At 47.9% G+C, this 56145-nt stretch carries 63 protein-coding genes (1 of these 63 only partly in view); 19 read left to right on the top strand and 44 right to left on the bottom strand.

The genetic code is table 11. The features are described from left to right. Nucleotides 1-288 precede the first annotated feature (288 nt). Both CLV25_RS15955 and CLV25_RS16110 read right to left on the bottom strand, forming a co-directional pair. Nucleotides 289-459, bottom strand: a complete 171-nt coding sequence (locus CLV25_RS15955) for a hypothetical protein (protein ID WP_165877083.1) — start codon at nucleotides 457-459, stop codon at nucleotides 289-291. A gap of 199 nt (nucleotides 460-658) precedes the next feature. After that, the gene (locus CLV25_RS16110) at nucleotides 659-787 is read right to left on the bottom strand and encodes a hypothetical protein (protein ID WP_262709477.1); all 129 of its coding nucleotides are present in this window, start codon (nucleotides 785-787) and stop codon (nucleotides 659-661) included. 271 nt (nucleotides 788-1058) lie between these two features. Between CLV25_RS16110 and CLV25_RS12975 the strand changes: the two genes are divergently transcribed. Together CLV25_RS12975 and CLV25_RS12980 are read left to right on the top strand one after the other, a co-directional pair. Then, the gene (locus tag CLV25_RS12975) at nucleotides 1059-1592 is read left to right on the top strand and encodes a hypothetical protein (protein WP_131840090.1); all 534 of its coding nucleotides are present in this window, start codon (nucleotides 1059-1061) and stop codon (nucleotides 1590-1592) included. Nucleotides 1593-2257: 665 nt separating this feature from the next. Then, on the top strand, nucleotides 2258-2944 hold the full coding sequence (locus tag CLV25_RS12980) for a hypothetical protein (RefSeq protein ID WP_131840091.1): 687 nt from the start codon (nucleotides 2258-2260) through the stop codon (nucleotides 2942-2944). Between the two features lie 1559 nt (nucleotides 2945-4503). On the opposite strand, the gene CLV25_RS12990 is transcribed toward CLV25_RS12980, so the two are convergent. Beyond that, nucleotides 4504-4983: a hypothetical protein gene (locus CLV25_RS12990; RefSeq protein ID WP_131840093.1), complete on the bottom strand. Its 480-nt coding sequence runs from the start codon at nucleotides 4981-4983 to the stop codon at nucleotides 4504-4506. A 1146-nt stretch (nucleotides 4984-6129) separates the two neighbouring features. Here CLV25_RS12990 and CLV25_RS12995 point away from each other — a divergent pair. Together CLV25_RS12995 and CLV25_RS13000 are read left to right on the top strand one after the other, a co-directional pair. After that, nucleotides 6130-6933 (top strand): Cof-type HAD-IIB family hydrolase, encoded by an 804-nt coding sequence (locus CLV25_RS12995; RefSeq protein WP_131840094.1) that lies wholly within the window; start codon nucleotides 6130-6132, stop codon nucleotides 6931-6933. Between the two features lie 333 nt (nucleotides 6934-7266). Next, the gene (locus tag CLV25_RS13000; protein WP_131840095.1) at nucleotides 7267-9732 is read left to right on the top strand and encodes an outer membrane beta-barrel protein; all 2466 of its coding nucleotides are present in this window, start codon (nucleotides 7267-7269) and stop codon (nucleotides 9730-9732) included. A 180-nt stretch (nucleotides 9733-9912) separates the two neighbouring features. Here CLV25_RS13000 and CLV25_RS13005 read toward each other — a convergent pair whose 3' ends face one another. Beyond that, the gene (locus tag CLV25_RS13005; protein ID WP_131840096.1) at nucleotides 9913-11043 is read right to left on the bottom strand and encodes a hypothetical protein; all 1131 of its coding nucleotides are present in this window, start codon (nucleotides 11041-11043) and stop codon (nucleotides 9913-9915) included. 184 nt (nucleotides 11044-11227) lie between these two features. On the opposite strand from CLV25_RS13005, the gene CLV25_RS13015 reads away from it, so the two are divergent. Continuing rightward, complete coding sequence (locus CLV25_RS13015) at nucleotides 11228-12550, top strand: DUF389 domain-containing protein (protein WP_131840097.1); 1323 nt, start codon at nucleotides 11228-11230, stop codon at nucleotides 12548-12550. Nucleotides 12551-12786: 236 nt separating this feature from the next. After that, nucleotides 12787-13395: a YhcH/YjgK/YiaL family protein gene (locus tag CLV25_RS13020; protein WP_131840098.1), complete on the top strand. Its 609-nt coding sequence runs from the start codon at nucleotides 12787-12789 to the stop codon at nucleotides 13393-13395. Nucleotides 13396-13511: 116 nt separating this feature from the next. Here the strand turns inward: CLV25_RS13020 and CLV25_RS13025 are convergent, their stop codons facing one another. Together CLV25_RS13025 and CLV25_RS13030 are read right to left on the bottom strand one after the other, a co-directional pair. Then, a complete protein-coding gene (locus CLV25_RS13025; protein WP_131840099.1) occupies nucleotides 13512-14993 on the bottom strand; it encodes an acetyl-CoA hydrolase/transferase family protein in 1482 nt (493 codons plus the stop codon). A 758-nt stretch (nucleotides 14994-15751) separates the two neighbouring features. Next, the gene (locus CLV25_RS13030) at nucleotides 15752-18106 is read right to left on the bottom strand and encodes a penicillin-binding protein 1A (RefSeq protein ID WP_131840100.1); all 2355 of its coding nucleotides are present in this window, start codon (nucleotides 18104-18106) and stop codon (nucleotides 15752-15754) included. 124 nt (nucleotides 18107-18230) lie between these two features. Between CLV25_RS13030 and topA the strand changes: the two genes are divergently transcribed. The 4 genes from topA to CLV25_RS13050 all read left to right on the top strand — a co-directional run bounded on the left by topA (nucleotide 18231) and on the right by CLV25_RS13050 (nucleotide 23507). Then, entirely contained in the window at nucleotides 18231-20645 is a 2415-nt protein-coding gene (gene topA / locus CLV25_RS13035) for a type I DNA topoisomerase (RefSeq protein ID WP_131840101.1), read from the top strand. Beyond that, entirely contained in the window at nucleotides 20642-21763 is a 1122-nt protein-coding gene (locus CLV25_RS13040) for an arginase family protein (protein ID WP_131840102.1), read from the top strand. Before topA ends, CLV25_RS13040 begins: the two co-directional genes overlap by 4 nt. Before the next feature lie 111 nt (nucleotides 21764-21874). After that, entirely contained in the window at nucleotides 21875-22819 is a 945-nt protein-coding gene (locus CLV25_RS13045; RefSeq protein WP_131840103.1) for a PorP/SprF family type IX secretion system membrane protein, read from the top strand. Between the two features lie 46 nt (nucleotides 22820-22865). After that, a complete protein-coding gene (locus CLV25_RS13050) occupies nucleotides 22866-23507 on the top strand; it encodes a formylglycine-generating enzyme family protein (protein WP_131840104.1) in 642 nt (213 codons plus the stop codon). Nucleotides 23508-23617: 110 nt separating this feature from the next. Here CLV25_RS13050 and CLV25_RS13055 read toward each other — a convergent pair whose 3' ends face one another. From CLV25_RS13055 to CLV25_RS13155, 21 genes are all read right to left on the bottom strand, one after another. Beyond that, the gene (locus CLV25_RS13055; protein WP_131840105.1) at nucleotides 23618-24430 is read right to left on the bottom strand and encodes a DNA adenine methylase; all 813 of its coding nucleotides are present in this window, start codon (nucleotides 24428-24430) and stop codon (nucleotides 23618-23620) included. A 179-nt stretch (nucleotides 24431-24609) separates the two neighbouring features. Beyond that, on the bottom strand, nucleotides 24610-24789 hold the full coding sequence (locus CLV25_RS13060) for a hypothetical protein (protein WP_131840106.1): 180 nt from the start codon (nucleotides 24787-24789) through the stop codon (nucleotides 24610-24612). A 3-nt stretch (nucleotides 24790-24792) separates the two neighbouring features. Next, the gene (locus CLV25_RS13065) at nucleotides 24793-26610 is read right to left on the bottom strand and encodes a hypothetical protein (protein ID WP_131840107.1); all 1818 of its coding nucleotides are present in this window, start codon (nucleotides 26608-26610) and stop codon (nucleotides 24793-24795) included. Between the two features lie 20 nt (nucleotides 26611-26630). Then, nucleotides 26631-28415: a hypothetical protein gene (locus CLV25_RS13070; protein WP_131840108.1), complete on the bottom strand. Its 1785-nt coding sequence runs from the start codon at nucleotides 28413-28415 to the stop codon at nucleotides 26631-26633. 16 nt (nucleotides 28416-28431) lie between these two features. After that, the gene (locus CLV25_RS13075) at nucleotides 28432-29379 is read right to left on the bottom strand and encodes a tail fiber protein (RefSeq protein ID WP_131840109.1); all 948 of its coding nucleotides are present in this window, start codon (nucleotides 29377-29379) and stop codon (nucleotides 28432-28434) included. A gap of 1 nt (nucleotide 29380) precedes the next feature. Further along, a complete protein-coding gene (locus CLV25_RS13080) occupies nucleotides 29381-29872 on the bottom strand; it encodes a hypothetical protein (protein WP_131840110.1) in 492 nt (163 codons plus the stop codon). After that, nucleotides 29862-30704 (bottom strand): hypothetical protein, encoded by an 843-nt coding sequence (locus tag CLV25_RS13085; protein ID WP_131840111.1) that lies wholly within the window; start codon nucleotides 30702-30704, stop codon nucleotides 29862-29864. Before CLV25_RS13085 ends, CLV25_RS13080 begins: the two co-directional genes overlap by 11 nt. A gap of 1 nt (nucleotide 30705) precedes the next feature. Next, entirely contained in the window at nucleotides 30706-30999 is a 294-nt protein-coding gene (locus tag CLV25_RS13090) for a hypothetical protein (RefSeq protein ID WP_131840112.1), read from the bottom strand. Further along, a complete protein-coding gene (locus CLV25_RS13095) occupies nucleotides 30992-31285 on the bottom strand; it encodes a hypothetical protein (protein WP_131840113.1) in 294 nt (97 codons plus the stop codon). The genes CLV25_RS13090 and CLV25_RS13095 overlap by 8 nt, the downstream gene beginning before the upstream one ends. Beyond that, nucleotides 31285-31776 carry a hypothetical protein gene (locus tag CLV25_RS13100; RefSeq protein WP_131840114.1) on the bottom strand — a complete coding sequence of 164 codons (492 nt, stop codon included), beginning with the start codon at nucleotides 31774-31776 and terminating at the stop codon, nucleotides 31285-31287. The genes CLV25_RS13095 and CLV25_RS13100 overlap by 1 nt, the downstream gene beginning before the upstream one ends. 2 nt (nucleotides 31777-31778) lie before the next feature. Then, nucleotides 31779-32282: a glycoside hydrolase family 108 protein gene (locus CLV25_RS13105; RefSeq protein WP_131840115.1), complete on the bottom strand. Its 504-nt coding sequence runs from the start codon at nucleotides 32280-32282 to the stop codon at nucleotides 31779-31781. A 3-nt stretch (nucleotides 32283-32285) separates the two neighbouring features. Then, nucleotides 32286-32834 (bottom strand): hypothetical protein, encoded by a 549-nt coding sequence (locus CLV25_RS13110; protein ID WP_131840116.1) that lies wholly within the window; start codon nucleotides 32832-32834, stop codon nucleotides 32286-32288. After that, the gene (locus CLV25_RS13115) at nucleotides 32834-33787 is read right to left on the bottom strand and encodes a hypothetical protein (protein ID WP_131840117.1); all 954 of its coding nucleotides are present in this window, start codon (nucleotides 33785-33787) and stop codon (nucleotides 32834-32836) included. The genes CLV25_RS13110 and CLV25_RS13115 overlap by 1 nt, the downstream gene beginning before the upstream one ends. 21 nt (nucleotides 33788-33808) lie before the next feature. Beyond that, the gene (locus tag CLV25_RS13120) at nucleotides 33809-34456 is read right to left on the bottom strand and encodes a DUF6046 domain-containing protein (protein WP_131840118.1); all 648 of its coding nucleotides are present in this window, start codon (nucleotides 34454-34456) and stop codon (nucleotides 33809-33811) included. 207 nt (nucleotides 34457-34663) lie between these two features. Further along, nucleotides 34664-35020: a hypothetical protein gene (locus CLV25_RS13125; RefSeq protein ID WP_131840119.1), complete on the bottom strand. Its 357-nt coding sequence runs from the start codon at nucleotides 35018-35020 to the stop codon at nucleotides 34664-34666. 14 nt (nucleotides 35021-35034) lie between these two features. Next, the gene (locus CLV25_RS13130) at nucleotides 35035-35451 is read right to left on the bottom strand and encodes a hypothetical protein (protein ID WP_131840120.1); all 417 of its coding nucleotides are present in this window, start codon (nucleotides 35449-35451) and stop codon (nucleotides 35035-35037) included. Between the two features lie 2 nt (nucleotides 35452-35453). Then, entirely contained in the window at nucleotides 35454-36719 is a 1266-nt protein-coding gene (locus CLV25_RS13135) for a DUF2586 family protein (protein ID WP_131840121.1), read from the bottom strand. Next, complete coding sequence (locus CLV25_RS13140) at nucleotides 36719-37267, bottom strand: hypothetical protein (protein ID WP_131840122.1); 549 nt, start codon at nucleotides 37265-37267, stop codon at nucleotides 36719-36721. The genes CLV25_RS13135 and CLV25_RS13140 overlap by 1 nt, the downstream gene beginning before the upstream one ends. After that, nucleotides 37264-37494 (bottom strand): hypothetical protein, encoded by a 231-nt coding sequence (locus tag CLV25_RS13145; RefSeq protein ID WP_131840123.1) that lies wholly within the window; start codon nucleotides 37492-37494, stop codon nucleotides 37264-37266. The genes CLV25_RS13140 and CLV25_RS13145 overlap by 4 nt, the downstream gene beginning before the upstream one ends. 39 nt (nucleotides 37495-37533) lie before the next feature. Next, entirely contained in the window at nucleotides 37534-38598 is a 1065-nt protein-coding gene (locus CLV25_RS13150) for a hypothetical protein (RefSeq protein WP_131840124.1), read from the bottom strand. 23 nt (nucleotides 38599-38621) lie between these two features. Continuing rightward, nucleotides 38622-39719 (bottom strand): head maturation protease, ClpP-related, encoded by a 1098-nt coding sequence (locus CLV25_RS13155; protein ID WP_131840125.1) that lies wholly within the window; start codon nucleotides 39717-39719, stop codon nucleotides 38622-38624. A gap of 154 nt (nucleotides 39720-39873) precedes the next feature. On the opposite strand from CLV25_RS13155, the gene CLV25_RS13160 reads away from it, so the two are divergent. From CLV25_RS13160 to CLV25_RS13200, 9 genes are all read left to right on the top strand, one after another. Beyond that, nucleotides 39874-40371 carry a DUF1804 family protein gene (locus CLV25_RS13160; protein ID WP_131840126.1) on the top strand — a complete coding sequence of 166 codons (498 nt, stop codon included), beginning with the start codon at nucleotides 39874-39876 and terminating at the stop codon, nucleotides 40369-40371. 7 nt (nucleotides 40372-40378) lie between these two features. Continuing rightward, nucleotides 40379-41911, top strand: coding sequence for a hypothetical protein (locus CLV25_RS13165; RefSeq protein WP_131840127.1), 1533 nt, complete (start codon nucleotides 40379-40381; stop codon nucleotides 41909-41911). Nucleotides 41912-41922: 11 nt separating this feature from the next. Then, nucleotides 41923-42357, top strand: a complete 435-nt coding sequence (locus CLV25_RS13170; RefSeq protein WP_131840128.1) for a phage protein Gp36 family protein — start codon at nucleotides 41923-41925, stop codon at nucleotides 42355-42357. Nucleotides 42358-42365: 8 nt separating this feature from the next. Then, complete coding sequence (locus tag CLV25_RS13175; RefSeq protein WP_131840129.1) at nucleotides 42366-43631, top strand: phage portal protein family protein; 1266 nt, start codon at nucleotides 42366-42368, stop codon at nucleotides 43629-43631. 212 nt (nucleotides 43632-43843) lie between these two features. After that, nucleotides 43844-45025: a phage head morphogenesis protein gene (locus CLV25_RS13180; protein WP_131840130.1), complete on the top strand. Its 1182-nt coding sequence runs from the start codon at nucleotides 43844-43846 to the stop codon at nucleotides 45023-45025. 95 nt (nucleotides 45026-45120) lie between these two features. After that, a complete protein-coding gene (locus tag CLV25_RS13185; protein ID WP_131840131.1) occupies nucleotides 45121-46941 on the top strand; it encodes a phage tail tape measure protein in 1821 nt (606 codons plus the stop codon). Between the two features lie 185 nt (nucleotides 46942-47126). Further along, entirely contained in the window at nucleotides 47127-47390 is a 264-nt protein-coding gene (locus CLV25_RS13190; RefSeq protein WP_131840132.1) for a hypothetical protein, read from the top strand. 139 nt (nucleotides 47391-47529) lie between these two features. Then, a complete protein-coding gene (locus CLV25_RS13195) occupies nucleotides 47530-48105 on the top strand; it encodes a phage virion morphogenesis protein (protein WP_131840133.1) in 576 nt (191 codons plus the stop codon). A 157-nt stretch (nucleotides 48106-48262) separates the two neighbouring features. Continuing rightward, nucleotides 48263-48886 carry a hypothetical protein gene (locus CLV25_RS13200; RefSeq protein WP_131840134.1) on the top strand — a complete coding sequence of 208 codons (624 nt, stop codon included), beginning with the start codon at nucleotides 48263-48265 and terminating at the stop codon, nucleotides 48884-48886. Nucleotides 48887-49041: 155 nt separating this feature from the next. Here CLV25_RS13200 and CLV25_RS13205 read toward each other — a convergent pair whose 3' ends face one another. The 17 genes from CLV25_RS13205 to CLV25_RS13285 form a co-directional block, all read right to left on the bottom strand. Beyond that, nucleotides 49042-49737: a hypothetical protein gene (locus CLV25_RS13205; RefSeq protein WP_131840135.1), complete on the bottom strand. Its 696-nt coding sequence runs from the start codon at nucleotides 49735-49737 to the stop codon at nucleotides 49042-49044. Between the two features lie 110 nt (nucleotides 49738-49847). Next, nucleotides 49848-50048 (bottom strand): hypothetical protein, encoded by a 201-nt coding sequence (locus CLV25_RS13210; RefSeq protein ID WP_131840136.1) that lies wholly within the window; start codon nucleotides 50046-50048, stop codon nucleotides 49848-49850. 23 nt (nucleotides 50049-50071) lie between these two features. Further along, nucleotides 50072-50341, bottom strand: coding sequence for a hypothetical protein (locus CLV25_RS13215; RefSeq protein WP_131840137.1), 270 nt, complete (start codon nucleotides 50339-50341; stop codon nucleotides 50072-50074). 23 nt (nucleotides 50342-50364) lie between these two features. After that, on the bottom strand, nucleotides 50365-51042 hold the full coding sequence (locus tag CLV25_RS13220) for a class I SAM-dependent methyltransferase (RefSeq protein ID WP_131840138.1): 678 nt from the start codon (nucleotides 51040-51042) through the stop codon (nucleotides 50365-50367). A 33-nt stretch (nucleotides 51043-51075) separates the two neighbouring features. Further along, nucleotides 51076-51273, bottom strand: coding sequence for a hypothetical protein (locus CLV25_RS13225; RefSeq protein ID WP_207895675.1), 198 nt, complete (start codon nucleotides 51271-51273; stop codon nucleotides 51076-51078). Between the two features lie 199 nt (nucleotides 51274-51472). After that, the gene (locus tag CLV25_RS13230; protein WP_131840140.1) at nucleotides 51473-51856 is read right to left on the bottom strand and encodes a hypothetical protein; all 384 of its coding nucleotides are present in this window, start codon (nucleotides 51854-51856) and stop codon (nucleotides 51473-51475) included. Nucleotides 51857-51971: 115 nt separating this feature from the next. Beyond that, complete coding sequence (locus CLV25_RS13235; RefSeq protein WP_131840141.1) at nucleotides 51972-52394, bottom strand: hypothetical protein; 423 nt, start codon at nucleotides 52392-52394, stop codon at nucleotides 51972-51974. 176 nt (nucleotides 52395-52570) lie between these two features. Then, on the bottom strand, nucleotides 52571-52768 hold the full coding sequence (locus CLV25_RS13240) for a hypothetical protein (protein WP_131840142.1): 198 nt from the start codon (nucleotides 52766-52768) through the stop codon (nucleotides 52571-52573). Next, complete coding sequence (locus CLV25_RS13245) at nucleotides 52752-52961, bottom strand: hypothetical protein (RefSeq protein WP_131840143.1); 210 nt, start codon at nucleotides 52959-52961, stop codon at nucleotides 52752-52754. The genes CLV25_RS13240 and CLV25_RS13245 overlap by 17 nt, the downstream gene beginning before the upstream one ends. Beyond that, nucleotides 52954-53217: a hypothetical protein gene (locus CLV25_RS13250; protein WP_131840144.1), complete on the bottom strand. Its 264-nt coding sequence runs from the start codon at nucleotides 53215-53217 to the stop codon at nucleotides 52954-52956. Before CLV25_RS13250 ends, CLV25_RS13245 begins: the two co-directional genes overlap by 8 nt. Then, nucleotides 53214-53489, bottom strand: a complete 276-nt coding sequence (locus CLV25_RS13255; RefSeq protein WP_131840145.1) for a hypothetical protein — start codon at nucleotides 53487-53489, stop codon at nucleotides 53214-53216. Before CLV25_RS13255 ends, CLV25_RS13250 begins: the two co-directional genes overlap by 4 nt. Nucleotides 53490-53664: 175 nt before the next feature. Beyond that, nucleotides 53665-53943, bottom strand: a complete 279-nt coding sequence (locus CLV25_RS13260) for a hypothetical protein (protein ID WP_131840146.1) — start codon at nucleotides 53941-53943, stop codon at nucleotides 53665-53667. Continuing rightward, nucleotides 53913-54575: a DUF3164 family protein gene (locus CLV25_RS13265; RefSeq protein ID WP_131840147.1), complete on the bottom strand. Its 663-nt coding sequence runs from the start codon at nucleotides 54573-54575 to the stop codon at nucleotides 53913-53915. Before CLV25_RS13265 ends, CLV25_RS13260 begins: the two co-directional genes overlap by 31 nt. Further along, on the bottom strand, nucleotides 54526-54810 hold the full coding sequence (locus CLV25_RS13270) for a hypothetical protein (RefSeq protein ID WP_131840148.1): 285 nt from the start codon (nucleotides 54808-54810) through the stop codon (nucleotides 54526-54528). The genes CLV25_RS13265 and CLV25_RS13270 overlap by 50 nt, the downstream gene beginning before the upstream one ends. Next, nucleotides 54800-55216, bottom strand: a complete 417-nt coding sequence (locus CLV25_RS13275; protein WP_131840149.1) for a hypothetical protein — start codon at nucleotides 55214-55216, stop codon at nucleotides 54800-54802. Before CLV25_RS13275 ends, CLV25_RS13270 begins: the two co-directional genes overlap by 11 nt. Nucleotides 55217-55227: 11 nt before the next feature. Then, a complete protein-coding gene (locus CLV25_RS13280) occupies nucleotides 55228-55854 on the bottom strand; it encodes an ATP-binding protein (RefSeq protein ID WP_131840150.1) in 627 nt (208 codons plus the stop codon). Continuing rightward, nucleotides 55847-56145, bottom strand: partial view of an AAA family ATPase gene (locus CLV25_RS13285; protein ID WP_131840151.1) — the 3' end only. 583 nt of this gene lie beyond the right edge of the window; 299 of the gene's 882 nt are visible here — the last part of the coding sequence; its start codon lies beyond the right edge, outside the window; it ends in the stop codon at nucleotides 55847-55849. Before CLV25_RS13285 ends, CLV25_RS13280 begins: the two co-directional genes overlap by 8 nt.

Raw genomic sequence — 56145 nt, forward strand, 5'->3', positions numbered from 1 at the left:
TTGCTATTCTCACGTCTTCTTTTCTGATTAATGGTCGCAAACTTACCGAATCATGGTAAATTTCACTGGCCATTCCTGTGCTGCAAACATACGAGGCTAACAGGATTAGCGTTTTTGGAGGCAGGCTGAAAGCCTAAAATATACCAGCCCAAGGCAACGCCTTGGGTAGTAATCGGACGAACGATCTGCGCCCTGAAAGGGCAATATACCAAACACCTTTATGAATAGTAGTGATTCTGGCAGGTCTGCATCCGTCAAATCCTACAATCGCAATAATCCGTGATTCGGCTATTGTGCCGTTGCCTCCTTCCCCTTGCCAAACCGCTCCTTGATGATCGCCTTCAGCTCCAGCTGCTCGTCGTAGCTCAGCTGCATCACCATATCGTCGATGTAGAGATCCTCCTTAATCCGCAGCTGCTGCAGCGGAATGTCCCTATCCGCATAATCCTCGCTTGGCACCCACCCTCGCTAGCCGTAGTCTAATTCAAACGCACAGGGCTCGGCGGAATTTGTAATGCCGTCGAACTTAAGTAGCGGTCTTAGACCGCCATTAAACGATAAACCAGCAAAAACCATACACCAGCGCAGCCACCACGGCTGCCCGGTTATCTGCTTACGGTCGTTCACCTGTTACCGCCAAGGTAAAGGCTTACCTTCGCTAGCCGTAGTCTAATTCAAACGCACGGGGCTCGGCGGCATTTGCAATGCCGTCGAACTTAAGTAGCGGTCTTACACCGCCATTAACCGCCAAACCAGCCAAACCATACACCAGCGCAGCCACCACCACGGCTGCGCTTTACTTTTTTACTACTGCTGGTTGCGGGTAGGTCGATACTCCTTGGAAAACTTACCAGTAATCGATACCTTCCGCCTGCTAATGCGGCCCGAGGCCGCGCTAAACCAAGCGTAGCGAGGACGCTACGCTTAGCTTGGGTCTTCGAGGGCGAGGTTATCCCCTGGTACGGTAAGTCAGGCGGTGGCACCCAGTGGTACTCGGAGATTGATTTTGAAAAATTGAAGATTGATAAAATAGTTAAGTACTCAAACGTAGAATAGAAATGGAATTAGTTAAAAAGATAACGAAGTGTTTTGTTGCTACGATCAATAGTAATATATATGATATGCAGTTTGGAGTGGAAACAGAACTAAAGGAGGAACGTTGGTCGTTTACATTTGATGATTTGGAACCTCTAATAAAATTTAATTGTTTAAGATGTGACACACAATTGCAAATTAATAGGTTTTCTCTATTTGAACCTGTTTTAGGGATAGATCCTTATGAGGATACTCCTGAAAAATTTGTTGAGTTTATAAAGTTTATTGCAAAAAAGTTAGAATTAAAACTAACGACAAACGGAGAAGATATATGCTATGCAGAAGCTTCACGATTAGATGCTCAGTATGGTTCCAAAACCTACATTCCCAACATCTACTACACCAAATGCCCCCACTGCGGGAGCCAGTACTTGATGTTCTATAAATTTTATGGAGGCGGTCAGGATAGGTGCCCGGTAACCCTTACTATCGATAGCATTTGGCAGGTGCGGCTCGATGAAGATTTTGCCCAAAAGTACCTTACCGTAGAGCGGTAGGCGTTGTTGGTAGGGTTTACGCTTACAGTCTATAGCATATAAATATAAAAGCGCAGCCACCACCACGGCTGCGCTTTGTTTTTTGTAACAAGCATATATGCAGCATAGGTTGTTCGGCTGCATCTGAGAGGCGGATAGATGCATTTATAGGTTGTTCAGATACATCTGAGAGTTGAATCCTGCAAGGAATTGTTACTTCTGTTAATAATATTCGTTTCCGGGGCTCGGCGGCATTTGCAATGCCGTCGAACTTAAGTAGCGGTCTTACACCGCCATTAACCGCCAAACCAGCCAAACCATACACCAGCGCAGCCACCACCACGGCTGCGCTTTACTTTTTTACTACTGCTGGTTGCGGGTAGGTCGATACTCCTTGGAAAACTTACCAGTAATCGATACCTTCCGCCTGCTAATGCGGCCCGAGGCCGCGCCAAACCAAGCGTAGCGAGGACGCTACGCTTAGCGGAGGAGTACGGGCATGCTAGGCATGATGACTATACAGATGCAATTGATGAGAAAATAAGAGGTATTATTAGTAAAAATAAGGGTAAGCCAGATCTTGCTTTAAAAGAGATAGATTCATTTGTAAGAAAAGTGAAGTTGCAACTTAAAGAAGAAGTTATTCTGGGGACTAAAAATGTGAATGATGTTTTAGATTTTTAATTATGAAGTTTTTAAAAGTAAAAATAAAACGAAGGTTTAATACACCTGAAGGTGTGATAGGCCATGCCAACGGGGAGTATGTGCCCGACGGTAAGCAGTACTTCGACCGCATGGGCAAGGGGGAGGTTGTTGTGGATGCGCCTGTATTCGACTACTTCCACCTGCAAAGCTTTGGCTCCCAAAAAAACTGGGAGTGGCGGCTGCAGGATGCGCATGATTTTATTGGGGTTGGAAGTATTATTACAGGTTGGTACATTTCCGACCGCTTTAAGCAGCTGCTGGAGCAGTTTAAAATTGGGAAGGGGTACCACTTCTACCCCACCAAGCTGCTCTTTAGGGGCGAGAAGCTGGACTACTGGATATTTCAGTACGCCATACACCCTATGCAGAATATTGATTTTGGGCGAAGCTTTTTTCATGTAGAGGGCGAAGAGCAATCCGGAGAAGGCATCACCACCTGGCAACAGTACGACGAGTTCGATATTCAGCTGTACAACCAATCCAAGCGTTCTCTCGTTTGGGACTATGCTACTCTAACCGATGACTACGACTTCCTCTACTACATAGTAGAGGGTGATATTCTTGTTTCGGAACGATTAAAGGATGCTATCGAGCAAGCTGGAATTGAAGGTCTCGAATTTAAGGAGATAAGCTACAAGCTAGTCAGTCCCTCACACGGCATAGAATAAGTTCATAAAATTTGGCTGTATAAGCTAAGCCACTAACATAGTTATCATATATACCAGCGCAGCCACACACGGCTGCGCTTTGCTTTTTGCTACTTTTGATGGCGGAAGGGTAGCCTTAATGGACACTCCTTGGAAAACTTCCTGGTAAGTGATACCTTCCGCCTGCTAATGTGGCCCGAGGCCGCGCCAAACCAAGCGTAGCGAGGACGCGACGCTTAGCGGAGGAATTATTCGTTTATACCAACATTTTCGCTTCATTTAGCGTCCTTAACCCACCCCTGCCTCCCGCTCGGGCGGGAGGATAAACTGCCTTGATTGTGCATTTGAGCGTTGTACAAACTGGCTTAGCTTGATGGCTAAGGGTTGTAACCTTAGCAGAACGGGGGTAGCCTTAATGGACACTCCTTGGAAAACTTACCAGTAAGTGATACCTTCCGCCTGCTAATGCGGCCCGAGGCCGCGCCAAACCAGGCGTAGCGAGGACGCGACGCTTAGCGGGGGAATTTTTGGAAAGATATATTCAAGAAATAAATGCATCAAGTAATTTTTCAGTTAAGCAGAGCCTACCCTCACCGCACGTTCACCAATCTGTCGCATAAAGGTGCAAGGATGATGGCTGTGGTTATTTAATTGCTACTTTTGGTCGCGAGCGGCAGGTTGCAACTTCACTTAGCCCTGATGCTGCCACGGTAGGCTAAGTATTGGTGGGTAAGATAGGCCTGAGCCTTTGCCAATGAAGTTTATGTTACAATTAGCCAATTCGTAATCTTATTAATAAATGACTTTGAATATTTTAGAAGAGGTTACCAAAACGAGCATAGAGCTTCTTTTAAAGGAACCCTTTTATGCTCATCTTTTTTCTACATTAAACAAGGAGGTTGTAACTAAACAGCATTCCGTTGCTACAATGGCTGTTGGATTAAGGCATAATTCTTTTGTGCTAATAATCAATGAACATTTTTGGTCTTCCGTTTTAACCAACCCAAAGCATCGCTACGGAGTGGTAAAGCACGAGGTGCTGCACCTAATTTTCAACCATTTACTAAGAAATGTAAAGGAAAATGGTAAGGATTCGCTTTTGTTGAACATTGCGATGGACCTAGTTGTAAATCAATACATATTATCGGATTATTTACCGGAGTATTCTATCTTTTTAGATACATTCCCCCCGTTGGCCGTAGTTTAAATTAAACGCACAGGGCTCGGCGGCATTTGTAATGCCGTCGAACTTAAGTAGCGGTCTTAGACCGCCATTAGACGCCAAACCTGCCAAACCATACATCAGCGCAGCCACCACCATGGCTGCGCTTTGTTTTTTGTAACAAGCCATTTTCGTCGGCATCCCCTAGCTGAGCGTAGCGTCCTCGCTACGCTCTTGCCACCAAGGCCTCCGGCCGGAATTGTCATAACTCCGATATCCGTAGCGGTCTTAGTCCGCAATAAAATCCAACATTCTCCTCGTAGAAACACCCCCACAAAAAATCCCCCCGCACCTTTCGGCCGAGGGGACTATCGTTTATGCGGGTTAAGTATTTGGTTAATTCTTTTGGTTGGTGTTGTTACTTTTTGGTGTCGTTGTTGTTCGACTTCTTGGCGCGGGGGAAGAACTCGCGGAGCGCGTTGTAGCTGGCCTCGGCACCCGGCACGTCGGAGCGGCGGAGGTAGTCGAGGTAGCGGTAGAGCACCAGCGCGTCGTTGTAGTTGTCGTAGTCGTGCATCATCTTGGCGCTCTCCAGGCGGCTGGTGATGTTGTTGATGATGGTGAGGATGCCCTCGTAGAAGGCGCGCGCCTTGTAGTCGCTCTCGAACTCTACCCAGTTAACCTCCGGCGGGATTTGCGCCGGGTTTACGGTGGTGATGTCGCGGGCCTTATTCACCAGCAGCTTGTTCTGCTCGTTGACCGAGCCGTACAGACGGCGCTTATCGGCTGGCAGGTCGGGCAGCTTGGTCTTAATGATGTTGAAGATTTCGTTGGCAGCGGCCGTAATCTTGGCCTGCTCGTCGGCGGTTAGGCTGAATGAAATAACATTTGAGTCCATAGCTGTTTTGATTTTTTACATAAACGATGGGTGATATTAACAATAATTCATCAATCAACAAAACAAATTTTCGATTTTTTTAAAAATCACCCTAAATCATACGGGCTTACAACACCTAATGCACAGTATAATGGCTGTGCAGCGCCAAGTCTAGCTGCAGGGATTGCCGATTTATGACCTTCTGTGAAATTTACAGCTGATTAGCTGCACGCCATCCTTCGGGGAGCGGTAGCCTTCGCTGGCGGTTCTCTCGCTTTGGGTGAACCATCGGCCTATCGAGGTTCCGTAACACCTGGCATAGGTTCCAAGGCATTCGGTTGGGATGCGGCAACGGTACGTTAGGGTTCGGAGGCGCGCTGGTGGGGTGCTTTGCCGCGGGAGATGGGTTCGCAGTCGCGCGCGACCTTAATTTTGACGAACCGTTGGGGTCTTTTATCGCGCCGTTTCGGTTCCGAGGCCCGAGGTTTCGGTTCCGAAATGGTAGGTTGGGGTTACCAAAAGGTTCGTCGGGGTTTGGAACCAAAAAGCATCGTCGATTAACCCTAAGTTTGGGGTCGAAAATACAACCGTCGGGCCTCCGAACCCAAAAACTTCGACGTTCGACCCTACAGCTTCGACGTTTGACCCCAACACATCGATGCTGAACCTATTCGCCGGTATTTTGGACCTATTCGATTAGATTCCGGACCTAATCGGAGGGCTGTACGGGGAGGCGGCGGGCCCAACGGGCGAGCAGCTGGGAACGAATCGCGGATTTATCTTCTTCGAAAACCCTCTCTTTTTGCTACTTTTGCCGCCGCGGCAGCGGTGCTGCCTGCTGGGACAGGAGGGTAGCCAACCGCCCTGGCCAAGCATAGGCAGTGCCTACGCTTTAGTAACAGCGGCCTCTGCCCGCAACGAATACGGCCAGAGACCGTGACAAACCAAGCGTAGCGAGGACGCAACGCTTAGCAGAGGAGTGAAAATGCTGATTTTAACGAGCAAGCCCACCCCCTGCCCTCCCGCTTAGGCGGGAGGATAACCTGCCACGATTCCGCATTGAGGCTTAAAAAAAAGGCTTAATACGACAGCGATGGGCTGGTGCCAGAGCCGTGCAAGGCACCATGCGCCTAATGATTTAAAATTGTAAAGAGAGCAACATCAGCTATGGAGTACAAAATGCTCGTCCTCGACCTGGACGATACGCTGCTTACCGACGATCATCGTATCTCGGATAGGAACAGGGAGATGCTTATACAGGCGCAGGAGCGCGGGGTTAAGGTCGTTCTGGCATCGGGCCGCCCTACGCCGGCAATGATCCCCTTTGCCGACGAGCTGGAGCTAGAGCGCTTCGGATCGTACATCATCTCGTTCAACGGGGCGGTAATCACCGACATGTCGTCCCGCCAGCCCATCTTCGAGCGATCGCTCACCAAGGAGGAAATACACAGCCTTCACGACTTCAGCCTAAAGCACCGCGTGCACATCATCACCTACTCCAAGAAGGGGATCGTCACCGAGAGCCAGTCGGAGTACATCGATGTGGAGAAGAACCTTACGGGGCTACCGCTACACCAGGTGCCCTCGTTTAAGGACGAGGTGCAGTCGGCTGCCGTAAAGTGCATCCTGCTCGACGATCCTGATCGGTTGAAGAGGATCGAACAGATTCTTAAGCAGGAGCGCCAAGACCTAAGCGTGGCTACCTCGAAGCCCTTCTTCTTGGAGGTGATGCCGCAGGGCATCGACAAGGCGGCCAGCATCGACGTGCTAGCCCAAAGGCTGGGCATCAACCAGCACCAGATTATTGCCGTGGGCAACGCTGGCAACGACCTTAGCATGATAGAGTATGCCGGGCTGGGCGTGTGGGTGGACAACGTGACCCCCGAGCTGCGCGACCGAGCCGACTACATCGTAGCCTCGAACATGGACGACGGCGTGGCCGAGGTGGTGGAACGGTTCCTGCTGAACTAGCCGGCTAAGCCCAGAGCCGCGGAGGCACACGGAGGTAATAAGTGAGTCGGGATCAAAGTAAACTTGTGATCAAGTGAAGAGGGAACCATGAGGTGAAATTTTTTTCATCTTTCATCCTTTCATCTTTTCATTTCCAAACACAGAGCCGCGGAGGGCACAGAGTATCACATAACAGGGGTAGAGCCGCAAATTTTTGCGGCTTTTTTGTTTTCCACATCGCTCGAATGGCTAACGTTAGAGCAGCTACGCATAACGCTTCATGATTATTTTCAAAAGACCACTGTTACAAATCGCGCATAAATGGAGTCTTAGTAGCAAACCAAAACCCAAATCATGAAGCCAAGCTGTTTTTCAAAATTTATTCTTCTTATCGCACTACTTACCGCTGCCACAAGCGCACTGGCCAACGCCAGCAAGGGTATCATCACCGGAAAGGTTGTTGACAAGCTAAGCAACCAACCGATCCCGTTTGTATCGGTAACGCTAGGCCTACTTCCCGATACCACCATCAAGAAATCGGTGCAAACCGACGACAAGGGGAACTACAAGTTCGATCATATACCCGACGGACGTTACGTAGTATCGGCGTACATGGTAGGATACAACAGGATGCACTCCAAGCCGCTGGTATGCAAGCAAAATTCGATAAAAGTGGAACCGCTTACCATGGAGAATACCGTTATTCAGGAGGTAACGGTTAACGGTAGACGTCCCGAGATTGAGCTTAAAGCCGACAGAACAGTGCTGAACGTGGAGAACAGCACCACGGCATCGGCAGACAATGCCTACGATGTGCTACGAAAAGCTCCTGGAATTAACATCGACAAGGACGACAATATATCCCTTAAAGGGAAAACGGGAATCATCGTAACCATTAACGACAAGCCCACCTACCTCTCGGGACAGGAGTTGGCCAGCTACCTTAAATCCCTTAACGGAGCAGAAATTGAAAAGGTAGAGCTCATAACCACACCTCCGGCACGCTACGAAGCTTCGGGCAACTCCGGTATCATCAACATAAAGCTGAAGCGAAATAGCGCCATCGGGGTAAACGGATCAGCTAACGTAGGAGCTGTTTATACCGGTAAGCTTTCGGAGTATGGCGGATTGTCGTTGAACATGCGCAAGGGTAGGCTGAATACCTTCGGTTCGATTAATGGTAGAAACAGCTACTACAGAAACTCGTTAGACATAGAGCGACACCTAAAGGGTGACACCGCGCTAATTGTACAGAACTCCAAAACGCACGGAAGTTTCCTCAACTACGGCTACCGGCTTGGGGCCGACTACGAGCTAAATCGCCGCCACACCTTTGGGGTTTTGGTTCGCGGATCGGCCTACGAGTCCAGCTCCTCACTGAATGCCAACACCAACCTGTTGCTTAAAGAAGGATTGCTGGCGAAGTCGTTAAGAAGCACTACCGAAAGTAAAAGTAACAACCGTAACACCTCGCTCAACGCAAACTATAGAATGGCAATAGACACCAACGGACGAACCCTTAACGTAGATGTCGACTATGTAAGCTACTGCAAAGGTGGTACCGAGTATAACGACACCTACTACTTCGGCCCAACCGGTACATCTACTAGTGCTCCGTTATTGCTAAAAAATCACACCCCATCCGACATCACCATCAAATCGTTTAGGGCAGACTACGCGCACCCCTTCTCGAAGGAAACCATCCTTGAGGTCGGTATCAAGGGAAGCATGGTAAAGAGCGACAATAACCTTCAGTACCAACAATCGTTTGATGCAAAAAACACCTATACCGACGATCGCGAACGCTCCAACCACTTTAAGTTCGACGAGAACATCTCGGCAGCCTACACCTCCATTGCCTTCAGCTGCAATGGATGGAACATAAAAGGGGGGCTACGCGCCGAGCATACCTGGAACAAGGGTCATCAGGTTACCATCGACTCCACCAACAAGCGCAGCTACCTAGACCTTTTCCCAAGCCTATTCGTCCAGCGTAGCATTAACAAGAAAAACTCGCTTGGCATCAGCTACACCCGCCGCATCGATCGGCCCAGCTATAGCAAGCTCAACCCCTTTGTTTGGCGCATCGACGATTACAGCTACATGAGCGGAAATCCATTGCTAAGGCCACAGTACTCCGACAATATAGAAATAAACCACTCCTGGAATAGCCGCATATTCTCTAGCATCGGATACTCGCATACCAGCAACGTACAGACAAGAGTAGCCCAAGAGGTAGAAATTACAAAACCGGCAAACGGATCAAACCCATCTCAGGCAATTAAGGCCGTAAAGATGGCGGAGCAAAACCTCGAAGGACTCAGCAGCCTCACCCTTAACGTAAGCGCCAACTTCAGCCCAGTAAAGTGGCTCCGCACCAACAACAACATAACCGCCACCTACAACGAGTACAGCCGGACAAGCAACCAATCGGGAAACAGCAGCGTTATGTACCAATTTTACACGAGCAACAGCATCATTCTGCCTAAGCAGTGCATCTTCGAGGTGATGGGCTGGTACCGAAGCGCCACCGCTTACGGCATGATCGATATGGATGCGCAGTACACTGTTCACCTCGGCATCCAGAAGAAATTCCTAGGCGAACAGCTATCCCTAAGGGTTGGCTTCGACGATGTCTTCCACACCATCGACAACAAGTCGTGGGCTAGGTACGACAACATGAACATCTACTACCTCAACAAGTGGGACAGCCAAAAAGTAAACATCTCGCTCACCTACCGCTTCGGCAGCAAGGACGTGAAGCAGGCTCGCCAGCGCACCACCAGCCTAGAAGAGGAGCAAAAACGGACGGGGAACTAGCCTTGCTCATAAGCGAATAGGGCATCGAAATGGGATGCCCTATTCGCTTATGAGGGGAGTTTCTTTTTTAGAATCGATATTTATTAAATTTCTATTTAAATCCCGCGACAAGCGCGGAATGACAGCATTTAGTTAACCTTTCGTTTAAACTGATGCCATGAACGATTCTACGACATCAACCTAGTAGCTCGCTATTTCTTTTACCCACAACATCAGATCCAGCTCGCTCTTGGCCTCACCGGTATTGGGCGATCGCTCGGCCAAACGCTGAGCCTCTCCCCAAAGCCGTTCGGCCTTGGCGATATCCTTCTCCATCAGCAGGGCGTAGGCGTACAGCAGCCTCTTCTTCCCCAACTGGTAGCGCTCACACTTGCCAATGTACTTTTGCAGCTCCTTGGTGTAGAGCGCCTCTACCTCTTCGGAGCGTCGTGGCCCCATCAGCTCGCAGAAGAGCATCTCGCACTGCCACTCGAAGCGGTAGAGCGTTGCCAGGTTTGGAGCGAAAGGGCGGATCAGTTCGAGGCTCTCAGTAGCCTGCTCCAGCTCCTGCCTATCCATATGCCAGCCCGCGCGCAGCAGCGCGGCGTACATGTGCATGTAGCTCCCGTAGCGCGGCCGCTGGGGCAGAGAAAACCACGCCTCGGGCATGTCGCGCAGGCGCATACCGCGGCTCTGTAGCCCGTTAACCTGAAGCATCAGCCAAAATACATGGCGCGAGTACTCGTCCTTTTTCAGCACTAGGATATTCTTGCCGTCGTTGGGCACTCCGCCTATCTCCATCGGGATGCCATTCGTAAGTGCAATAAAGATACCCGATGCGGCCATCGTAGAAAGGACAACTACAGGTAAGAAGGAAGTAAATCCGCACACCAGCAGTAGCAATAGGCAGAGCATTGCCACTATAAAGTTCATAAGCACCCCGCCTAAGTTGTAAAGCACAAAAGGAACAGGCTTACCACCTTCGGGGGGCATCATCAGCGCCTGCCCTCCCGTACCAGGGATGTGGTAGCGTCTTACCCTCAACTTGCCGCTTTCGCGAACCAGCATCAGCCTAAATATCCGAAACGAAACAAAACGGTAGCCCGACAGTCCTCCGAACACCAAGTGCCCAGCCTCGTGGAGGATGATCTGCACAAAGAAGCTGGCAAAGAAGAAGAGCAGCCCTAGCAACGGATAGTAGACATCTTGGGGCGATCGCTCAAGAACCCGATCCAAAAGAAACATCAGCAGAAAACCAATGGTAGCGCCCAATATGGCGGATAAGATTGAGGTGAGCCCCGTTCTGAATTTTTTACGTTTACTATTATCCATAAGATTGTAGAGAATTAGGCTCCGAAGATAGCACTATTTCCCTCCGATGGGAAGTCCTCTAAGCACTAGGAGCAGCACACTGTTAGCTTCTCCCAAAATCTCGCTGGCAAAAAAGGTAGCGCAACCCGATAATTGCTAAATTAGCCCTTGGGCGATTTGCCCCCAGAACAAACCAAGCATTACCATGAAAGCTGCGCTAATCTTCCGGAAGGTAGTACACTACTTCAACCTCGAAGCCGAGCTCGACGACTACGAGCGGATTCATGAGAGCATCGTCAAGGATTCCATATTTAAGGGAACCAACCTATGGATTCTGGTCTTTGCCATTGTAGTGGCCTCGGTGGGCCTAAACATGAACTCTACGGCGGTAATCATTGGGGCCATGCTCATTTCACCGCTGATGGGTCCCATCAACGGCATGGGGTACAGCATAGCCACCTACAACTTTGCACTCTTCCAAAAAGCATTCAAGAACTTTTCGTTTGCGGTAGTAGCCAGCTTGCTGGCCTCCACCACCTACTTTGCACTAAGCCCTGTATCTACGGCGCACTCCGAGTTGCTGGCCCGAACAAGCCCCACCATATACGACGTACTGATTGCCCTCTTCGGAGGTTTAGCAGGTATTGTTGCCATTAGCAGCAGGCAAAAGGGCAACGTTATTCCAGGGGTAGCCATTGCTACAGCGCTGATGCCCCCCCTTTGTACCGCAGGGTACGGTTTGGCAACAGCGCAGCTCCACTTCTTTTTGGGAGCCATTTACCTGTTTACCATCAACACCGTTTTTATTGCCCTTGCATCCGTAGCCATTTCTCAGATACTGAAGTTCCCCATCAGCACCATTGTCGATACAGCCCAAAAAAGGAGGGTAAACCGATGGATCTCGGTGGTAATAGCCATCGTACTACTGCCCAGCATTTACTTCGGATACGGCTTGGTGCAGCAGGAGCGCTTTACCGAAAACGCCAACCGCTACATTGCCAATGTAAGCATGGTAGAGGGTAACTATCTCCTACGAAGCAGCATCGACGCCAGCCAACAAGCCATTAGGCTGGTGTACGGCGGGGTAAACCTAACCGATAAGCAAAAGGAGCAAATCATCCAAAAGGCCGACAACTTTGGGTTGAATAGTAGCAGCATTACCATAAAGCAGGGGCTGGTGCTAAACGGCAACAACGGCAACAACGCCGAGGCTTACGCGCTCCGCCAAGAGCTGGTAACGCTTAGCACTGCCCTCAAAAAGAAGCAGGAGCAAATCGACAGCCTTTCGAAAGTAGGATATCTTGGGAAAACGCTGCTCCGCGAGGTGGCTAGCCTATACCCCCAGATAACCGGTTGTGCGTATGCCGAAACCTTCCAGTTCCAGAAATCGGCAGCATCGCCTGGTAAAATACCGGTTGTAATCTTCACCGCAATCGGCAAGGGGCTATCTAATCCCGATAAGGGACGGATTGAGAGCTGGGTAAAAGCCCGACTAAACAACGATAGTGCTAAGGTGCTATTCGAATAGCGGATCTACAAACAGCCAAGAGCAGAAGGCAAGCATTTATTGGCTGCTTGCCCCTCTCTTTTTGATGCCGTTGGCATTTCTGCCAACCATGTTTATAAGCTTTCCATCGAATCAGCAGAAGGATGCCCATCAACTCTCGCCCCAACAGCTATTCGTCCCCCTTTTTTGGGAATTCAACCATCGCTAGAAGCCGCAAATTGCCCATATATTAGCCGCATCAAAACAAGTAACGAAGAATGTACCTAAAATGGATTCTGGCGCTTGCCGCCATGGCTGCAGCGACAGGCTATACAATGGGAAGGGCGAAAAAGATGGAGAATAAGCAAGAAACGGTCAACAAATGGTTTACGAGCCACTGCTACCTTAACGGGCTAGCTGCCTATCCGCACGACTCGGTGAATAGGGAGGCCTTCTACCAGCACTACCAGAAGCACCCCGAGCGCTGGGATGCCACCTTCAAGTTTCTACGAGAAACCAACCTCGACTCGCTACCTGTGGGCAAGTACAAGCTGCTAGAAGACGATGTGGTAGTTTCGGTAACCGAAGGAATAACCCGCCCAATGGGCAATACCCGCTGGGAGTTTCACAAAAGGTTCATTGACCTCCAGTACATATACAAGGGACGGGAGATGATGGGCGCAGCCCCTATCGGCTCGCTAACGCCAACCACCCCCTACGACGACACCAAGGATGTTGGATTTGGCGATGTTAACGGTGGCAGCTACTACGAGATGGATAGCCAAAGCTTCCAACTCTTCTTCCCTTCGGATGCCCACCGCCCCAACATTGCGGTAGCCGGCAACGACCACATCAAAAAGATTGTGGTAAAGATTAAGCTCGACTAGCCGGCACACCCCAACAAGCAATCACCACCCAATCTCTTTTATACTTAAGCAACGCAAAAGGGCAAGCACTAGTGCTTGCCCTTTCTATTTAAAAAGCCCTGCGGCCTACTTTACGACTACCACTTGGTGTTGCGCATATCTCCGGTGTTGGCAAACTCAACGTGCATGTTGAATGCCGAAGCCAACGAGTGTGGAGTGTGGGCAGCACCACCCTTCTTGATGTAATCCCATAGCAGCTGCTTGTACTCTGGGTGCACGCAGTTTTCGATGATGGCCTGTGCGCGCTCGCATGGCGACTTACCGCGTAGGTCGGCAACTCCTTGCTCGGTGATAAGCACCTTAACCGAGTGCTCGCTATGGTCGTGGTGGCTAACCAAAGGAACGATGGTCGAAATCTTACCACCCTTGGCAACCGATGGGCAGGTGTAGATGGAGAAGAAGGCGTTACGGGTAAAGTCGCCCGAACCTCCAATACCGTTCATCATCTTAGAGCCAAGCACGTGGGTGCTGTTGATGTTTCCGAAGATGTCGGCCTCTAGCGCTGTGTTGATGGTAATCAACCCTAGACGACGGGCAACCTCTGGATTGTTCGAGATCTCCTGAGGACGAAGAACAAGCTTATCCTTGAAGAACTCCATGTTGTTGTAGATATCGTCGAGAACCTCGGTGGTAACGGTTAGCGAGCAACCGCTAGCAAAGGTTACGTTTCCTTCCTTCATCAGACCGATAACGGCATCCTGAATAACCTCGGTGTACATGGTAAACGGAGGAATATCGGGGTTAGCACCTAGCGAAGCCAATACAGCGTTGGCAATGTTACCTACACCCGATTGGATTGGAAGAAACTCTCTTGGAATGGTTCCGTTCTTAATTTGAGAAGCAAGGAATTCAGCAACGTTTTCGCCAATCTTTGCAGTAGTTGGGTCAACTGGAGCAAAGCCACCAACTTGGTCTGGAGCGTTAGTCTCTACGATACCCACGATCTTGTTAGGGTCTACCTTCACGTAAGGCGATCCGGCGCGATCCTTAACGGTGAATACAGGGATTTCGCGACGGTAAGGTGGATCGAGCGGCTCGTAGATGTCGTGCAACCCCAAAAGGCTCTTTGGGTGACGGCTGTTGAGCTCGATGATGATCTTATCGGCCAAGTTGGCAATGGTTGGTGCAATACCAACGCCCGAGGTCAAAAGGATCTCTCCGTTGTCGGTAACGTCGGCAGCCTCGATAACGGCAATCTTAACCTTTCCGAGGAATCCGTAGCGGAGCTCCTGTGGAAGCTGAGAAAGGTGCATATCGAAGTACTTAGCGTCGCCCCTATTCAGCGATGCTCTAAGGTCGCCATTCGACTGGTAAGGGGTGCGGAAAAGGACAGCGTTAGCGCGGGCAAGTTCTCCGTCGAGCGAATCGCCGGTTGAAGCACCTGTTACAACGCCAATTTTAAATTCGCGACCATTAGCATGCTCTTCGCGAGCCTTTGCTGCAATAGCTCCTGGCACAACCTTAGGAGCACCTGCGGGGGTAAACCCGCTAAATCCTACAAGGTCGCCATTGCTAATAAACGATGCGGCCTCTTCTGCTGAAATCAACTTATAGCGCATATTATCTAAAAAATTTTGAGTACTCTGCTTATTTTGGCCTACGAAAGTAAGCTATTTTACATTTCGATGTACCGCATTTTTTGGGTTATAAAACATATCCAGCTATTTATAACATCTCATCCGGCAAGTATTGCGCAGAAAAGCAGCCCCACTTCGGGGATGGCCCACTCTGGCGTAGCGAACCGACCAAAATTTCGACCAGATCAGCGATTTGAGGGTTGAGGCTCCATATATCGTGCACCACGGCGCTTAAGGGGATACGCCTTTGCGCCCCACACCAACATCGTCAGCCGCTCGCTTACCTGCGGTTCGTGCGTATCGCCCCGAAGCCTCCCCTAAGGTTACCCCCCAACGATCGGATTTGGCTATGCCTCGGGCAGATTGATCGATCACCAAGTTCCCCAAAGGACCAGTCTTAGGGGTGATCCGTCGATGGACTAAGCCTGCGCCGAACCAGTCCTAGGGGTGGTCCGTCGATAGCCTAAGCCACCGCCGAACCAGTCCTAGGGGTGGTCCGTCGATAGCCTAAGCCACCGCCGAACCGGTCCTAGGGGTGGTCCGTCGATAGCCTAAGCCACCGCCGAACCGGTCTTAGGGGTGGTCCGTCGATGGCCTAAGCCTGCGCCGGATCGGTCTTAGGGGTGGTCGGAATCCTCCATCAGCGCTTACGGGGGGAACGATCTAAGCAGGCCTAAAAAGGGAAAGGTGCCCCCAGCCGCAGCTGTAGCACCTTTCCTTGTATGTCTTGCGGTTGATCGCTACTGAAAGAACTCATCATCCTTCGTGGGCTCCTCGGCCGGCTGGCTGGTGCAGTCGAAGGTAACATCGGGCATCACCGATGGCCGCTCGAAGGAGAGGTTCGGCTTCAGCGGTATGGTGGCATCGTTGTACACCTTGGTGATGAACTTGGCGAATACGGGCATGGCCACCGCAGCACCTTCGCCCCTATTTGTTAGGTGGATGGAGCGCTCTTCGCCGCCCACCCACGTTCCGGCCACCAGGCGTGGGGTGATGCCGATAAACCAGCCGTCGGAGTTGTTGTTGGTGGTACCCGTTTTCCCGGCAACATCGCCGGGCACCTTATACTGGTAGGTAAGCTTGGCAGCGGTACCGCCATGCACTACGCCCTTCAGCATTTCGATCATCACGTAGGCCGTTTGGTCGTTGATGGCCTCGTTCTTTTGCGGCGCAAAGCTGGCCAAGGTGTTGCCGTGCTTATCCTCGATGCGGAGCACGGTAATCGGCTCTACGTGTACGCCCTTGTTGACAAAGGTTCCGTAGGAGCTCACCATCTCGAGCAGGGTGATATCCGAAGGGCCAAGGCATATCGAAACCACCGGATCAAGCGGGCTATGGATGCCCATCTTGTGGGCCAGATCCACCACCGCCTGAGGCGAGTACTGCTTCATTAGGTAGGCCGATATGTTGTTGATGGAGTGCGCCAGACCAAACTTGAGCGTCACCATCTGCCCGTTATACTTTTCGAGATACTTGGTATATGCATTTTTGGGCGACCAAGGTTCCTGATCGGGGCCCATGTCAAAAGTAACAGGTACATTAGGCACCTGATCGCAGGGCTTCATCCCCTCCTGCATGGCAAGGGTGTAGAGGAACGGCTTAAAGGTTGATCCTACCTGACGCCTACCCTGATAAACCTGATCGTACTTAAAGTACTCGAAGCTAGGACCGCCAACCCAAGCCTTCACGTTACCCGTTTGGGGCTCGATGGCCACAAAGCTGGCGCGTAGGAATCGCTTGTAGTACTTAATGGAGTCCATCGGCGTCAAGGTCGTATCAACATCCCCCTTGTAGCTGAACACGGTCATATCCGTAGGGGTGTTAAAGCTACGGTCGATCTCCTCCTCCGAAGCGCCCGCGTTGCGCAGGTTGCGGTAGCGATCGGTTTGCTTTACCGCAATGGCCAAAAGCTCCTTGGCCTTGGCGTTATCGATATCGTTGGAGTAGATACGGTAGTTCGAGCGCTTCTGCTGGGCATCGAACTCCTTTTGCACCGTGTTGGCCATATGATCCTTGAGGGCCTCCTCGGCATACCTCTGTAGCTTGGAGTTTACGGTGGTATAGATCTTCAGACCATCCTTATATATATTGTACGGCGTACCATCGGGCTTCAGGTTCTTGTTGCACCAGCCATAGAGCGGATCGGTGTTCCAGCGCTCCAAATCGGCCTCGTACTGCGCCTGATCCCAGTAGTCGCTCGAGCTGGGCTTCTTAGCGGTAAGTACGATGCGGAGCATCTCGCGGAAGTAGGGCGCAATGCCGCCGGTGTTGTCCATCGGGCTAAACTTAAGCTTGATGGGCAGGGCCGAGAGCGAATCGAGCTGGTCGCTGGAGAGCAGATCGTTGCTGTACATCTTCTCTAGCACGAAGTTTCGCTTGGCCGTCGCTCGCTCCTCGTGCCTAACCGGGTTGTACCGCGAAGGGGCGTTGAGCATTCCCACCAGTAGGGCCGACTCCTCGGCGGTAAGGTCGGCGGGCGTCTTATCAAAGTAAATCTTGGCAGCGGTCTTTACCCCCCAGGCGTTATTTCCAAAGGGAACCATGTTGAGGTACATGGCCAAAATCTCCTCCTTGGTATAGTTGCGCTCCAGCTTTACGGCAACAATCCACTCCTTAAACTTGGTGACCACCAAGTTCATCTTGCGCACTAGCCCCGATCGGCTGGATGTGTCGCGAGGGAAAAGCTGCTTGGCCAGCTGCTGGCTGATGGTACTACCGCCCCCCTGGCTCTCGTTGCCCATTATGATGGTCTTTACGAAAACACGGGTCAGTCCCCTAAAGTCAATCCCCGAGTGGTTGTAGAACCGAACATCTTCGGTAGAAAGAAGAGCCCCCACAAGGTTGGGCGATATCTCGTCATAGTTCACAAACGAACGGTTCTGCACGTAGAAGGTCCCTAGCAGTTGTCCATCCTCCGAAATAATCTCGGTTGCGAGGTTGCTCGAAGGATTTTCGAGCTGCTCGAACGTTGGCAGCGGACCAAATACTCCAAGACCAATAAGGCTGAATACCAATAGGAGTAAGACAAACGGAGCCGAAACAACGCCCCAAAACCAAAGTAGAAACTTGTGCCTAAGCTCTTTATTATTGCTCATTTTCTCGATTTTGCGTGATGACAAAGGTATAAATCTATACAATTAATATAAAATTTTGTCTTGGCGTTTGAAATTCTTTATTTTGCACCCAATTATTCAATGGTATTCTGTACAAAAGTTGATTATGCAAGAAAACCTCGTTATTGTCGAGTCGCCTGCGAAGGCAAAGACGATAGAAAAATTTTTGGGAGAAAGCTTTCTAGTAAAGTCGAGCTATGGTCACATCCGAGACCTATCGAAGAAGAATTTAGGCATCGACATCGAGCACAACTTCTTGCCGGAATACATCATTTCCGACGATAAGATTAAGGTTGTACAGGAGCTTCGAAGCTTAGTAAAAAAGGCGAAGACCGTTTGGCTAGCATCCGATGAAGACCGCGAGGGAGAAGCCATTGCATGGCACCTTGCGGAAGTGCTGGAACTCGATCCTACGCAAACCAAGCGCATCGTTTTCCACGAAATCACCAAAGAAGCCATACAGAATGCCATAAAGACTCCACGTACCGTAGACCTTAACCTTGTGAACGCCCAACAGGCTCGCCGAATCCTCGACCGCCTAGTGGGCTTTGAACTTTCTCCCCTTTTATGGAAGAAGGTTAAGCCATCGCTCTCGGCAGGTCGTGTGCAATCGGTAGCCGTTAGGCTAATCGTCGAGCGAGAGCGCGAGATCATGGCCTTCACCCAAACCTCAAACTTTAGGGTTACCGGTCAGTTCGAGCCCAACAACAAGGAGTACACGCTAAAAGCCGAACTCGACCGCCGCTTCGAGGAGAAGGAGCAGGCCCACAAGTTCCTTGAGCGCTGTATAGGTGCCAGCTTCTCCATATCCAATGTCGACAAGAAGCCGGGCAAGCGCTCTCCAGCAGCCCCCTTCACCACATCGACCCTACAGCAGGAGGCTGGCCGTAAGCTTGGCTACTCGGTAAGCCAAACCATGACCATCGCCCAAAAGCTTTACGAGGCCGGTCTTATCACCTACATGCGTACCGACTCGGTTAACCTTTCGGATACTGCCATCTCAGCAGCTGAAAAGGCAATTAAATCGATGTATGGCGCAGAGTACCACAACCACCGCCAGTACCGCACAAAAGCCAAAGGGGCACAGGAGGCACACGAGGCCATCCGTCCTACCTACATGGAAAACGCCACCGTTGAAGGTACACCCCAAGAGAGAAGGCTCTACGAGCTCATATGGAAGCGCACCATAGCCTCCCAAATGAGCGACGCCCTAACTGAAAAGACCACCATTACCATCGGTGCTCCATCCATAGAGGAAAAATTTGTTGCTGCTGGAGAAATCGTAAAATTCGACGGCTTTCTGAAAGTTTACAAGGAATCGGCTGATGACGAAAGTAACGAAGACGAAGCAGAAGTACTTCTACCTCCTATAAAAGTTGGAGAACATCAAAATACCAAGGAAATCAATGCTGTTCAACGTTTTGCACAACGCCCTCCACGCTACGCAGAATCGAGCCTAGTAAAAAAGATGGAGGAGCTTGGCATAGGCCGCCCATCAACCTATGCGCCAACCATATCTACCATAATTAATCGTGGATATGTAATTAAAGAGGATAGAGCAGGTTTCGAGCGCAACATTGAAACACTCACCCTCAAAAAGGATAAGATAACCGAAAAAGTCGCCAAGGAAAACTACGGCGCCGAAAAGGCAAAGCTCTTCCCTAGCGACATCGGAATGCTAGTAACCGATTTCCTATCGGAGCACTTCAGCAACATCATGAACTACGACTTCACGGCGAAAGTGGAGAAGGATTTCGACATCATCGCCGAAGGTAAGATAAAGTGGGAGGAGATGATCCGCAAATTCTACTCGCCTTTCCATAAGGATGTAGAGCTTACCATGGAGACATCGACTCCAACTAAAGGAGAGAAGGTACTCGGCGTTGATCCGAAAACGGGTAAAACCGTATCCGTTCGTATCGGAAGGTTTGGTCCTATCGCCCAGCTAGGTTCATCGGAAGAGGAACCTGTATATGCAGGCCTACAGAAAGGGCAGCTCATTGAGACCATCACTCTAGAGGAGGCTTTGAAGTTATTTGAGTTCCCAAGAAATTTAGGAGAATACGAAGGGAAGGCGGTTCAGGTTGGCATCGGACGATTTGGACCTTATGTAAAGCACGCCAGCAAGTACGTATCTATTCCCAAAACCGATTCTCCAAGTGAAATCAACCTCGAAAGAGCCATTGAGCTTATTGAGGCTAAACGCAAGGCCGACAGCGAAAAGGTCATCAAAACCTTTAATGAAGAGCCTGAACTACAAGTGCTAAACGGTCGATTTGGACCATACATTGCCTTTAATGGGGCTAACTATAAAATACCAAAAACGACAGATCCAAAAGCACTAACACTTGAGGATTGTCGTACCATTGTCGAATCGCAAGCAACAACAGTCAAGGCAAAGCCAAGAGCCAAAGCAACAGGCTCAAAAGCAACAACGGCCAAGGCTAAGGCTTCAACAACAAAAAAGGCATCCTCAAAAACAGCGGCTCCTAAAAAGACAACCACGAAGAAAACCAAATGATAGTTGCCGACCACTTAATACCATTAGCAGATAGCCTACGAAGCCAATTCGAAAAAGGTTCTGTTGCCGATAAAGCATACTTCTGTAACGGGAATGAGCCAATAGAGAGCATTCCAGCAGGATCAATCACGCTAATTTTTGCCGATCAAGCTGCTAACAACAAGTATGCAAGCGAGGTCCTTGCTTCATTGGGACGAATGTTTCCATCGTGGGGTGAGCTTAAATTGGTCGTACTTGGCAGCCTTATCATATCCGACAACAGCTGCTATAACAACTCCTCGTTTGCCGAAGTTGTTGAAAAATTGCTCAAATCGGGACTATACCCCATAGTAATTTCTAGCGAGCAAGCCTATGCCAAGGTTCTATGCGAAGTTTACAGTAAAATATCGCCTTTACAGCTAAGCTTTATTTCACCAGCACTAAGCAATTGCCTACCCAACGGTCTCCCAAATATTATTGGAATAGCGAAGGACCTTCAGATGGGCAAAAGCAACAGCATAGCCACGATTGCAACACAAGCCTACTATACCAATAGCACCTGCGATACAAGCATAAAAGGGACGTACAACCAGTGTGTCCGGCTAGGCGCCCTTCGGGCCTCAATGCAGCTAGCAGAACCGCTGCTCCGCGATTCCAACCTTCTTTTTATTGACTTAAATGCAGTTCGCCATTCGGATTTTGCCTCGACAACATCCCCTACACCAAACGGCCTATATGCCGAGGAAATTTGTAGGTTAATGCGCTATGCCGGATACTCCGACAACCTAAAGTCGATGTTTATTTGCGGCTTCGATACAGCAATGCTAACCAAAAACGAGGTAGACATCACTCTTTTAGCGCAAATGCTATGGCATACCCTAGAAGGGCTATCCTCCCGAAAAAATGAACTTCCTGGCCTAACATCCTTTTCATCGAAAGAATTTTACATAGATATAGGAGAACAAGACCCGGTAACGCTCAACTTTTTGCAGAGTCAAAATACGGGTAGATGGTGGCTATACGTGCCCATGTCCAACGAGTCAGGGCGCTGGGTAGCCTGTGATGCTGAGGACTACGAACGCGCAAAGCACCATGAGTTGCCTTACCGCTGGATCAGCCTTTACAACCTTATAGGTTAACAACATAAAACAGGGACTCCCATTTCTTTACATAAAATAAGACTTTGGCTATCTGTTAATTTGTTTAAAACTTGCTTTTTTATTTATATTTACCATCTAACTAGAAATTTTATGAAGAGCGAGATTCGTAAGATAAGTCTTGTTATAACACTATCACTTAGCTGGATTGGGCTGTTTGCTCAACAGGATTCTCAGTACTCAGCGTATATGTTTACCCCATATACGCTGAATCCTGCAGCAGTAGGTAGCGATAACTTGGCTCACGTCTATGGCGGTGCTCGCCTGCATCAAGTGGGGCTTGATGCTGAAGGAAGAAGAACATCTGCAGGATTTATTTTTCCATTTAACATATCAAAATTAAAAAATGGGTTTGGAATATTAGTTTCAGATGATAAATTTGCGTACAGTAAGAATTTGACAATTCGAGGGAATTACGCCCTCCAGTTTAAGTTGGATGATAAGGGAGTTAATAATTTGGGAATTGGGTTTGGGTTTGGAGTGTTAAACGGAGTATTCGACAACTCGTTAGCGAAGAATTCTACAACGAGTTTACCTTGGATAAATCCTGGTAAATATACTTCAACCTCAATAGACTTAGGAGTCGGCGTTTTTTTTACAAGTTCACGCTTTTACTGCGGGATTTCTGCCAACCATCTGAACAGTCCAAAGATTCCGTTAGACAATTTAACGTATACCCTAAAACAGACGTTCTACGTAACAGCTGGGTATATGATGCCAATTGCAGAATCAAGATTCTCCTTCTATCCATCCTTCTTGGTGCAAACCGAATTCGTGGCTACACAAGTAGCGCTTTCTGGAGTATTAGATTACAACCAGAAGTTTTGGTTTGGCGGATCGTATCGAATTGACGATGCAGCAACAGCTCTAGTTGGGTTTAAGTTGTTTAAAAGTTTACAGGTGGGCTATTCCTACGACTACCTTTTCTCCTCTTTGGGGAAGTACTCGGAAGGTTCCCATGAGTTTTTTCTTACCTACTCATTTTCATTGAAGAGGGATAAGACCCCTTCAAGGTATAAGAGTATCAGATTTTTGTAATTTGTGTGTGAAGAACAATAATATTGCCTTATAAAGTTGTACCAATATGAGAAGATGTTTCCAATTATGCGCCCTCATTGCTCTTTTGAGTAGTTGTGGCCCTAATGTAGGTGGAGAACTAGTCGGTGTTGAAGGAAGGAGTGCGACACCAGAAACGCCCCCTTTTGAGATGATATTCGTACCCGATGGCTCGTACACCCAAGGAGTCGGGGATGAAGACCTTGCCTATGGTCTGACAGCAACCACCAAAACAATTACAGTTGAGGGGTTTTGGATGGATCAAACAGAAATTACCAACAACAAGTACCGCCAATTCGTTAACTACGTTATCGATTCGATATCTAAAGTTATGCTGATCAATGGGGGTATGGATGAATTTGGAATCTCGGAAGATGAATTCGGAAACCCAATAGAGCCGCCAGTTATAAACAAACGCGCTCAAATTGACCCTCGCAGCGAGGATCAAAAAGAAATTCTAAAAGATCTTTACTATCAAGGCGACGAGATGTTCTACCGCCGTAAGGAAATTGACACCCGTAAACTTAACTACGAATACTTTTGGTACGACATACCTCAAGCTGCTAATAAGAAGAACCGGTACAACTTCGATAAGCAAAAGTACGAGGGTACAATTGTTAAAGCGGACGGGAAGGTTGAACCCATATATAATCGCCAAATCGAATTGTGAGCACTTTTAAAACGAATTGTAAAGAAAATATTTTTTCTATCTGAGATATGATAAAAGCGTGTAAAAAATTGAGTTTTACACGCTTTTTTATTGCTAACTATTTGGTAATCTTAATTATTATTACTATCTTTAAGTGTAATTGGATAGTTAGCGGTTAACATTTCTGTCTTACGCCTTCTTGTTGGTGTTGCTGAACCATTCCCCGCACTCAACGCTTTATCCACACTAACCGAATACCACCCGTTTTTGGCTACATATTCGTCTAATATTTCACTTGGATACGAGCTAAGAAGGAATTTTCCCTTCACTTTGCTCAAAGCGTCTAAATCGCGCTTAAAATGCTCATGGGTATATCCTCCATAATGTCCCTGGTTCGAATCGATGTAGGGTGGATCGACATAGAAGAACGTAGATTCAGTATCCCTGCTTTCAATAACCTTGTGCGCCTCGTTGCATTCAATTTGGGTATAGCGCATCCTGTCTGATAGTTCCTCCTGAAAGGCGTCTATCTTGTTTTGAATGGTTCTAGCCCGCTTCTCGCGATCGTAGCCCCATGTGCCAATTCTGCAGGAGAATCCTTGGTTGGTGACCACCCAGAAAGCCCACGCTCGCAAAACCGGATTATCCGGAAACAACCAGGGCGAATCGTAAATAATCATCGCCTTCTTGTAAGTCTCCCTGCTGTGTAGCGTAGCCTCTACCAGCTTCCTTAGATCAAAGTAGGAATGCTTTAGCACCTCGTAGAAGTTGACGATGTTCATATTTACGTCGTTCACTACCTCGCATTTCGCTGGTTCTTTTGCCCAGTAAACGGCTCCGCCGCCAAAAAAAGGTTCAACGTAAAGGTCATGCTCAGGTATTATTGGCAAAATGTGCTGGAGTAGTTGCTGCTTACCTCCGTAATAACTGATCGGTGTTTTCATGATTTAAAATGGTTTTAAATGGTATTTCAACTATATTTGTGGCCTACCACAGTTCATAAATAATACGCGAAGGTGCGGACACCCGATGACGACTTTTTGGGCCATCGGTGGGTGTTCGCACCTTCGCGTTATGAACTGTGGTAGGGGATTAATTGCGGGCCGATGGCCCTTCTTTTTTGCTATCCGCTGTAGCTATCCAAAGCGGAGCAATCTACGCCAAGCGCAGTAAGCATTAAGCGTATGTTTGGCAACGTATCGGCTATTACCGAATTGGCTGTGGCCGTATTAAACTCGCCATCTTCCTGAATGGAAACAACTCCAAACCTGTTGTACTCCACCCTGTACTTTTTACCGTCCATATTTTAGTAGTTAATTGTTACACGATACCTTAAGCTTGTGTCGGTCGAACTGTTCTTGCAGTTAACCATAAACCAAATCTTCTCCTTATCCGTCCACGCTGTATTCGTACCTGTGCCAGTGTAATCAAGACCATTCGCCAAGTTGTCGATTTGGGCTTCTGTCAAGTCATTCAGGTTTCCCGTGTAGGTTCCTAAGTTAGGTTGCTGATATATGCCAGTTAAAGAGGTATTGTCTGAATTACCTTGTACCGATATGGATGTCATGCCTCCAGCTGCTTTTAAACACGTGTTTCGGTTTGTGAATATTTTGCGGATAAAAAGGGGAATATTGGTGTATGAGCAATTAGATAGATTTACTTCATACTTATTGCCCCACAGCTGTATGTTCGCTAGATTGCCCGTAAAGTGTATAGAGTTGCTAAGTATGATTGAATTATACGTATTAGTATACCCTGCCCCATGAACCAGGGTGGTTATATCCATGTAAAGATTGGGCATATTCGACATTATTAACCCATAACCTACAATAGCGCTTATTATTTTTGAGCAGTCGGCTCCAGATATATCTCCAGTAAAATTTGGCAAACTAGTCCATTTAACATGGGGGCCGTTTAATAGCAGTTTTTTAATCGCATTAGCATTAGCAGTGATATCAATTCCCCCAAATACAGATGAGTGTAACATTGTGTTTTCCGGTATCGTACCAGTAATGCTACCGTCATTACTCCCGCAATCTATCTGTACCGTATAGGTTCTTATCTGACTAAACAACCAATCAAGATTGCCATAGCTCTTATTAACTCCGTAATACATCGGGTAATTGAATTTACTGATAGTTAAGTTTGTTATAACGGTATTACCAGCAAACACATCAAGTGGGATTTTAACGTATTTTGATTCATTCATCATTACGTACGCGTTCGAAAAAACCGTACACTTTTTTGCAAAATATGCAAATGATTGGTTAGTAGACAAATCAATCGTATCGTATTGCCCTTCACAACTCCAAAACGTTAAGTTTTTGAAATTGAAGTTGATTAGATTTCCGTGTGCAGATTTGCCTGGAACTGTTGCATTCAACCCTCTTTGTTGCCCAAATTCGGTCATAGTATCCGGTATAATTATATCATCTGTATTAGGGTAGTCTTTTAAAGTTCCTGACAAAACATAATAGCCCATTTGAGTGCATTTAGTATAGCCGCTTTTGACAAACCCACTCATATCTCCAGATGAATAAATGCTATTACTATACATAAATGCACATTCGCAATCTATAGGTAATATCACATCGTCATATTTGCCTATTGTAAAGTTTTGGAATGATGATGATATGTACATAAACTTACATCTTGGCCAAAAACTTTTGGCATCTGAAATATTGAGTGTATATGTGTTATAACCGCCATAAACATTCCTTAGAAATATTCGTTCTAACTTTAAAAGTTTTGGCAACACATTCCCGAAGTCGCCAGTAAAAGTGGCGTCATTCAAAGTAATGCTATATATATTTGTGAATTGAAGGAACCAACTAACGGAAGAATTGATCTTGTTAACTTGTCCATAACCTAAATAATATGCAAATAAAATTTCCTTAACATTCTCCTGATTCGTAATCACAATATTCCAATTACCTACAGATGAGTATAGTTTAGACGCTTGATATATTGATGATTGATTAGCCAAATTTAACAATGTCCCATCACCCCAATAAATTCTAATTGGGCCAGTAGTTGCTATCCCAATCGTTATTCTGTCTGTGTTTTCAATTTTCAGTACATTCACTTCATTATTTCCAAGAGGCTTTCCCCCTTCAGCAATCACATTCGACCCATTTCTAAGCACTAGCATATATACCCCTCCACAACTATCTTGAAAGTACCAGTCCCAATAATTGGCGTTGCAACATTCAACACCATGTTGGTGTTTGCTTCAATAAGAGATTTTCCCGCATTAGCAGTAAGCGTAATTGCGTTAGTACCGTTTGACAATGCATTTAGTGTTTGCGATGCGGCGATATCGTTCCACGTACCATTACAACCTACCGAAAGCGTTGGGTACTGCGTAACGGAAGCCAAGTTACGAGCAATAAGGGTAATGCTTTTTATTACGTAGAACATTCCCGCATAGGAGTCATTCAAAATTTGTATTTGACCTGCGGCAGTTAGGGTCACAGCCTTGCGAACAATAATAGGAATAGCAATAATGCTGCCATCGCTAACCACTGCCTCCATAACTAGACCTTTTGCCTCTTTTTGTCCAGGTTGGTTTGCTCCAATTGTCCATTCTGCAATAACATCAGCCTCTGCGGCTACCCCCTGCGAATTCCCAACAAGCGTCTTATTCTGCGCCAAAGCAACCATCGATGCAGGATGCGACGTAGGGTGTACGTAGTTGTTTGCCCCTTCGGCAATGCCCGTAAGCTTCGCGCGTTCGGCTGCGGTCATCAGCGTGTCGGTGCCATTTTTGTCCACCTTACTATTACCAAGCGCAGTGATCTGTGCTTGCAGCTTTCCTAGCGCACCTAAAACCGAATCGGTAGCGGTAATAGCCTGATTAACCAAAAACGAGATTCCCGTCAAAACAGCATTACGAACCCTACCTTCAGTAAAGTAGAGGTTGGTGGCACCTTCGGTAACGGAATCGGTAGTACCGGGACTCGCGGCTATGTTCACGTAAACAGAGCCCGACCATCGGTACTGCTTATTGTCATTCGTGGTAATGTAGATCTTCCCCGACTCACCTACAGCAGGCAGGGCGGCGAAGTTCGCGAACTCGAGCACATCATCAACGTAGGATGGCAGCAAAACAGCAGGAATATGGCCAGTTTCGTCTACCCCAGCAAAGCCATTGGGTTGATTCTTTTCCGATCTGGCTTGCAATCCGGACAAATCCTGATCGCCCGTGTTTACCCCCGATTGTTGGGCCAGTTTCTGTTTCTCTTCGGTGGTATAATCTTCAGTCGAAAGCTGCTTGCCGATCACCTTATCTACCTTATTGCCTAAAGATGTAGTAAGCGCATCGAGCAAATCCTTCAGCACCTTGCCTTGGTTTGCAGAAAGCGGCCTGTTGATATCTGTGCTAAGAAGGTTATCAACGATATCGGAGATGTTTACCTTATTGGTAGAAATCGAATCAATAACATCCTTGTTATTCTTGATAAACGTAACGATCTCCTGAACGGTGTCGAGGTTAACATCAGGTGAGGCTACAATTGCTTTTAGCGTTTGAATGCTTGCATATAGCTTAGCAAGCGTGTCACCCTCGGTTGCTACGCCATCCTTTAAAGCCGTTATGGCTGCTGCCGCATCCGCAATGGCCTGCTGGGCGGTTGCCTGTGCCGTAGCCGCATCCAATAGGGCTTGTTTGGCATCTCCTAGCGCACTCGATGCAGCACTACTTGCGCCATCTGCCTTAGTGCTGATAGCGGATACGCTTTGCGACAGCGTGTCAACCGCCGATTGCTCCGCCTTGCTATTTATTGCCTCGCTTAGCCCATCCACCGAGCCAACGGGAATCTTATCCTCACGGTGAAAGAACGAATCTAACCAATCGCCAAACTGCGACTCGGTGGGGTACATCCCTTTCTTAAACCAACTCTTAAGCTGCGATATGCTTCGTAGTGCCATTTTGCTCTATTTTAAGTTATCCCAAACGCATTATATAGGCCATCACGTAGTATGGAGGGCGGTTCTCGTGCGACTCGCCACCGCCAGCCTCTTTTGATTTGTAGTCGTATCCTCTAGACCAGTTTGAGTCGCCGTTGGTTGGGTAATCTGAAGTGCCGACCCTTTCGTAAACTGAAGAAACGCTATCATGTAATCGGTTCGCTAGAAATTGATGCCAGTGTTTTGCCAGTTGAGCAATTGTCAACGTTACACTCTTTAAGCCACCTTTTTTAGCAATAACATCATAGTCGACATCATTAGGGTCAAAGCCAACAACAAACCTGCTCCTTAAGTCTGGTAGGTTAAAGTAACCCTGCCCAACCGCACTGGGTGTGTGCAGCCTACCAATCTTGGCGTATAGCCCCGGATAATCGGTTGCCGAAAGCGTAGAACCGTCGCACAAGGCATAACCTGCAGGAATTGCTTCAGGCGTACAGTGTCCCGCCCAAATCTGCGCAATCCCCAATGGTGGAGGAGCAAGCAGCGCAATGGCCTCCTCCAGCGCCTTTGCCTTAGCCTCCAGCTCAACGTTAGTTTTTATCGACTTAAAGTCTGCCCAGGCAAACTTCTCGTTACCGGTTCCTGCACCCAGCGAACGGCGGGTATAGGCCGTTGGATAGGAGTTGCCCTGAGCATCCACCGATATTGATTCGGTTTTAACGTACATTCCTGCAGATACCGCTCCTCCCTCAAAGCGAAGAATCTCACCTTGCGGAAAAGCCTGAGTCCTGACAAATACGTAGCCCTCCGAGCGGTTAGCACCGCCATTGGTTAAGTCGCATCCGGCAAGGATTATCTTATCCCCGCCGATATTGCCGAGCATGGCAATCATGGCAACGTTGCCCTGTATGTAGTCCAGCGTTTCCGCATCGAGCGGAAAATCGCGGTTGCTTTGCGTAAGGTAGTTTCCTATAATTTTATCCATATTACACGTAGTTGATGGCGTAGCGCTTGCTTGCCAGTTTGTAGGTGTTTGTTATTGCCTTAAGGCGCGATTCGTCTATTCCCTTCAGATCGTATGGTAGGTTCACCATGAAGTCAAACCCGGTTGTTCCCGAAAACCCGCGTCGTGAAATCAACAGAGCACCCTCACCACGCCGCTTCAGCATCTTAAACTTGCTCTCCGATCGCTGGTAAATGAAAACTGCCGCACCCGAAATGTCACCATCGGTAACGGTGATCCGTCGGATTGTAGGATCAAAGGCGTCGTTAAGCACGGCGCGGAGGTAGCACGTTTGCCCGTTGTGGTAGAGGCGGTAGTTGGTTTCATCTCGGTACTGCATAAACGAGCGGTACAGGCTAACTACAGGAGATATCATGGCATTGGCAATGGCTACCAGCAGCGGCTTACGCAGCATCGTCGGTAGCACCATTAGCACTAGTTTCTTGTATGCAATATCGTAGATTCTACTGCTCATAAGGCTTCATGGTAAAGGTGGAACTCTTCAGTACGAAGTATCCAGCGGCAGGAACTTTCACAGCATCGATGGCCTCGGTGGTATCAACGCCAGCCTCCTTGCTCGACGATTCTCGCAGTTCTACCACCTTAACGCCATCAACCTTTTGCAGGGTATCCACCAAATCCATGTTGGTGTACATGCCGTTAAATGGTAGGTTTTCGATGTAGCCATTAACCGCATCGATGCAAGCATTCTGCACATTTTCGGGTAAGAGCATCGGGTTGTAGTAGATATCGCACGAAAGGTTGAACTCGTCCGGAGCAATGTTTACCAAGTTGATTCTTACGCCAGCATCCTTGATCTCCTGAATGTAGGAAACAAGCTGCGCCTCCACCTCCTTTGCCAGCGGGGCACGGGTGCCGTTGGTTTCCCCGGCCACCTTGATGGTAAGGATCGAAGCATCCTTATTCTCGGTAGCCACCGCATGCTTTACCACCTTAGCCGCTGCAATGTCGCTTTCGCTCATTGCCGAGGTGTCGTAGTAGTCCTTGTCCGGAACAAGCGTTTTATCCTTCATAAATGCAAGAACCTTGTCGCGGTACCACTTTGGGCGATGGGCTATAATCTCATCTATCCTAGTACTAACATCCGATCGAAATCGGTCGAACAACGTCTCCAATGTCCAAATACAAACGGCCACCGTGTAGAACAGGATGCTCTCAACGGACACCGTGCTGAAGGTTGCGCTAAAGTCATCGCCCACCTTAAAGCGGTAGATGGCTGCCGCCGATTCGTTGCCCATAAACTCCGCACAAATGGTGTTCTTTATTTCTGTTATGCTTCGTGCCATACTAGGATACAATAAAATCGATTTCTATGCCCATGAAGTTTATGCCGCCAACGGGATGCTGATTAATCTCATCAAGGGTCACCGCCGTTGCCGGAGTTACCCTATTTACGCTGTAGTATGATACCACCTTGCCATCCTTGGCATCGGGCATTACAAGCGAGGCTCCTGCATTCAGATCGTCGGTAACGCTAATGCCGTTAAGCGCGGCCATATCAAGAATGGACTCTACGCTTCCGCATTGCTGGATAGCAACATCTAAGATGCTTTGTCCTTGTTGTACTACTGCCTTATTCATAGTCAAGGTTAAGTTCTCCTGCAGGAGATAGGCTATATCGGTTAACCTTGTAGCCGTCTGCTTTTAGGTTAACCGATATCCTACGTTTTAATTCTTCAGATGCAGAGGTGCCGCTTTTCTTAATAAAATCAACCAGACCAACGCCAAGTGAGGGGGCGTGCTTAAACTCACCCTTCGAGGCCGAAATAAGCATACTCACATTCTGATCGTCGGTTTGCCCTATTACAATGCCTCCATTCTCAACCATCAGGTCCCCATCATCACCAAGCAGCACCCCCCGTCTCATCACTTCCTAGAGTTAAGAGCATTCAACATTCCTTGTTTATCATGGCTTCCCTGTGACGAACCAAAATAAAACGAGAAGATTTGCGTTACCACAGCCGATAGCACCCCAAGAATGTATATAACCACATCCTTTGTATTAGATGCTACAAGTTGTTTGTTAAGGAATAGCACCGCAAAAAACAGGATAAACGTTAGCGCCACGGTGCCAAGTGCCAGGTATGGACCTGTATTTTTCGAAAGGGCTGTAGCGTTTGCGCTGGTCTGTATAGCCGAAGCCGTGTCTCTCGCGCTTTTTGTATCGGCAAGTTCTGCCTCTCGCTCCTGTAGGTCTAGTTTGCGGTTTTCAAGTTGGAACTGCTGTTCCGCCTTGCGCATCTCGTTGTCAAGCGCCATGCGCTCTTTGTCAGTGGTAACTACCTTATCAAGGATGTTACCAATACCATCGGCTACTTTGCCAATACCTCCGGAAAAAAGATTTGATATGAAGCTCATGTTTATTCCCCCAATGCGCGGCACACCCAACCATAAAAATACTTTTTGGATGTTGGTCGCTTTTTACAGATTGATATATAGCGGGCAATTTTTGCAATGGTAAAATCGCTTAAGAAGTGATCCTCTTCAATACCCTCGATTGCCACTAACGTAGCGGGTCCAAGATTCCCGTCAGTAGGGACGTCAACAACCGCTTGCGCTAGCACAACAGAGATTTTAACCCCGGCGTTTATTGCAAAATCAAAGATCGATTCGGCTACAAGCTGCGACGTGATTTGGTCACCTCTTATTGGCTCCCAGTAGTTGTAGTGGTAGAATGACGCCACCAAGTCGGCTAACAACGGGTTGTTAAAGTCCCTTTTGTCAATTAGTGGCCAACCTTTCCATTGAGGGTTCATCTTTCTTGCAATCCCCTTGTAGGTTTCCCCACCTGGGTCATCGGGGTCGTTCACGTAGCCGCCCTCATTTCCGAGGACATGCTCCAAAGCCTTTCTAAAGTCTGCCATAATTTATCCTTTAAACAGTTTAGCAATGTTCGCTTTAATCGTTACCATCTGTGGCGAGTTTACAGGTATGCTGCTCGTTCCAAACGATCCAGTTACCGTAATTGCCGCCATTTGGTCTATAATGCTTTCAAGTATGCTCTTTAGACTATCGTCTTTCTTTATAGTTAACCCGGCTTTTTCAAGTGTAACCTCGCTGGATCCACACTTCGCCGATACCTTATCCTTATTCGCCACCATCTCGCTTTCACCTATCCTAACCGCCACCTCTTCAATATCCGTAGCGCTCAGCATAAATGCGTCGGTCGGTTGACCTTCAACTAGCGCCACTAAACACCTACTTCCCGGCGTCGGGAAAATGGTTGCAACATCATCCCCAGGCTCAAGCGTAGCCGTAAGCCTCACATCAAAGAGTTCGGGCAAATCGTCCCGCTCAACATCGCAGGTTCGCGCTGCCTTGTCCACCGATTTTACCGTACCTTCAGTAATGGTAATCGGTGTCGACTTTTCAATTATCTTGCGTACCGCCTGCTCAAATGCGCTTTCTGCACCCATTACACTTTAAAGCTTAGCTTGTTTTCTCGTTCAAACCCTACGGTTAAATCGTAGGTAATTGTTACCGACTCAATCAGGTAGTTACCCTCTCTGTCTGGCTCTTCCTTATCTACGATCTTAAGGGTGTCGCCTGCCTTTGTCCGGGGAGTTCCAAAGCCTGTTATGCTGCCTTGATAGCCATCAAAGCAAAGTTTCTTATACCAGTTCTCGGCAAAGGTTTTAAGTTCGCTCTCGCTCATGGTCGGCAACGATGTTTCGTAAACCGAACCTTCGCCCTCCTTTGCTCCAACCTCTACCTTTAGCGTTTTCCCGTTGCGCTGCTTGCTTGTAACCCTTACCCGTACCTTGTTATCCTCAGCACGTTTGTACTTCAGGTTACTTTTCTTTACGGTTGGGGTGTAAAAGGTATAGGTGTGCATTTGCCCTGTACCTTTTATGTCGTATGGAAATTGGCAGGTTAAGGTTTTACCCCTTACTATTGTGTAAAGACCGTAGGTGTTTTGGATATCCATTAGCACCCGAAAGGCGCTAACGTTGGCTATTTGGAAAGCACCGAGATTTACACCCGGACAATTCACCTCATAACCAGGAGCAATAAATTGGAGAAGTTCTTTCAGCGTTACGCTCTTCCAAGCCTTTTTAAAGTTCGTACGCTTAAGCGGGTATAGGTCATCGTCAATGTACAGTACAAGAGGAGCCTCGCTTTCAATTTCGCGGATGTACCCGGTAAACTCCTTTTCAAGTTTCCCGTCGTAACCGAGCCAAATAGTTACGGGGTCGCCTGTTTTTATGAGTTCGAGCACGCTCTTACCGTTCAGTTTGGCATAGTTACGGGGCAGCGTTACGGTTGCTTTGCCGCCTAGTTCCTTTACGCTCTCCTCAATCACTATCGATCGAAAGTTTATAAAGGTTAGCGCTCCAGCCTCAATTTTAGCACAAGGTTCCAGGTACATTGCAATTGTTTTGAAATGGCATTATAATCCGGTTGCAATTAGTTCCAACGGCGAGGTCATAGTCGCATCCACGCTAAACTTTACTGTGTCGGCATAACCTTCCACAAACGAAACTTCAAAGCCGTCCTCAAAGAAAATCTCGGAAATTCCAAGGTCTTGGAAAATTGTCCCAGTTACCTTAAATGTGCCGGGCTCTTCAAACATGCGGTTAGCCTCTTGTACCAGTTCGCTTGGATAGCCGTGGTTCTCCATATCAATTAAAATACCTTGTATCTTAATGGTGTATGGTTTAAGACCGAAGTACTCAATTACCTCAATCTCGCTACGGTCAATGGCCGTTTTTACCACATTCTTCCCCCTGCTAAACGATACCATAAGTGGTGGCGCCAGAAACTTCTTTCCAACGCCGTATTCCCCCGGCGTTCCAAACTTGTAAACCCTGCCGCTTTTCGAATTCTCAAATTCTACATTGGCAAAGCTGATATCCCCAACCTCAAAGAGCGGTATTTCTTTATTTCCACTACCGGAGTATTCAACATCCGAGTACTGGTGCAGCTTAACCAAGTTCGCCCACACCCTATTGGCAACTACCTTTGCCACATTCCCGGCAACGTAGCCAAAGCTGTACTGGTAGCGGGCAAGTATGCTGTTAATGCTGATCCTGTTCATTTTTGAATTTTGCTCCTAGTAATCCTGTTGCGGCAATCCATTGAATCTGCCTATACTTCTCCATCCAAGTCTCGTCATCCAGCCTTTCCGGAAAGGGGATATGCAGATAAAACGATATCAGCGCATTTCCCCTCCGGATAAAGTTGGCACTCTCTCTAGTGCGGCTATCCTCGTCATCGACGATGTCGATAGTAGGATAGCCTTCTACTAGTTTTTTATGATGGCCTTTCTTACAGGGAGAAGCTGGGTAATGCCATCAAATGCGGCGTAGAATAGCCCATCGTCCGACTTTACTTGCTCCTTCGACGTTAGCAGGCACGAGTTGATTAGTATCTCTTTAGCCTTGTTAGGGTCACGATCCAACCACTTTTCGAATTCTCCAACGGCTTTTCTTGATGGAACCGTAGCAACTACATCTAAGAATTCGTTGCCATCGTCATCTTTCGGAAGAGCGATTATCTTTACCTTATCTTCGCCGTACTTTTCTTTCCAAGCGCTCATCATTTCTTCCGTAACGCCTTCAGGTAGTTTCACCTCTTTTGCTTTATCCTTTTGTTGTGCCATTTTAGAAAGTGCCTTTAAATGTTGTTGTAATCGATATCAAGAATAAACAGCGTGTACTGTTTTTTTAAATCCATGTCTCCGCCTACTTCACGGCCTTGACTCTGGAACTTGGCAAGAATGGTATCGTTAATGATGTCATTATCATCGTTAACGTAGGTAACGTTAATTGGGAATGGCTTAATGTTCAGTATCGAACCTCCAGCAGCCTTTTCCATTGCGCTGGCCGATGCAAGCCTAATGGTAATATCTCCTGTGTGAGACACCTTACCCATGCTAAACGAGGTTTGCCTATTGCTCCCCAACGAGTGGTTTGGTTGGTGCTCCTGCTCGGTGCTGTAGTTAATGCCGGTAACCTCCCAATCAATTCTACCAAATAGTGCAATCTGAACATCACCGCTATCGTAGGCTTTGCCATTATTCATTATTCTCATGGCTAGATCGAAGTTTTAAGGTTAATGGTTGCCTTAATCTTATCAATCGAGGCGGTTGGAACAACGGTAAACGATACCAGCAATTCCTTGTTTCCGCTCAACAGGTTAGAGTTCGGATCAACGGTTGTTGCTCCGTCGGTGATCTCCCCGGCCTTAGCCATCTTTTCAAATGCCTCGTCGCCGATATTTTCAAAGTACTTTACAACACCTTTTGGAAGTAATCCTGTCTTAGAATCAACGGGAACCTGCGATTTGATCTTAGGTAGCAGCTTTGCACGAAGCATGCGGCTTGCCTTGTTGATGGTAGCCCCATGTCCAATGGTCGAAATCGACATATAGCCGTTATCGTCCACCGTTGCAGGTGCACATACGTGATCACCGTTCCATCTAACGCCCGAAACGCCCGTGTAGGTTACGCCAAACACGTAGCCCTTGGTGTCAAAGTCGCCCAGGTCGGCATCCATCTCAAGCAGCGTCTTGTGGTTCGACAATCCCGCATTTAGCCAAACACCCTTTACGGCATCGCTAATGTTAAGCGTTTCCACCTCGCCAATGTTCCTATTCACGCTTATGGATGCCTTTGTTCCGAGTAGGGTACCTACATCCGCAAACTTTTGCCCAATGGCATCCTGCGTTGCGGCGTAGTCGTAATCCTGTCCAACGCAAAGCGTAACATGTGTAGCCTTTAGGATGTCTACACCTACCGTAATACCTCTTAGGTTAAGCGCGGTGGCTCCAGTTGCCGAAAGCCCTCGACCTTCAAGGAAAATAGACACGGGTCTATCGGTGTTCCAACTCCAATCGTGTAGGGATTGCGCTGGGGCAATAGCCTCACGCACCTTGTCCTCTATGCCATCTAGCGCTACAGGTGCGTAACCTGTCGTAGGATTAAATGCTACTCCGATATAAAAGATCGATCCAGCCGATGCCACAATTAACGCCTGCCCGTACTCCTCAATCAGATTCTTCATGGTCTTAGCCACTGCGCCAACAACAAAGTATAGCTTAGTGCCTTCAGGTGCCATGCGGTAGAACTCCGAAATGTGGCGATGTACCCTCACCTTGTTGGTGCTATCGTAGGCAGCGGTAATACCCATCGCCTCGGCATCTTTCAGCTTGGTGATGCTATAAACCGTTCCGTTTACAACACCGGTAACATCACCCGCTGCGGCAACGGCCGGACCGTTAAGCAGCAATCCGCAAATGTTATCGGTAATAGTCGACGATGCTCCTGGTACTCCCTTCGATATATCTACTGGTCGTAACATTACTCAACAGATTTAATAAGCATTTCAAGCGTCTCGCGTCTAAGACATTTTACCTTGTCCTTTGCACCCTTTTCCGATAGGTGGGCAAGGTTGTCGTTGGTGAAGAATTCACCCTTCGAGTTTTCAAAGAGTACATCCACCTTGTTTGCATCCATCATTTCAACAATGGTCTTAGCAGCATCTGCAGCCTTTTTTTGCTGGGTCGATGGTTTTGGTTTAGGAGCGTCCGCCTCTTCCTTCTTTTTGTCTTTCGAAGGGGCCTTTTCTTCTTTTCCACTCTCTGGTTTGCCTGCGGACGCTCCTTTTCCTTCGCCCGTTTGGGCATTAGCTTCAGTACTGCTATTGCTAGCGGCACCTTCTTCAGGGTTTTTATTCGTTTCCTCACCGCTTACGTGTTCCCCAATCGTTCCCCGAGCGGAGTCGAGGGGAGAAGTCGAGGGGGACGGGGTGGGCTCGGGGGATGTTGCTCCCTCGCCGTTAAGCGGTGCCTTATCCTTTTCTTCAAGTAGGTTTCCCTTACCTTCAGTATCGTTTTTTGCCTTTGTCATAACCAAAACTTTAAAAGGTTGATGATTATTGTCAGTATTACCGAGCCAACACCCCAAGCCGCTGCAATTGTCTGCTGGCGGGTCTCCAACTTGGTAACCCTAGTATGTAGCTCAATGTAATCCCCCGAAAGTTTGTCCATCTTTTGGTTCATAGTTTCTTGGCGATCTGCTACGAGTATCAGCAATTCTCTTTGCGATAGGTTGTTTTTATCAACTGCCTGGTTCATTGTTGGCTCGGTAATTTCAAATTATTATTTTCAGTACGCTTACACGCTTGCCGAGATAATCGCTCCACGTGCCTCTTCTCTTGTTGGCATCACAATAAAGTTGTGGCGGAAGTTAACCTCGTTTTGCTGTGTACGTGGGTTGGTTGCGGCCTCTGCATAGTACATCTTAGTCCATCCTGTTGCCTTTGCTGCACGCTCAAGGCTAAAGAACACCGATGCCTGCCTATCACCTACCGCAGGGGTTGCGCCAAACGACTTTTTAGCCTTGGTTGCTACCGTATAGTAAGGCATGTTTACGTAGTTGTAGAACTCAAACCCGTAACGGTTGTAAAGTGTACCGTTAGCAGAGTAGAACTGATCCCTAAACTTTTCATCCGATTCCAAAAGGTCGTTCAGGTGATCGTTATTGAGAACAAGCCTACGTCCTTCGGCTGGCACCTGTAGCGCGTCTAGCTTACGCTTTAGAATTAGTAGGTCTGCCCACACTAGTTTCTTTCTTCCCGTACCATCATCAGCACCAGTAGTAAGAATTACAGGCATCTTTTCGGTGTCTCCGCTTGGCGCTAGTGCGTGGATGGCCTTTGCAATCTTCGACTTGGCTATAGCCGATGCATGGCGATCCTTTACGGTTTGAATCTTTTTGTATGATAATGCGTAAAGTTCATCGTCGGTAACTGGAGTAACCTTCGTTTGGTACTTATCCAAGGTAATAACAACATCCTCCTGATCTAAGGTTTGTAATGGAATAGGATAGGTCGTGTTATTAATCAGCACGTCCGGTTCAACGCCCATATAAACAAGGTGAATTGCCTGCGCCTCATCGCCTACGGCGCTTACATATTTGTCGTAGTTGGCAATTCCATCGAGGAACGTGGCATTCTCCGCCGTACTCAAGGCATTTATTACTTCTCCCGTCCAAACTTCCTTATAAACGGTAGCCATAGAAAAACCTCCGGTCAACCCGGTTGGAATAAACGAGGCAACGGTAAATGCCCCAATGGTTGGCAACACGGGTAATGAGGCAGCGACTGCAACGCTGCCGCCCATTACCGTGCTAACCAAAATCGACAATAAAACGGATGCAAATAGCTTAAATGCTTTCATTGTATTAACGGTAAAAATTGATACTAGATTTCGGGCTCTGTGCCATACTTAGCCTTAAAGATGGCCTTAAAGGTCTCCGGGTCGTTCTTTGGCATTGCCTCCAATTCGGCAGGTGCCTTGGCTTGGTAATCGTCAAAAGTCCAATCCTTACGATCGTCCTTTGGCTTACCATCACCACCCTTACCACCTTGAATATGGCCAGCGATTGGCTCGTAAGGCTTCATATCACCAAATACTGCGGTTAGCTCGGCTACGCCTAACTTTTCGCCACGAGCAACGTAACTATCCTTTTGCTCCTTGGTGATTTTCTTATCGGCAATAGCCTGGTCTACTACAGCCACAATTGCGGCGGTGGTTGCTTCCTTAGCGGCATTCGCCGACGCATTAATCTTAGCATCTACAGCGGCCAATACCTCTTCGTCGGTACTCTGTGCCGTTACCGTAGTAAGGCCGTACCTTTTGATAAGATCATCCTTGTTCATTTCACTTTTTGGAATTTGTGATTCAGTTTCTAGGCATGCAGTAAACTTCTGGTAAACCGCCTCGGCACCCAAAGTCTTAACTTCATCCATCGTTATCGGCGCTACTATACCCTTCGCGTCAAACTTGTCATCTGCCAACTTTAAGGCAATGGCCTCATCAGCATCAAACCAGTAGTCGGTACCATCTAACCAGGCGTTAACCTCCTGTTCTGTTTTTCCGGTACGGGCAACAAGCTTTGCGCTAAAGTTCTTTCCCATCGATCTTAGGAGTTTAGCCGATTGCTCAAGGTCCTTCGCTGTACCGCTAGCACCGCCTCTAGGCGCATGTATCATTAGGTAGCCATTCTCCGCAATATGAATGCGAGTCCCGGCCATAATGATTATGGCACCCATCGAGGCAGCAATACCATCAATATAGATATCTACCTCTCCCTTAAATGATGAAATAAAGTTGTAGATAAGGTTCCCGTCGAATACGGTTCCCCCGTAGGTGTGGATATGGAAGTCAAGTTTCGAGAAGCCCGATTTGGTAATATCTTCTAAAGCGGCATTAACGGCCCTAAAGTCTAGGTAGTAACCCCCAACATATCCGTAGATCGTTAAAACTGCCTTGTCCGATTGTTTTTCAAGCTTAAACATGCCTTCGTGTTTTTTGATTTCGAAAACAAGTTTAGCCCCATTTGCAACCCTTCGCAAATAGTTGTGCAACAGTTGCAACGATTACTGCAACCCTTGCATAACTATTAGGCAACACCCCCGCCAATAAGCCATATTTGCTACAAAAGCGCATAATATGGCCAAAGAGAAAGAGCAAAAACTGGCTAGAATTCTATTTGTCGAGCAAAACAAGTCTGCCAAGCAAATTGCCGAAATGTTGAACGTTACGGAGGCTACGCTATCTAAATGGGTAGCAAAAGGTCGATGGAAAGACCTGCGTTCCGCTAAGCTATCGTCCCCAGGTGTTCGAACCGAAAATATCCGTCAAATTATCAATCAACTTACTGACGACCGCATAACATATGCAATGGAGCTCAAAGAGGCCGAACACGAAAAGGACGCAAAACGGGTTGGTGAATTACAGATTCAAATTGCTCGTGTTGATGATGCTGTCAGCAAGTGGAACAAAACGCTCAGTAACATAGATAAGGATAGCAAAATATCCCTATCGGTTTACCTACAGGTCATGGAAATGATTTTCGAGGGTTTGCGAGCCCACGACGAGGCGCTTTACCTAAAGACGCTCGACTTTCAGGACGTTCACCTGAACGACGTTTCACTTCGATTTAAATAGCGTAGCAATGCAGTTTCAAGACAAGCAAGCCCTCGAACGCTACCGCGAAAAACTTGAAATGATTCGCCGGGGCTCTTCCTTTAACCCTAACGAAACTAAGCAGCAGCAGCGCGAGCGTATCGAACGCGCAAAAAAGGACTATGGCTTTTTCGTAAGCAAGTATTTTCCCCACTATGCCGATGCCGAAAGCGCCGACTTTCACATCAACCTGGCTAACCGCGTTAAGCGTAATAAGGTAATCCGTGCGTTGGTTCGCTGGGGGCGTGGTTTGGCTAAATCTGTTCACTGCGATATCATTATACCTATTTGGCTTTGGATAAATGGGGAATCCATATATGAGTTGGTTGTTGGCAATAGCTACGATAAGGCCGAGATACTTCTTTCCGACGTGCAGGCAGAATTCGAGGCTAACCCGCTGCTCATTCACGACTTTGGCGAGCAAAAGCTAAACGGCTGCTGGGAGGGTGGCGATTTTCAAACTCGCGATGGCCGCTTCATTGGTAAGGCTCTCGGTATGGGCCAAAGCCCCCGTGGGCTTCGCGTTGGCTCCCGACGTCCTAACTACATAGTTGCCGATGATTTGGAAGATAAGGATACCTCTAAAAATCCTAAACGACAGGACGAAGTGGTAGACTGGATCGAACGCGACCTTATTCCTACAATGGATGGCGAGGTTCGCCGTTACCTTCATCCTAACAACGACCCTTGGCCTCGATCAATCCAAAACCAGCTAGAAGCAAAACACCCTAACTGGCACCTTGATCTTATTAAGGCTTACGACCCTATTACCTATAAGCCCGCTTGGCATCAAAAATATTCCGACACCTATTATAAGGATGTGGAGGAGGATATTGGCAAAATTGCCGCCCTTGCCGAGTACAATCACGAGCCTCACATTAAGGGTAAAATCTTTACCGACGATCAAATCCAGTGGGGTAAGGCTCCGCGCATCGACCACTTCCAAATAATCGTTGGCCATTGGGACCCCGCCTATTCGGGGCACTCCGACTATAATGCCGTCAAAGTTTGGGGGCTTTATGTCCGTCAATTTTGGCATCTAAAAGCCTTCTTACGTCGCTGCAAAATGGTCGATGCCATCCGCTTTATGTACGACTACGAGGAGGAGCTAAAGTACCGTTGCGAAAAGCCAATTATCGTCCATTGGCGGGTCGAAAGCCAATTTTGGAACGATCCCGTTCGTGCCGCCCTGCAGGAGGTCGAAAAGGAAAAGGGGCGACCGCTTAACATCATCGTTAAGGATAGGCCAACTGGCAATAAGTACGATCGTATTCTCACCCTTCAACCGTACTACCAAAACGGTAGACCATACTACGACGAGCGCGAGAAGGGTAACAACGATATGCAGCTGGGCATTGCCCAGCTAAAGGGCATCGAGCCGGGCTATAAAACCCACGACGACGGTCCCGATGCCGACCAGCAGGCCATCGAGGAGCTTGCCAACTACTTACAGCAGGACGCCTTCGAGCCTCGAATTGTCCGCGCTTCCGATATCCGGGGGCATTCACGTAACCGCTATTAAAATTACCGTATATGAGATTCTTAAACGATTCCGACTATGCCGTTCAGCTGCGCGACGAAATAGCGCTTATCATCGACCCTACAACCGAGCGCAGCAAGCTAATCCGCGCCGAGGATATGGCCATAGCCCAAATAAAGAACTTTCTCGGGGGCAAGTACGATGTCTCCAAAATCTTCACCCCGGTTGCCGACGGTGCCGACGATACCCGCGATGCCTACATCGTAATGATAACCATCGACCTCGCCCTTTATCACCTCTGGAGCAAGGAGGGCGGCAATAATATTCCTAAAACCCGTGAGCTTCGCTACTCCGATGCCCTCGAATGGCTTAAAGCCGTTCAGTACGATCACTCCGCCAACCTCCCGCTAATCACCAACGAGAGCGGCGAAACCGCAAGCGACATTCGCCTTTGGTCGCGTCGATCATTAAGCGATAACCAATACTAAAAGCAGCCATGAATAATTCAAACATATCAAAATCATTCCTCTGGGGAATGTTTAAGTTCGAAGCAAAAGCAACCACACCGCCTGCAGGAAAATCCTCCGGCATTGCCGTTCAAATCATCCAGCAGTTTAAAGACCGTTCACGTGCCGAAATCAAAAGTTGGCAGCAGGCGCTCGACGCCTGTGGCAACCCCGAGACGCCACGTTGGGCATTGCTTCAGGATCTATACGACAACCTAAGGCTCGACGGCCACCTAACCGCTGCCATCAGTCTCCGCAAGGCGGCAACCCTATCAACAAAGTTTTACATCAAGGATGGTAAAACGGGCAAGGAAATCCCCGAATTAACAGCCCTACTCGAAACCGACTGGTTTTACCAGGTCATGGATCACGCCCTCGAAAGCGTCTTTTGCGGCTACTCGGTGCTGGAGTTGGTCGATCCTACCACCATGCAGTGGCAGCTGCTACCTCGCCGCAACTGCGTGCCTCAATCGGGCTTTGTTTACTTCGAGGCCAATGGCGATAAGGGCGTTTGCTACCGCGATCCCGCCTTTGCTAAAAACGTGGTCGAGATACGTAGCAGCCACCAATTCGGACTGCTAAACACCATCGTGCCGCAGCTAATCTGGAAGCGCAACGCCCAGCAGGCATGGGCCGACCTATCCGAGCGTTTTGGCATTCCTATGGTTACCGCCGAAACTACCAAGACCGATAAGAAAGACCTGGATAAGCTGGAGTCCGATCTTCGTGCATTGGGCCAAGCCGCTCAGGCTGTTCTACCACAAGGCACCAAAATCACCATTCACGATCAGGCTACCAAGGGCGACCCCTACAAGATATTCCAGCAGCAAATTGTTGTCACCAACTCCGAGGTATCCAAGCCCATCGTTGGCGGTACTATGATATTGGACGATGGCAGCAGCCGCAGCCAATCCGAGGTGCACGAGCGCACCCTCGACGAAAAGATTGCCGAGGCCGATCGCCGCAGCATCGAGTTCTTTGTCAACGGCAAGCTAATCCCCATCCTACGCCTATGGGGCTATAAAATCCCCGACACCGCAACATTCGTATTCGACCGCACCGAGCAAATCTCGCTAACCGAGCACTGGAAAATCGTAAGCGAAGCCCTCCAATTCTACGAAATGGACCAAAACGTTATTGCCGACACCTTCAACCTCCCAATCGTACGGGCGAAAAATCTTTCGCCCACTGGCAATTCCGTAAGGGCGGGTTCCAAACCCGACCCCGCCGCCTCCCTATCCGCAAATTTCAATTAGGGGATAGCGAACCAGCGGCAACCGCCGTCCCCAACCTATACGAGCCGTCACCCTGTTCCCTCGTAGGGGCGAAAAATCTTTCGCCCTCTGCCTCTGCCGAATCCGTACGGGCGAAAAATCTTTCGCCCTCTACCGACGCCGCCATCGAAAAAGAGGTAACCCGCATCCTCGAAACCCTATACAACGGCAAATCTATCACCACCGATGTACCGTTGCACCGCATCGTCGGTGCCCTGCTCGAAAGCAACGTATTCGAAGGTTACGGCAAAACACCCTCCGACGTAGATTTTGATACCCCCGACGCCCCAATGCTCGCCCGTCTCACCCGCGACACCTGGCAGTTTGCCGCCGCCAAAAACTACAACCAAATGCGCGACCTTACCCTTGCGCTCGTAGACGAAAACGGCAAGGCTCGTACCTTCCCCGAGTTTAAGGCCGCCGCTGAAGCCATCAACGCCAAGTACAACAAGTCGTGGCTACTCACCGAGTACAACAGCGCCGTAGGATCAGCAACAATGGCAAGCAAGTGGGCAGAGTTTAAGGCCAACGAAAAGGACATGCCCTACCTCAAGTACCAAACCGTCGGCGACGATCGCGTACGTAACGAGCACAGGGCATTAGATGGCGTTGTCCGTAAGATTGATGATTCATTCTGGAGCACCCACTACCCGCCCAACGGTTGGGGATGCCGTTGCGACGTCATTCAGCTGGCAACCAGCAGCGCAAAAGAGACCGAGCATATACCCGACGTGCCCATCAACCCCATGTTCCGCACCAACCTTGCGGCCACGGGCTTGGTTTACCCTGCCGGGCATCCCTACTACAACGGCGTACCGCATGGCGAGCTACGCAAGGCGCTCGCCTACCTGCCTGCCGATGCCACCTACAAGCGCTTTAAGGTAGGTAACGGCGTGGCCGATGTCAACCTATTACACTACGATGTAAGCAATCAGGGTATAGCGCAGTTAAAGCACCATGCCGAGATAAGCGCCAACCTCATCGACCTAGGATTTAAGAACATCAAGATGCTGCCATCCATCCACGAGAAGGATGCAGCGCTTAAGGAGCGCTTTTACCCCAAAGGGTATAAGCCCGTTGATGCAAAGAAGAATCCCGACTTCTGGATGCAGAGCGCCAAGGGTAAGGATATGATTTGCGATTTCAAGTACATGACAGGTAGCGGCCGAAACATTGCCCGTCATATCGACAACGCCGCAAAGCAGGCCAACTATGCCGTAATTAAGCTATCAAAGGATGCTAAGCTAAACCCCGAGCGCGTAGCAAAATCGGCAATGGCCAAGATGGATCTATACGATAGCCTGCATGGGGTAATTGTACTCAATAGCGATGGAGACATCTTCTGCGAGGTGTACCGAAAAAGCAACGGGCGCTAAACCGAAGTCTAGCACCCGTTGGTGGGTCCGTCCCGCAGGACTGACATTACAAATATACAATAATTGCGCTTAATCGCACAACTAAACAGCTAAAAATGACAGGACAAGCAAAAGTTCAGCTCATTCTCGAACTCAAAAACCGCCTTAACACCGGTCTATCCGAGGCTAAGAAGCGCCTTAACGGCACCGTCGAGGGCATGAAGGATAAGCTCAACTCCCTTAAGCTATCCCACACCAAGGCCTTTAGCGCCATGACCGACCAAATACCTGGTTTTGGCAATGCAATGGCTGCTTTGGGTAATCCATACGTTCTCGTCACCGCTGGACTATTAGCGTTAACTGCGGCTGGGGTTAAGGCCTCTAAATGGTCTAACGAGTGGGCTACCAATATGGCTAAGGCCAATGTTACCGCGCAGCTAGCACCTCCTCAGCTGCAACAATTGTCCGATCAACTAGTCAAAATTGGTACCCGCAATGTCGGCCCACTAGAGCAGGTCCCAGAAGCATTCAACCGTATCATTTCTGCAGGTCTCGACGTTAACACCTCGCTTGCCGTTTTGGAGCCAACGCTAAGGGCTTCTAAGGCGGGTTTTGCCGATCTCGAAACTGTAGCCGCTGCTGGCGTTGGCGTAATGGCATCATCCGGCGAAAATATCAACCGTGTTTATGATATTCTATTCGCCACCTTAAATAAGGGTAATGCCGAGTTTAAAGATATAGCACAGTATCTACCTAAAATAGTCCCATTGGCACGTGGTGCTGGTTTTGCTCTCGACGAAACTGCCGCAGCATGGGCTTTCCTTACTGCACAGGGCCAAAAAGCCGAGCAAGCCACAACGGGCATAATGAACATGGTAAAGGCATTTTCTAATGTCGACACCATAAAAGGGCTTAAGGGTGCAGGTATCGATGTATTCGACGCAAAAGGCAAGGTAAAGCCAATTCTCGACATCGTAACGATGCTGCAGAGTAAAATGGGTAAGCTATCCGACAAGGGCAAAGCTAACTTCCTCGATGCAATCGGGCTTAAGGACATGGAGGCTAAAGGCGCTATCCTCGCAATGGTGCAGGATGTTACTAAGTTAAAAGGTATCACCGACGCAACCGTTCTCTCCCAGGGAGCATTAAATACCGCCTACGAAAATGCAAGAGCACCACTCGACGATTGGGCTATAATAATGAATAGCATTAAAGGCAATTTTATTAAACCTTTTGGAGACTTCTTCCTAAACGTATTTAGCAAATTAGGTACATGGATACTTAATGCATCCAAGGCTACTAAGGAATGGTATCGCAATTCCATGCTACTACAAGATGCTCTTAGCGGAATTGGGTTTGTGCTTAAATGGGTTATCGTTAAGCCCCTCGAAGGTTTGTGGTGGGTGATTAAAAAGCTATGGCAAGGACTATCATGGGTTTTAGGTCAGATTGGTAATGGTTTTGAGTGGCTATATAGAACAATTAAACCAGTATTTATATGGCTAGATGAAGCGCTTATGAGTATCTGGAATATTATCAAGGCTATATTCACTGGCGATTTTAGCGGGGCATGGAAGGCTATTAAGAATTTCCACGTCCCTTCTATATCAGATATTCGCAAGAGAATGGAGTCCGATTTTGAGGCAAAAAATAAAGCCCAAAAAAATGAGAATAATCCTTTTTCAACCGAAACAAAGATCCCTAGTTTAGAAGATCCCGACAAAAGTAACAACGGGTTAGGCGACGGCGGTATTTCCAAAATCACCGACAGCGGTCAAGCCCCCCGTAACATTACCATCAACATCGATTCCTTTATTAAAGGAGGCCTCAATGTAAGCAACACCAACATGCAAAACATGAGTCTCCGCCAAATCGAAGAAACGGTAAAAGACATGTTCCTCCGCGTCATCGCCAATGTCGAAACCGGATACCAATAATGCACGGCCCTTGTAGGGGCGAAAAATCTTTCGCCCTATTCGTGCGCCGTAGGGGCGTATCGCATACGCCCTATTCGTGCGCCAGCAATACCCCGGTCGCTGAGTTGCATGTTACAGAAAGGAAAAAATAAAAAGGGAATGGCGAAAACCTTTAATAGAGTAGCCAACATTAAATACATACAGACATGTTTATTTTAAGAAGGATTGACCCTGAAGCAGGTCAAATTAACACGAACTTGGGTGATTACTACACTCTGCTTTTAAAAGAAACCAATAAGAAACAGTTTGAAAAAACTGTTGAAAATTGGGAGAAAGATATTGTGGATAAAATGTATGGAGTTGTTGTATTCGATGACGATAAAGAATGCATAATGCCCCTTTACTCTGGTTCACAATACTATGTCATGGCGAGTGACGGAAGAACATTTGATAATGTTTCTTTCAAGTAATTTTAAAAAAGTAGAGACGGGTTTGGAATCCGTCTCTCTTGGATCGTGCGCCAGCCTTATCCCCTCCTCGGGAGGGGTGCCCGCAGGGTAGGGTGGGTTTATCTAACGTCTAAAATCTAACATCTAACGTCTGCACCCAATGCTCGAAACCCTTCAATTCACAAACCTAGTCAACCGCGTCACCGCCTCCATTCAGGCCATTCCCCAGCGTGCCGCCACCCTTGCCGTCAATTTCAGCAAGGATCGCTTTCGTGCGCAAAACTGGGTCGACACCACCACCCAGCCGTGGAAAAACCGCAAGCCCATGCGCTGGGGCCGTCGCGAACGCCCAGGTCGCGCCATCCTAGTCGATAGCGGAAGGTTAAGACGCTCCATCCGCAAGATCCTCGTAAGCGCCGAAGTCGTAATCATCGGAACCGACGCCCCCTATGCCCGCGTACACAACGAAGGCTTTCGCGGCAAAGTCACCCAACGCGTAGCCTCGCATAAGCGCAACCTTACAAAATTTGGCGTCATCCGGGGCAAAGAAAACAAGCGAAGCACCCGCGTCGATTTTGGTCGCGTCAAGCGAGGCGAAACCACCGTAAAAACATACACCCGCACCATCCGCCTCCACATACCCAAACGCCAATTCATCGGCACCAGCGCCGTACTAGATACCCAACTCCAACGCATGATGACCGCCGAAATCACCCGCGCCATCCGTGGCACATAAAAGCGCCTCGCAGAGGCGCATTGCATCGTAGGGGCGAAAAATCTTTCGCCCTACTCGTGCGCCAGCCTTATCCCCTCCTCGGGAGGGGTGCCCGTAGGGCGGGGTGGGTTTTATCTAACTACTAACGTCTAAATACTAACGTCTAACATCCAAAACAATGGAACAAGTTTACCTCGCAATCCTCAAAACCTTCGCCGAAAACAAGAAAGTTTTCACCGATCGCCATCTACCCGTAATCCGTACTATCGACATCAACATCGGCCAACCCGATGATCCCGAAAACTTCGAGGTTTTCTGCCCAGCCATATTCATCAGCTGGGACATTAAACCAGGCATTGCCGGAGAACCCGACAACCTCACCCTCGACTTTCACATCTTGCAGGAGCCCAAAGGCCATACCGAAAGTTTCTCCAACGCCTTCCGTTCCCCGAGCGGAGTCGAGGGAATAGGAGCCGAGGTGAGCATAGAGTACATGCGCCTTATTAAAGCCTGTAAGTACCTCTTAAACTCCCTACGTGTCACAGGCACCCCGAGCGAAGTCGAGCGTTCCCCGAGCGGAGTCGAGGGGACCACCCCCCTCAAGTACGCAGGCGAGCGCCAAGCCGCAACCCCCTATTTCCGCTACCACATCCTAACCTACACCTGTAGCATCGACGCCTACACCGACAGCATCCACCGCCCACAAATGACCACCGGCACCGTCGAAGCCATCCGCATCACCAATGCCAACCAAAAACCAACCACCGACACCCCATCCATCACCATCGAAACGTACACGTAGGGGCGTATTGCATACGCCCATTATCACATACGCCCGTATATTCGTGCATCGTAGGGGCGAAAAATCTTTCGCCCTATTGGGTATATCTGTAAATAAAAAAGCCTTGAGGCATACAACCTCAAGGCTTTTCATATCGGCACACCTAAACCTAGCAATCAAATCTTATGCTTCCAATCCAGCCCCTCTACATTAAAGTACACCTTTTGTTTCCCCTCATTGTAGAAGGTAGTCTCAATAATAATTTTCTTTGCTGTTTTCAACTTATTAATTAGCCTTGATTCTGAATTAATAAAGATAATGTCTGAACTACCATCAGCCGCCGAACTATACGAAAACGACTGGGGTTTTTCTTCATCAAACTTTATTCTAAGAGATTCTTCCCCCATTACGCTTGTCATAAATTGTCCTTTCGACACTTTAAGGTAAACATTAGTACCGCTTGCATTTTTTCTTACCGTAAGCGTAAACGACGATCCTCCCTCGTAAGGAAATTGAAAATCAAGAGTATTTGTGGATTCACTCCACGCAAAGTAAGACGTTGAAGAGTTCATTTCGTCAAATTCTTGGCTATAATTCCAATTATTAGGAGTTGTAGTTGTAGTCGAATCCCCTTCGTTTGTAGTTGCCAAAGTATCAACAACAGCAACATTATTCTCATTACTCGCTTTAGCGCTATCGTTACCTCCAATATTAGCAATCAAAACAATAGCAAGAACGATTGTATAAGCAATTTTCCATCCTTTTGCAATAACTTCCGATTTCCAAATAGCATAAAGTCCTACAGGGAAGAAAACAATGCAGAGAAGAATTACAAGCCATGTGGTATTGTACCACTCTTTTTTACTTTCCATAATCCTTATTTTTAAAATTATGCTATAAATGTAAAAAAACATTTTGTAATTTGTAAACACCTAATACTGTTAAACTAAAAAGCCACCAGATAGGTGGCTTTCTTATTATTTTATGGTGACTCAATCTTTGGCCCCCATTCTGAAATTATACTTAGATCAGTAAATTGTTTTTCTTTGTGATGGTTCCATCCTTCAATTCTAAAAAAGGGGGCGGTACCAACCACATGGACAATTGCATTAAACCATTTAAAATCATCGGTTTTTGCCCAATAAAAACCAGCCTCTGTTGGAATAAAATCTTTATCAGCCATATTACCCCTCCTCGTTATAGTAATTAATCGATTAAACATTCTCCATCATCCGTATAATTGTCGCTCTTAAATGCCAGTGCAACCCAAGGAACAAACGGTTTATCGTACTTCTCCTCGTAAAATTCCTGCTCGCCTTTATCCTCAATTTGCAGATGCACAATCTCAAAATTGTAGACGCCCGAAGAAGTGCTATCTCCAAAACCATCGTGAAGGTTCTTGCGCCAATCGAAGATGAAAACCTCTAAATCTTGAGGTTGCTTTTCTAATTCAGAAATCAACTCTTTTACTTTCATGATTTATCCATTTTAAAGGTCGTTTAAACTCTAAAAAAACTCAATCCAATATATTTGGTGTACTCCGGGGGAATCGCCTCCGACATCTCTTGGTTATCCATCCAATCTATGCCCATTGCATACCTCCACGTATCTTTTACATTTCCCTTATGAAACTTGGCAATCTTATCCTGCCTGTTTTGCCTATTACTGCCTTTCCCAAAAACGCTAACGAAATCCCCATCCTTAACGCTTCCTTTATGGTGAGGTATAAAAGGCCTCATGCACCACCAGTTTACAAGTTCAAATTGTCTTTTCCTTAAAACCTTCAAATCGAACATTGTTCCTGTTAGTAGTAGGTCAGGACGAAGTGGCGCTTGCATTACATTTTCGATTACGCCTGGTTTGCCTGTTTGGTACATAAGTAGCCTCAGTGGTTCCAGTATATCCGGGTAGTTTTTCCCTCTTCGTCTCATTTTTGCCGTACTACAGCTATATTTCTGACAGGGGGGGGAAGCATGTATATGAGTATATTTTTGATAATTCTCACGCAAGTACGTTAGCGCATCTTGTTGAATAAAATGGTAAGGATAGTTTGGTTGAAATTCAATGTCGACACCGGTAATTTCAATCGAATAGCCCAATTCCTTAGCGGCTAATTCGTACCCACGGCTACACCCGCCTGCCTTGCAGCATAGGTCTAGTAGTTTTATCGTTTTCATTGATTGTTTTTTTGAGGAACAGGGAGCACTCTCTTAAAACAGCACCCCCTGTTTTGGTTGTTCGTTTAGCCTTTTCAGCTCGGCTTTAGCAGCAGTACCAAGGTAGTTGTAGTAAGTCCGCTTGCTTATCCGGTACTGCGGGAAAATCAGGTGGAAGTATATCCACTCCTGGTTTACGCCTCGCCGTGTGTGCTCCAGCGTAATCTCCTGAATTTCCACAACTTTTGTCAATAGATTTTTTCGGTTATACGCCATCGCAATAAGCACTTTATTTATTACCTTTGTTTTGAGCCAAAGGGGTTTCGTGTTTATCGCGGGGCCTCTTTCCTTTTATAGCCTACTTTCCTGTACTCACCCCTCTCGTTCCCCGAGCGGAGTCGAGCGTTCCCCGAGCGGAGTCGAGCGTTCCCCGAGCGGAGTCGAGGGGAGGTTAGTAGCGCTTATCCGTCCAGTGGACTATCTTTCCCGTAAAATCTTCTCTAAACCAATCCCAGAAATCGGCAAATGTTGTAAATCCGTCATTCCACGAAAGCGCTTTTAGTTCGTTTATGTCAAGAACCCTTCCATCAACCTTTACCACGCTCTGCATAGCATCTTCACGCCTTCTAATCTCAATGCGTTGTATCGAAACAACCCTTTTCGTATCAAACTGGTAAGGCTTAACCTTCCCCCTTGTATTTCTAGGGGTGCCCATCCACATATGAATAAGCATTCCCGGCTTCCATCTGCCATGTTTATCCTCCCTAATCGAGTGGATCTTCATTTCGTCCTCAATCCATGTCTTAAATTCTAGTTTCGAAAAAGTCATCAGCATCGTCTTGTCGTTTTTGGTTTTTCACTTAGTTTATTCTCGATCCCCGAGCGAAGTGGTCCCCGAGCGAAGTCGAGGGGTGGGTTTTGTCTAACGTCTAATATCTAACGTCTAAAATCTAGTTACACTTCTCCAACCTCCCCCTCTTCTTATCCGCTTCCTCTTTTTTAACCACCATCGCATGCAGCTTCCGGTGTAAGGTCTTCAGCTCATCAACATTCATCTCATAAAGAAACTTCCCCGCAATCCGCTTATCCAGCAGAAACCTATTCACCCCACTCCAGTCGTTGTTCGTAATGTAAATCCCCAGCTTATTAAGCATCGTAAGCACATTGCTACGCCACTGGCGCTGCTCGCGAGTCGGAGCATCCTTAGCCTCCTCCATATCCCGAAGGCGAGCGCAGGCCGTCGCCAGTTCCACCTCCGATAAATCCCTCGTACTCTTCACCCCAAAACCATCAAGAATATCCGCCTTATGGTCCATAATCCCGATCTTATTCAGAAGAGCATGAAAAACCTTAATACCAGTTGCCTTGTCCATTGTCAGTCTCTTTATCGTTTAACTTTTAGTTCGTTTACGTTCCCCGATCGTTCTCCGCGTTCCCCGCGTTCCCCGCGTTCCCCGAGCGAAGTCGAGGGGAGGAGTCGAGGGGAGGAGTCGAGGGGCAGTGGTGGGTTATCTAACGTCTAAAATCTAATATCTAACGTCTTTCCCCCCTAAAACAACGTCGGATATTCCACCACTTTCTCCGGCTTTATAGCACCTTTCGGCTCAAGCCTACACAAGTACTCATCCACCATTTTTTCCGCCTTCTTTGCCGCCCGTAGAGCAATACCATCACGCGTCCGGTAGTACTCCTTTTGCAGCCTCCGCATATCGGCTACCATCTTTTCAAAATCAGCATTGCTTCCCATACGCCTCCTCCTCTCTTTTCTTCTTTCTAGCCTCCTTTGCCTCAATCTCAGCATTCCGCTGTTTATAGTAGTCGCACAGCTCTTCGAAGGTCATGTTAAACGTATTCTTATTTAATTCGTGGCTAGCAGTTTTTCCGGTTTTCGAGCCTACACCCTCATCCGGGTAGTATTGACCATTTATATATTTACCCATTGCATTTCCTCCTATTCTTTTGGTAGCAGTACTTTCTATACCTCGTTTTCCGCTGCTTGTAATCCTCAAAGTTGTTCGGTGGACAAATCCTGTAGTACCTCCCGTTCTGATTTATGTAGTACCGCTTTTGCCACTCGTTAAAGCTCTCCGCATATCCGCGAGGCGCATCGTCATCGTCAACCACCCCGCCAAAAATCCATATAACGCCAATCACTATTACAAGAGCAAGAAGCGCCTTTACAATCTCATCGCTCATGGCTCAACCTCCAAAAAGAACACCTCGTTAAACACCCCATCGTTCCCCTTTAGGATATTATCCGTAAACGGAGCCGACGAGATAATCTCGTACCCTTTTGCCGTATTGATATCCTCGCTCTTATCCTCCTTTACCAGCATATCAATGTACTTTTTGCCATTAATAATGGTCTCCTCACTCAATCGGTTAAGTTCAGCAGCGGCCTCATCGGTCACCTCAATCAGTCTCGAAATCTTTACGTTTGTCGTAAATTCAACTCTCAGTTTTTTCATCTTTCAGGTTCGTTTTATTGTCGTTTAAATTCTATTTCAATTCCGTTGCATCAAGGTTTAAACCTTGTATTGTTCCCCGCGTTCCCCGCGTTCCCCGAGCGAAGTCGAGGGGAGGAGTCGAGGAGTGAGGTTATCCCCTCCCTGGGAGGGGTGCCCGTAGGGCGGGGTGGGTTCACTACTCCCTATTAACCTCCGAAAACCTTATCCTCTTTGGCACTTGCCTAAACAAGTACACCTTATCTCCACCACAGGACTTACAGATTTCTCTAGTAAGCTCATCCGAGAATGGGTCAACGTATTCATGATACCCCCAACCCTTGCAGTCATCACAGATAAGCACCTTAAATCCATCTGCCTCAAGTCGGGTTCGGGATAGGGGCGCAACCCGCGCCCCCTCGTTTCCCAAAACTCCAACATCAGCGCCTACGCCTGGCTCATGCTTAGTTCCACCCATTTCCACTGGTTGTTTTCGTCCTTAAACTTAGCCTTCACGTAGGTCGAAGATTTTACAGGCTTATAGGCCTTCTCCAACATGCTTATCGCATTTGTAAGTTCTGTATCGCCAAACTCCTTAGCCTTATTCGACAGTTCCATCACCCTCGAAGCCTTAAGCCTGCCATCACCCGTAGCGTTCAAGATGTCGCGAACCATGCTCACAAACATCTCGTTGTCCTTATTCACCTTGCTGGTAAGCCACTTGTCAATTCTTGCCTTTGCAGCGGTGGTAAGATCCTCGTCCCATCCGTCAATTACGTTGTAGCCAATAATTACGCTCTTCGAGTTCTCCTTATTGGTAAACGTGTGGCTTTGCTGTTTCGAAAGATCATCGTCCGATAAGCCGTACAGCTCTTTTTTCATAGCAAGAAGAGGGTCGCATGCCGCAAACACCTTCGTCTTACCATCCTTAATCGATTGCGACAGCCCCAGCAAAAAGGCAAATAGTTCGGTTACGCTTTCCTCTTTAAGGTTTTCGTACACCTCTTTTTCGGCAAGATGTTGCTCCCTTTTAGCCTTTTCTTCCTGTTCAAGTTGTTCTCTAAGCCTCTTTTTTTCCTCGGGCGATAGAGTTGATAAGTCTACTGACATACACTTTAAATTTTGATGGTTTGTAAATTCGTTTGATGTTACCGCCCACCCCTTCAAGCGAGTGGTAAATGCTACCGTAGTAGTCTATTTTCTGCTGGATGCTCACCTTTGCCTGATCCGTCTTAGCGTAGAGGAAGTTCTTTTGCAGCGAGGCCATCACCGAGGCCACATACCGCTTTTGCTCTTCCACCGCAACTAGCTTAAAGGCGAGTTTTACCTCCTTTTTATCCTCCATTATTCACGGTTTTAGTTCTTTTATTGCTGATTTTGCAAAGTCTTTTTGAGATAACCCTACCGAATCGAATCTCGGAAGGTTTACAGAGAAGTACCGCCATTTTTCCGTCAAGTCGCGGAAGAGTAGTCTGCTTTAGATGCCTGTAGTTAGCCAAGTTGTGGGCATGGTTCTCGCGGAACTTTTTCGACTGGCAGTGTACGTCAAGAATAAAGCTTTCGTCCAGCTCAATCCACTCCGTAACATACCAACTCCAGAATTCACGCGATCCAATCACCTCCTCGTACCTTTCGGCGCCTACGCTACTGGCAGCATAGGCGCATCCAAGGTCAAGCATCATGTTTGCATACTCCTCAGCACCAATTCCGGTGGCCGAGTTCACGTGTCGAAACGATTGTTGAAAGTTCATCTCGGTAGGTGTTAGTTACCCCACACTTCAAGAGCACCCTCGGGCCATATAACGTAGGGCTCAGTACCCTTGTATCGGCTTTTTGGGAAAGCCTTGAATCCCTCTACCCACAGCTTAACCGACGAGTGGTAGTGTATATCGTCGGCAACGTTGCCTTTCGGCTTTTTACCAGACGCATGGCTTATTACGATAAATAGCTTATGCCTATGTTTTTCCACCAGCTGCTTAAACTCAAAAGTCGTAATCTTCTTGCCGTTTATCCTTGCGTACTGTATAGAGTCTATAAAGATGATGTCCGGGCTTTTTCTCTTTTCCAACCTTGCGTCTAGGTCCTCTATCTGCTCCATATCTAGCAGCTGAAACCTATTCGAAGATTCTATTCCAACTTCCCTTATGGCATCAGCCATACTCTTACATCCTCCTTCTTCCAAGCTATCATACGCTACCTTCCCAAAGTTGGTCATGTACTTTGCCAGCTGTAGCGCAAATCGAGTTTTCCCGTTACCACTATTGCCCCATATAAACCAAGATCCAGTCAATTCTGGCTTGCCAATCGTGTCAAGCCAATCCCCCTCAAATTCCAACTCCCTGTACCTGGTCGAAAGCAACTCCTGAACGGACATTGCCTTTCTACCCATGAATTACTGTTTTTGATTTCTTGATCTCGTGGGCGGTGCGGCGTAGCGATCCTTTTGTTTTTGCAAATAGTTCGGGAACATTTCCGCGATCAATGCCGTTGGCTAAGGCAACTGCCGCAAATTGTTGTAGCGCGAAATCCTGAATTGATTCTTTACCATAAGGCGATATCCTTTGGTATTTTCCACCAAAACGGCTGAATATCTCGGTATATCCCACCTTGTTGCGGTTAAGGTTGCTATCAATCTTAGCGCGAAGTCCGTCTGCGCCCATCATGTACCAGCCGCATGCGC

It is taken from the genome of Acetobacteroides hydrogenigenes, assembly GCF_004340205.1.
Lineage (GTDB): Bacteria > Bacteroidota > Bacteroidia > Bacteroidales > ZOR0009 > Acetobacteroides > Acetobacteroides hydrogenigenes.

What these genes read in the sequence shown, in the direction of transcription:
- CLV25_RS12975 (WP_131840090.1), top strand. Translation starts at nt 1,059, where the DNA reads ATGGAATTAGTTAAAAAGATAACGAAGTGTTTTGTTGCTACGATCAAT.
- CLV25_RS12980 (WP_131840091.1), top strand. Translation starts at nt 2,258, where the DNA reads ATGAAGTTTTTAAAAGTAAAAATAAAACGAAGGTTTAATACACCTGAA.
- CLV25_RS12990 (WP_131840093.1), bottom strand. Translation starts at nt 4,983, where the DNA reads ATGGACTCAAATGTTATTTCATTCAGCCTAACCGCCGACGAGCAGGCC.
- CLV25_RS12995 (WP_131840094.1), top strand. Translation starts at nt 6,130, where the DNA reads ATGGAGTACAAAATGCTCGTCCTCGACCTGGACGATACGCTGCTTACC.
- CLV25_RS13000 (WP_131840095.1), top strand. Translation starts at nt 7,267, where the DNA reads ATGAAGCCAAGCTGTTTTTCAAAATTTATTCTTCTTATCGCACTACTT.
- CLV25_RS13005 (WP_131840096.1), bottom strand. Translation starts at nt 11,043, where the DNA reads ATGGATAATAGTAAACGTAAAAAATTCAGAACGGGGCTCACCTCAATC.
- CLV25_RS13015 (WP_131840097.1), top strand. Translation starts at nt 11,228, where the DNA reads ATGAAAGCTGCGCTAATCTTCCGGAAGGTAGTACACTACTTCAACCTC.
- CLV25_RS13020 (WP_131840098.1), top strand. Translation starts at nt 12,787, where the DNA reads ATGTACCTAAAATGGATTCTGGCGCTTGCCGCCATGGCTGCAGCGACA.
- CLV25_RS13025 (WP_131840099.1), bottom strand. Translation starts at nt 14,993, where the DNA reads ATGCGCTATAAGTTGATTTCAGCAGAAGAGGCCGCATCGTTTATTAGC.
- CLV25_RS13030 (WP_131840100.1), bottom strand. Translation starts at nt 18,106, where the DNA reads ATGAGCAATAATAAAGAGCTTAGGCACAAGTTTCTACTTTGGTTTTGG.
- topA (WP_131840101.1), top strand. Translation starts at nt 18,231, where the DNA reads ATGCAAGAAAACCTCGTTATTGTCGAGTCGCCTGCGAAGGCAAAGACG.
- CLV25_RS13040 (WP_131840102.1), top strand. Translation starts at nt 20,642, where the DNA reads ATGATAGTTGCCGACCACTTAATACCATTAGCAGATAGCCTACGAAGC.
- CLV25_RS13045 (WP_131840103.1), top strand. Translation starts at nt 21,875, where the DNA reads ATGAAGAGCGAGATTCGTAAGATAAGTCTTGTTATAACACTATCACTT.
- CLV25_RS13050 (WP_131840104.1), top strand. Translation starts at nt 22,866, where the DNA reads ATGAGAAGATGTTTCCAATTATGCGCCCTCATTGCTCTTTTGAGTAGT.
- CLV25_RS13055 (WP_131840105.1), bottom strand. Translation starts at nt 24,430, where the DNA reads ATGAAAACACCGATCAGTTATTACGGAGGTAAGCAGCAACTACTCCAG.
- CLV25_RS13060 (WP_131840106.1), bottom strand. Translation starts at nt 24,789, where the DNA reads ATGGACGGTAAAAAGTACAGGGTGGAGTACAACAGGTTTGGAGTTGTT.
- CLV25_RS13070 (WP_131840108.1), bottom strand. Translation starts at nt 28,415, where the DNA reads ATGGCACTACGAAGCATATCGCAGCTTAAGAGTTGGTTTAAGAAAGGG.
- CLV25_RS13075 (WP_131840109.1), bottom strand. Translation starts at nt 29,379, where the DNA reads ATGGATAAAATTATAGGAAACTACCTTACGCAAAGCAACCGCGATTTT.
- CLV25_RS13080 (WP_131840110.1), bottom strand. Translation starts at nt 29,872, where the DNA reads ATGAGCAGTAGAATCTACGATATTGCATACAAGAAACTAGTGCTAATG.
- CLV25_RS13085 (WP_131840111.1), bottom strand. Translation starts at nt 30,704, where the DNA reads ATGGCACGAAGCATAACAGAAATAAAGAACACCATTTGTGCGGAGTTT.
- CLV25_RS13090 (WP_131840112.1), bottom strand. Translation starts at nt 30,999, where the DNA reads ATGAATAAGGCAGTAGTACAACAAGGACAAAGCATCTTAGATGTTGCT.
- CLV25_RS13095 (WP_131840113.1), bottom strand. Translation starts at nt 31,285, where the DNA reads ATGAGACGGGGGGTGCTGCTTGGTGATGATGGGGACCTGATGGTTGAG.
- CLV25_RS13100 (WP_131840114.1), bottom strand. Translation starts at nt 31,776, where the DNA reads ATGAGCTTCATATCAAATCTTTTTTCCGGAGGTATTGGCAAAGTAGCC.
- CLV25_RS13105 (WP_131840115.1), bottom strand. Translation starts at nt 32,282, where the DNA reads ATGGCAGACTTTAGAAAGGCTTTGGAGCATGTCCTCGGAAATGAGGGC.
- CLV25_RS13110 (WP_131840116.1), bottom strand. Translation starts at nt 32,834, where the DNA reads ATGGGTGCAGAAAGCGCATTTGAGCAGGCGGTACGCAAGATAATTGAA.
- CLV25_RS13115 (WP_131840117.1), bottom strand. Translation starts at nt 33,787, where the DNA reads ATGTACCTGGAACCTTGTGCTAAAATTGAGGCTGGAGCGCTAACCTTT.
- CLV25_RS13120 (WP_131840118.1), bottom strand. Translation starts at nt 34,456, where the DNA reads ATGAACAGGATCAGCATTAACAGCATACTTGCCCGCTACCAGTACAGC.
- CLV25_RS13125 (WP_131840119.1), bottom strand. Translation starts at nt 35,020, where the DNA reads ATGGCACAACAAAAGGATAAAGCAAAAGAGGTGAAACTACCTGAAGGC.
- CLV25_RS13130 (WP_131840120.1), bottom strand. Translation starts at nt 35,451, where the DNA reads ATGAGAATAATGAATAATGGCAAAGCCTACGATAGCGGTGATGTTCAG.
- CLV25_RS13135 (WP_131840121.1), bottom strand. Translation starts at nt 36,719, where the DNA reads ATGTTACGACCAGTAGATATATCGAAGGGAGTACCAGGAGCATCGTCG.
- CLV25_RS13140 (WP_131840122.1), bottom strand. Translation starts at nt 37,267, where the DNA reads ATGACAAAGGCAAAAAACGATACTGAAGGTAAGGGAAACCTACTTGAA.
- CLV25_RS13145 (WP_131840123.1), bottom strand. Translation starts at nt 37,494, where the DNA reads ATGAACCAGGCAGTTGATAAAAACAACCTATCGCAAAGAGAATTGCTG.
- CLV25_RS13150 (WP_131840124.1), bottom strand. Translation starts at nt 38,598, where the DNA reads ATGAAAGCATTTAAGCTATTTGCATCCGTTTTATTGTCGATTTTGGTT.
- CLV25_RS13155 (WP_131840125.1), bottom strand. Translation starts at nt 39,719, where the DNA reads ATGTTTAAGCTTGAAAAACAATCGGACAAGGCAGTTTTAACGATCTAC.
- CLV25_RS13160 (WP_131840126.1), top strand. Translation starts at nt 39,874, where the DNA reads ATGGCCAAAGAGAAAGAGCAAAAACTGGCTAGAATTCTATTTGTCGAG.
- CLV25_RS13165 (WP_131840127.1), top strand. Translation starts at nt 40,379, where the DNA reads ATGCAGTTTCAAGACAAGCAAGCCCTCGAACGCTACCGCGAAAAACTT.
- CLV25_RS13170 (WP_131840128.1), top strand. Translation starts at nt 41,923, where the DNA reads ATGAGATTCTTAAACGATTCCGACTATGCCGTTCAGCTGCGCGACGAA.
- CLV25_RS13175 (WP_131840129.1), top strand. Translation starts at nt 42,366, where the DNA reads ATGAATAATTCAAACATATCAAAATCATTCCTCTGGGGAATGTTTAAG.
- CLV25_RS13185 (WP_131840131.1), top strand. Translation starts at nt 45,121, where the DNA reads ATGACAGGACAAGCAAAAGTTCAGCTCATTCTCGAACTCAAAAACCGC.
- CLV25_RS13190 (WP_131840132.1), top strand. Translation starts at nt 47,127, where the DNA reads ATGTTTATTTTAAGAAGGATTGACCCTGAAGCAGGTCAAATTAACACG.
- CLV25_RS13195 (WP_131840133.1), top strand. Translation starts at nt 47,530, where the DNA reads ATGCTCGAAACCCTTCAATTCACAAACCTAGTCAACCGCGTCACCGCC.
- CLV25_RS13200 (WP_131840134.1), top strand. Translation starts at nt 48,263, where the DNA reads ATGGAACAAGTTTACCTCGCAATCCTCAAAACCTTCGCCGAAAACAAG.
- CLV25_RS13205 (WP_131840135.1), bottom strand. Translation starts at nt 49,737, where the DNA reads ATGGAAAGTAAAAAAGAGTGGTACAATACCACATGGCTTGTAATTCTT.
- CLV25_RS13210 (WP_131840136.1), bottom strand. Translation starts at nt 50,048, where the DNA reads ATGGCTGATAAAGATTTTATTCCAACAGAGGCTGGTTTTTATTGGGCA.
- CLV25_RS13215 (WP_131840137.1), bottom strand. Translation starts at nt 50,341, where the DNA reads ATGAAAGTAAAAGAGTTGATTTCTGAATTAGAAAAGCAACCTCAAGAT.
- CLV25_RS13220 (WP_131840138.1), bottom strand. Translation starts at nt 51,042, where the DNA reads ATGAAAACGATAAAACTACTAGACCTATGCTGCAAGGCAGGCGGGTGT.
- CLV25_RS13230 (WP_131840140.1), bottom strand. Translation starts at nt 51,856, where the DNA reads ATGCTGATGACTTTTTCGAAACTAGAATTTAAGACATGGATTGAGGAC.
- CLV25_RS13235 (WP_131840141.1), bottom strand. Translation starts at nt 52,394, where the DNA reads ATGGACAAGGCAACTGGTATTAAGGTTTTTCATGCTCTTCTGAATAAG.
- CLV25_RS13240 (WP_131840142.1), bottom strand. Translation starts at nt 52,768, where the DNA reads ATGGGAAGCAATGCTGATTTTGAAAAGATGGTAGCCGATATGCGGAGG.
- CLV25_RS13245 (WP_131840143.1), bottom strand. Translation starts at nt 52,961, where the DNA reads ATGGGTAAATATATAAATGGTCAATACTACCCGGATGAGGGTGTAGGC.
- CLV25_RS13250 (WP_131840144.1), bottom strand. Translation starts at nt 53,217, where the DNA reads ATGAGCGATGAGATTGTAAAGGCGCTTCTTGCTCTTGTAATAGTGATT.
- CLV25_RS13255 (WP_131840145.1), bottom strand. Translation starts at nt 53,489, where the DNA reads ATGAAAAAACTGAGAGTTGAATTTACGACAAACGTAAAGATTTCGAGA.
- CLV25_RS13260 (WP_131840146.1), bottom strand. Translation starts at nt 53,943, where the DNA reads ATGGGTGGAACTAAGCATGAGCCAGGCGTAGGCGCTGATGTTGGAGTT.
- CLV25_RS13265 (WP_131840147.1), bottom strand. Translation starts at nt 54,575, where the DNA reads ATGTCAGTAGACTTATCAACTCTATCGCCCGAGGAAAAAAAGAGGCTT.
- CLV25_RS13270 (WP_131840148.1), bottom strand. Translation starts at nt 54,810, where the DNA reads ATGGAGGATAAAAAGGAGGTAAAACTCGCCTTTAAGCTAGTTGCGGTG.
- CLV25_RS13275 (WP_131840149.1), bottom strand. Translation starts at nt 55,216, where the DNA reads ATGAACTTTCAACAATCGTTTCGACACGTGAACTCGGCCACCGGAATT.
- CLV25_RS13280 (WP_131840150.1), bottom strand. Translation starts at nt 55,854, where the DNA reads ATGGGTAGAAAGGCAATGTCCGTTCAGGAGTTGCTTTCGACCAGGTAC.